Genomic DNA, 55,296 nt, shown 5'->3' on the forward strand with positions numbered 1-55,296 from the left:
CAGGTAGTCGTCCCCGCCCGCCTGGAGACCGGCGATCCGGTCGGCCGTCTCGTCCAGTGCGGAGAGCATCAGGACCGGCAGGTCGGCGCCCTCGGCACGGAGCGCGGCGCAGACCTCCGTACCGGAGAGCCCGGGCATGGAGACGTCGAGTACGAGGACATCGGGCGGGGCAGCGCGTACCGCGGCGAGTGCCGCCTCTCCGTCTGCCGCGGTCCGGGTACGAAAACCGTTCAGGCGCAGCCCTCGGTCGAGGGATCTGCGGGTGGCCGCGTCGTCGTCCACGACCAGCACGTTCCCGGAACTGCCGTACGGGTCCATGTGCTCTCCTTCCTCTTCTTCGTCTACCCGGCCGCTGAACCTGGGCTTACCGGCTGCCCTCGTCTGTGCCACGGCACCTCCACTGCCGGAGCGGCCGCCGACGACTCCGGCGATGATCAGCCAGACGGAACCTCCTGGTCGGCCAGGGTGACCTGGTTTTCGGGGGAGACCAGGAAGCCGGCCCAGCCCACCCTGACCACGCCGTACTGCGCGCCGATGACAGCCATCCTGCTCCCGGCGAGGTCCTCCGCACTCGTGTAGAGGGAAGCGGGCAGCTCGGCCCGGTGCAGCTCACGGCCGGTCCGCGCGTCCCGTACGAGCAACTGTGCCGAACCCGGAGCCTTCTGCTGCTTCGCCTCCAGCGGGGGCCGGTACTGGGGTATGTACGTCCGGCCGTCGCTGGTCCGGGGAAACCCCAGTGCATACCCCTTCTTCGCCTTCACGGTCCACAGCACCTTGCTGCTGCTGTCGTCGCTCACCCGCCGTGCGGTGAAAGTGGTGTCGTCGTCGGAGCCGAGGATGACCATCCCGTCACTGACGCTGCGCAGATACAGGTGGTGCGAGAGGAAGGCCGAATGCACCCGGGGCTGTGACCCCGACACGTCCACCGTGACCAGGGAGCCGACTGGCGTGAGGGTGACCAGGGTGTGGTCCCCGAGCCGTCCGTAGTCGAGATACGGGTCCCGGAGGTGCCAGCGCGACCGGCCGTTGGCCGGATCGAGTCCGTACAGCCCGTCCTCCGACCCGGAGCAGTGTCTGGCGTCGAACGCCTCGGTATCCGCCAGGTCCACCGGGGGCCGGTAGTCCCACCGTTCGCATCCCCTGGGCGGGGCGAGGGACCAGAGCTTCTTCCCGTTCCGTGCCGACAGGCCGGTCAGCCGGTCCTGCTGGTTGATGACCACGGTGCCCCCGGCCCGCCAGACGCGGTCCTGGGAGTCCTCCCTGACCTTCCCAGCCACCTTCGTGTGCCAACCGGGCTTCCCGCTGCGCAGATCCACTGAGACCGCGAGTCCGTCGTCGTACCAGAGGACCACCGCGCCGCCCCCGACGACCGACTCCGATATCAGCGCGGCCTTCTCGCGCCCGTACTGCCAGTAGGTCCGGCCCGTACGGACGTTGTCCGCCGTGATGCCGTCGTTCCGCTCGTGCAGAGCCAGCCCGTCGACGACCACCGGCGAAGCGTCTCCACCACTCGGCAGCACCCGGCCGGGCCGCTCGGGTGCGGCGGTGCCCAGTGCGGTGGGGAAGGCGCCATGTGTGCCACTGATCTGCTCGTGGTAACGGGTGAGATACGTGTACGTCTGCCATCCGCCGATCGCGAGGGCCAGTACGGTCACCACGGTCGTCAGCCTGATCCATCTGCCACGAATCCAGCCGCCCGCGGCGCGTGCCGACTGGGCCGGTGTGCGCCGTATCCGCGGAACGGCGTACCGGTCGTGCGCCGGTGGCCCCGAAGCGGCCTCCTTATTATCGTCGCCGGAATTCCACGTCCAGCCGTCCAGCCGTTCCTTCATCGGTCTCCCCCTTGACGCCCGTCCGCTGATGCCTGTCTGCCGAACCCGCCCGCGACGGTACTCACCGATACATACACCGCCCGGCCCGGCCCGGTTCCGCCCGGGACCTCTCGTACGCTTCGGGGGTGAGTGAGAAGAGCGAGTTCAGCTGGGGTCCTGCCACCGCGATCGGGTCCATGCCCGGCGGGGACGCGCGGGAGAGCGTGAAAACCGTCGTCGGGACCTTCGAGGACTTCCCCTGTCTGCCGGAGCTGCCGGCGCGCGGGCCCGGCGCGGACATGACCGGGCGCACCCTCGGGATGCTCGTCGACATGTACGCGCACGTGGAGCCCAGCGGCTGGCGGGTGAGCGACCGGCCGGGCCGCGACACCAGGCGGGCACGCTCCTGGCTCGGCGAGGACCTCGACGCGCTGGAGGAGTTCACCCAGGGGTACGAGGGGCTGCTCAAGGTCCAGGCGGTCGGTCCCTGGACGCTGGCCGCGGGGCTCGAACTGCGGGGCGGAGAGGCCGCACTCGGGGACCCGGGGGCCTGCCGGGACATCGCCGCGTCGCTCGCCGAGGGGCTGCGCGCCCACCTGGCCGAGGTGCGGCGCCGGGTGCCAGGTGCCCGGGTGGTGCTCCAGCTCGACGAACCGTCACTGGTCCCCGTACTGCGTGGCCGGATCAGGACGGCCAGCGGATACCGGACACACCGGGCCGTCGACAGGCAGCTGGCCGAGAGCGCGCTGCGGGACGTGATGGCGGTCGCCGACGGAGCCGCGATCGTGCACACCTGCGCGCCGGAGGTGCCGTTCGCCCTGCTGCGGCGGGCCGGCGCCTCCGGTATCTCGTTCGATTTCAGCCTCCTCACCGAGCGTGATGAGGAGGCGGTCGGGGAGGCTGTGGAGGGCGGCACACAGCTCTTCGCCGGTGTGGTGCCGGGCACTGACACCGCATTGTCGGACCCTGCCGGTAGCGTCATGGGTGTCAGGAAGCTGTGGCGCAGGCTGGGGCTGAATCCGGGGACTCTCGCCGAGTCGCTGGTGCTCACTCCGGCGTGCGGGCTCGCGGGCGCTTCACCCGGGTACGCCCGCACGGCACTCGCCCACTGCGCCCGCGCGGCGAGATCACTCGCCGACAACCCTGAGTAGCGGGATCGGTTTCATCAACGGGAGGACGAGACGGTGGCTGTCGAACAGCAAGGTGCGGTGCCGGCGGAGGCACGGGAGCACCACGCCCAGCTGGCCGAGCAGATCGAGGAGCACCGCTTCCGGTACTACGTGAGGGACCAGCCCGTCGTCAGCGACGCCGAGTTCGACACGCAGCTGCGTGCGCTGGAGGCCCTGGAGGAGCAGTACCCGGAGCTGCGCACCCCGGACTCACCGACGCAGAAGGTCGCCGGGGCGTACGAGACGGAGTTCACCTCCGTGCAGCACCGCGACCGGATGCAGTCCCTGGACAACGCCTTCGACGAGGAGGAACTCGCCGCCTGGGCGGAGCGGGTGGCGCGCGAAGTCGGCTCGCCCGGCTACCACTTCCTGTGCGAGCTCAAGGTGGACGGCCTCGCGGTCAACCTCACGTACGAGCACGGCAGGCTGGTCCGGGCCGCCACCCGCGGTGACGGGCGCACCGGCGAGGACATCACGCCCAACGTCCTGACGATCGAGGACATCCCGCACCGGCTGCGCGGCGAGCGGGTCCCGGAGTTGGTGGAGATCCGGGGCGAGGTGTACTTCCCGATGGAAGCCTTCGAGGGGCTCAACGCCCGGCTGGTGGAGGCCGGTGACAAGCCCTTCGCCAACCCGCGCAACGCGGCGGCCGGTTCGCTGCGCCAGAAGGACCCGAAGGTCACCGCGACCCGCCCGCTGCACATGGTCGTCCACGGTATCGGCGCCAGGGAGGGCTTCGACATCGACTGCCTGTCCCATGCGTACGAGCTGCTGCACGAGTGGGGCCTGCCGACCGCCAAGCACAACAAGGTGGTGGACGACCTCGCGGGCGCCCGCGACTTCATCGCGTACTTCGGCGAGAACCGGCACTCCGTGGAGCACGAGATCGACGGCGTGGTCATCAAGCTGGACGAGATCCCGCTCCAGGGGCGGCTCGGCTCCACCTCACGGGCACCGCGCTGGGCCATCGCCTGGAAGTACGCGCCGGAGGAGGTCAACACCAAGCTGGTCAACATCCGTGTGGGCGTGGGGCGTACGGGCAGGGTCACGCCGTACGCACAGGTCGAGCCGGTCACTGTGGCGGGTTCCGAGGTCGAGTTCGCGACCCTCCACAACCAGGACGTGGTGAAGGCCAAGGGTGTGCTCATCGGCGACACCGTGGTGCTGCGCAAGGCCGGTGACGTCATCCCCGAGATCCTCGGCCCGGTCGTGGACCTGCGGGACGGCAGTGAGCGGGAGTTCGTGATGCCCGCCGAGTGCCCCGAGTGCGGTACGGCGCTGCGGGCGATGAAGGAGGCCGATATCGACCTCCGCTGCCCCAACGCCCGTTCCTGCCCCGCCCAGCTGCGTGAGCGGCTCTTCTACCTCGCGGGCCGCAAGTCCCTGGACATCGAGAACTTCGGCTATGTCGCCGCCGCCGCGCTCACCCAGCCGCTGGAACCGCCCGAGCCGCCGCTCAGGGACGAGGGCGACCTCTTCGACCTCACCATCGAGCAGTTGCTGCCCATCAAGGCGTACGTCCTCGACCAGGACAGCGGTCTCCCCAAGAGGGACCCGAAGACAGGTGAGGAGAAGATCGCCACGGTCTTCGCCAACCAGCAGGGCGAGCCCAGGAAGAACGCGCTCGCGATGCTGGAGAACATCGCGGCAGCCAAGGAGCGACCGCTCGCGCGGGTGATCACCGGCCTGTCGATCCGTCATGTGGGCCCGGTGGCGGCGGAGGCGCTGGCACGTGAGTTCCGTTCCGTCGAGCGGATCGAGCAGGCCACGGAGGAGGAGCTGGCCGCCGTGGAGGGCGTCGGGCCGACCATCGCCGCCTCGCTCAAGCAGTGGTTCGAGGAGGACTGGCACCGCGAGATCCTCCGCAAGTGGCGGGCCGCGGGCGTCCGTATGGAGGACGAGGCCGGTGCGGACGAGGGGCCCCGACCGCTGGACGGGCTGACGGTGGTCGTCACCGGGACCCTGAAGCACCACACACGGGATGGCGCGAAAGAGGCTCTCCAGAGCCTCGGGGCGAAGGTCACCGGTTCCGTTTCCAAGAAGACCGCGTTCGTGGTGGTCGGCGAGAGCCCCGGTTCGAAATACGACAAAGCGGTGCAGCTGAAGGTCCCCGTACTGGACGAGGAGGGCTTCGCTGTGCTGCTCGAACAAGGCCCTGACGCGGCCAGGGAGGCCGCGGTGGCGGCGGAGGAGTAACGGAGGAGGGGCGAGGGCGGTGGGGCCAACCTCACCCGTTCGGCCCATAGCAGATGGTTCGGGACGGTCAGGTCGCATTCGGGCAAGACCTGCAGAGCGCTGCCCGTCGGAGCCTTCCGCGGCCTACTGTTGACTGAGTGCGCCCGTCGCCCTCGGCTGCAATGGGTCTGCCCTGCTCTTCTGGAGATTCTTCCTCTGGAGTTTCTTCCCGAGTCCGGGACAAGATATGAGCCGTGACGGCATGACAGCGGGCCATCACGTGCAGGGGCACCGCCGGCTGTGAGAGGGACGGGCATGAAACCGACCGAGAGCGCCGATCCCGGGTCGCGGGTGCGCGGTTTCGCGCAGCTCGCCCACTCCGTGGCGAGGCTGCCCGCTTTCCCGTTCGTCGTGGGACTGGCCGCACTGGTCCTGGTGACGGGACTGTTACAGGCCGTCAGTGACGACCGCGCACTGTTTCCCGACGGCACGGCGGGCTGGGCGCTGGCCGTCCTGACCGGCATCATCGTGGGCCACCTGGTCGCGCTCGGCCGCGACCGGTGGTGGGGCGGCACCGGTTCCGGCGCCGCCCTCACCCTTGCCGTCCTGTTGCTGTACGGCTGGCTGCCCGCGGCACTGGTCAGTCTGGCCGTCGTCGTCCTCGTCGGGGCCGCCCGCAGCAACCGCTGGCGGCAGGGGCTGCTGCACGGAGCATCCGACATCCTGGGCATCGGCGCCGCTGCCCTCGTCCTCGCCGCGTTCGGCGAGACCCCCACGGTCGAACACCCCTGGCAGCCACTCGGCTGGGGGATCGGCTCCGCGGTGGAGATCGTACTGGCGGCCGTCGCCTATATGGCCGTGGTCCGAACGCTGCTCTGGTCCGCGGTGCCGCCGCCCAGCCGCAGCCTGCCCACGGTCACCCGTACGGCGCTCGTCAGGCAAGGCCTCGTCGGTGTCGCGCTGCTCGGAATCGCTCCGCTGATCTGTGTGGTCGCGGTCTCCCTGCCGCTGCTGCTGCCGCTCTTCGCGGTGCCGCTGATCGCCCTGGACTCCACGCTGTGGATCGCCAGGGCCCGCGCCGAGGAGCAGCTGCGCGACCCGCTGACCGGACTGCCCAACCGCCAGTGGCTGCTGGAGCGAACCTGGGCCGCGCTGGCGGAGGCGGAGAACGGCGGATACCGGTCGTCACTGGTGCTGATCGACCTCGACCGGTTCCGCTCGGTCAATGACACGCTCGGGCATCTCGCGGGCGACCGGCTGCTGTTGCAGATAGCGGAACGGCTGCGGTTCGCCCTGCCGCGCGGCGCGGAGGTCGCCCGTCTCGGCGGAGACGAGTTCGCCGTGCTGCTCCCGGCTGCCGACTCGGCGACGAGCGTGATGCGTATCGCACGGCATCTGGTGGCCGAGCTGAGCTCACCGCTCGACCTCGACGGACTGACGCTGGTACTGGAGGCGAGCGCCGGCGTCTCGGTCTTCCCCGACCACGCGCTCGACGCCGAGGGGCTGCTCCAACGTGCCGACGTGGCGATGTACCAGGCCAAGCGGGACCGCACGGGTGTCGAGGTGTACGAGTCGAAGCGGGACTCCAACACCCCCGACCGGCTCGGGCTGCTCGGCGATCTGCGGCGCGCCCTCGATGCGGGCGATGTGGAGCTGCACTACCAGCCGAAGGTCCGGTTCGACGGCCAGGTGGCCGGTCTTGAGGCACTGGTCCGCTGGGTCCACCCGGAGCGTGGCAGGGTCCCCCCGGACGAGTTCATCGCCATCGCCGAGTCGTCGGGGCTGATGCCGCATCTCACCGAGTACGTCCTGGAGACGGCACTGGCCCAGGTCGCCAAGTGGCGCCAGCAGGGGCTGAAGGTCCCGGTGGCGGTCAATGTCTCGCCGCGCGATGTGCACACCCCCGGTTTCGCCGGGGCGGTGGCCGCGCGGCTGGCCAGACACGGGGTGCCGCCGGGCGCTCTGCAACTGGAGATAACCGAGCATGTCCTGCTGGAGGATCCGCAGCGGGCCGCGGACACATTGGCCGGGCTGACCGCCCACGGCGTGAAGATGTCCCTGGACGACTTCGGCACCGGATACTCGTCCCTGGTCCATCTGCGGCGGCTCCCGGTGAGCGAGCTGAAGATCGACCGGTCGTTCGTGGCCCGGCTCCCGGTGGACAACGAGGACGCCGAAATCGTTCGCTGCACGGTCGACCTGGCCCACTCGCTCGGCCTGATCGTCGTGGCCGAGGGCGTCGAGGACGACGAGACCTGGGAGCGGCTCCGCGACCTGGGCTGTGATGCGGTACAGGGCTGGCTGGTGGCGGCCGCGATGCCTCCGCACGAGGCCACCGCGTGGCTGCTGGCCCGGGGTTCCCGGGGATGGCAGCGGCCTGCGGAGCTCGCCGCCGCTGCGGCCGCGGAGAAGGAGAAGCTGTTGTCGGGCCAGGTGGCACTGCACAGCCGGCCGGGACCGCGGCAGGACCCGCGCCCGTAGCCGCCCCGCAGCCGTACTCTCGGCGTCGGGCCGGCAACAGGGCGCCGCGGACCACGACCACGGACCACGGACCACGAGCAGGGCATCAGGCCGGCAACAGGGCCCCGCGGACCATGAGCAGACCGTGCAGAGGGCAGCTGCGCTTCTGGCCCGGCTCCGCCCCCGCGACAACCCTCGGTCTCCTGCCCTTACGGCCGCCATCGCAAGCCGCCGCACGCGGCCCAGGGCACGCCACCGGGCGGCCCTGTGGTGTCCGGCCGACGGTCTTTCAGGAGGGGCAGAACCGTCTCCGGGGCGTCCTCGGCGAAACCGTTTAGTGGCCACGGGCCCCGGCCCCATAGGATTGGGCCAAAATCCACACACTCACCCCTGAGGATCGCTGCATGCCTGGCATCACGCGCGAGGAGGTCGCCCACCTCGCACGGCTGGCACGTCTGGAGCTGAAGGACGAAGAGCTCGACCACTTCGCCGGACAGCTCGACGACATTCTCGGCGCGGTCGCCCGCGTCTCCGAGGTCGCCGACCAAGACGTACCGCCGACCTCCCACCCGCTGCCGCTGACGAATGTCATGCGCGCGGACGAGGTCCGTCCGTCGCTCACCCCGGAGCAGGCCCTCTCCGGTGCACCGGCCCAGGAGCAGCGGCGTTTCAAGGTGCCGCAGATCCTGGGGGAGGACTAACCCATGACGGACATCAACATCATCAAGCTCACCGCCGCCGAGATCGCCGAGAAGATCGCTTCCGGTGAGCTCACGGCCGTCGAGGTCACCGAGGCGCATCTCGCCCGCATCGCGGCCGTCGACGAGAAGGTCAACGCCTTCCTGCACATCGACCGCGAGGGGGCGCTCGCGCAGGCCCGCGCGGTCGACGCCAAGCGGGCGAACGGTGAGAAGCTCGGACCGCTGGCCGGCGTGCCCCTGGCGCTGAAGGACATCTTCACCACCGAGGGCGTCCCGACCACCGTCGGCTCCAAGATCCTCGAAGGCTGGCTCCCGCCGTACGACGCGACCGTCACGAAGCGTCTCAAGGCCGCCGACGTCGTCATCCTCGGCAAGACCAACATGGACGAGTTCGCCATGGGTTCCTCGACCGAGAACAGCGCCTACGGGCCCACCGGCAACCCCTGGGACCTCACCCGTATCCCCGGCGGCTCCGGCGGCGGCTCGTCCGCCGCGCTGGCCGCCTACGAGGCCCCGCTGGCCATCGGTACGGACACCGGCGGCTCCATCCGCCAGCCCGCGGCCGTCACCGGCACCGTGGGCGTCAAGCCGACCTACGGCGGGGTCTCCCGCTACGGCATGGTGGCGTTCTCGTCCTCCCTCGACCAGGGCGGTCCCTGCGCCCGTACGGTCCTGGACGCGGCCCTGCTGCACGAGGCCATCGCCGGACACGACCCGCTCGACTCGACCTCCATCGACGCCCCGGTCCCGCCGGTCGTCGACGCCGCACGCAACGGCTCGGTCGCCGGGCTGCGCGTCGGTGTCGTCAAGCAGTTCCGCGGAGAGGGCTACCAGGCCGGGGTCATCCAGCGTTTCGACGAGTCCGTCGAGCTCCTCAGGGGCCTCGGCGCCGACATCGTGGAACTGGACTGCCCCTCCTTCGACCTGGCGCTCTCCGCGTACTACCTGATCGCCCCCTCGGAGTGCAGCTCCAACCTGGCCCGCTTCGACGCCATGCGCTACGGCCTGCGGGTCGGCGACGACGGTACGAAGTCGGCCGAGGACGTCACCGCGCTCTCCCGTGAGGCCGGATTCGGCGACGAGGTCAAGCGCCGCATCATCCTCGGCACGTACGCCCTCAGCTCCGGCTACTACGACGCGTACTACGGCAGCGCCCAGAAGGTCCGCACCCTCATCACCCGGGACTTCGAGAAGGCATTCGGGGAGGGCGGCGTCGATGTGATCGTCTCACCGACCACGCCGACCACCGCCTTCCCGATCGGTGAGCGCGCCGACGACCCGATGGCGATGTACCTCGCCGACCTGTGCACCATTCCGACCAACCTGGCCGGCAACTCCGCCATGTCGCTGCCCTGCGGCCTGGCGCCCGAGGACGGGCTGCCGGTCGGCCTGCAGATCATCGCCCCCGCCATGAAGGACGACCGGCTGTACAAGGTCGGAGCTGCCGTCGAGGCCGCCTTCGTGGAAAGGTGGGGGCACCCGCTGCTTGAGGAGGCTCCGTCGCTGTGAGTGCTGTCAGCAAGGCCAAGGGATTCAAGAAGTCCAAGGCCGGTACGTACCTGTCCATCGGAACCACTGCCTTCGGTGCGCTGAACGTGATCAAGCAGGCCAAGAAGGCCCGCACCGAGAACGACACGCTCCGTCTGGTCGACGCCGTTGTCTCCGCCGCCGCCATCGCCACCGGCATCGCCCTGCTCGTGCGTGAGCTGAAGCGGCTCGGCGACGACGACGTCCTGCTGGGCTGAGAGGGAAAGTCTCATCGTGACCGTCACTGAACTCGCGTCGTACGAGGAAGCTCTCGCGACGTACGACCCCGTCATGGGCCTGGAGGTCCATGTCGAGCTCGGCACCAGGACCAAGATGTTCTGCGGCTGCTCCACCGAGCTGGGGGCCGAGCCCAACTCCCAGACCTGTCCCACCTGTCTGGGCCTGCCCGGCTCACTGCCGGTCGTCAACGCGATCGGCGTCGAGTCGGCCATCAAGATCGGTCTCGCGCTGAACTGCGAGATCGCCGAGTGGTGCCGCTTCGCCCGGAAGAACTACTTCTATCCGGACATGCCGAAGAACTTCCAGACCTCGCAGTACGACGAGCCGATCGCCTTCGACGGCTATCTGGACGTGCAGCTGGAGGACGGCGAGACCTTCCGGGTGCAGATCGAGCGCGCCCACATGGAGGAGGACACCGGCAAGTCGCTGCATGTCGGCGGCGCCACCGGCCGTATCCACGGCGCTTCCCACTCGCTGCTCGACTACAACCGCGCGGGCATCCCGCTCATCGAGATCGTCACCAAGCCGATCGAAGGAGCGGGCGAGCGCGCCCCCGAGGTCGCCAAGGCGTACGTCGCCGAGCTGCGCGAGCTGATCAAGGCGCTGGGCGTCTCCGAGGCCCGGATGGAGATGGGCCAGATGCGCTGCGACGTCAACCTGTCGCTGCGGCCGCACGGTGTGGAGAAGCTCGGGACGCGCTCGGAGACGAAGAACGTCAACTCGCTGCGCTCGGTCGAGCGTGCCGCGCGCTACGAGATCCAGCGCCACGCCGCGGTGCTCGGCTCCGGCGGGTCGGTCGTGCAGGAGACCCGGCACTTCCACGAGGAGGACGGCTCCACCACGGCCGGCCGCATCAAGGACAACGCCGAGGACTACCGGTACTTCCCGGAGCCCGACCTGGTCCCCGTCGCGCCCGCGCGCGACTGGGTCGACGAGCTGCGCGGCGCGCTTCCCGAGCTGCCGCGGGTACGCCGCAACAGGCTGCGTGAGGAGTGGGGCGTCTCCGAGTTCGACATGCAGTCGATCCTCAACGCCGGTGCGCTGGACCCGATTCTGGCCACCATCGACGAGGGCGCCCCGTCCGACCAGGCGCGCAAGTGGTGGATGGGCGAGCTGGCCCGGCACGCCAACGAGAGCGGCCGTGACCTGGCCGCGCTGCCCATCACGCCCGGCCAGGTCGCCCGGGTGGCCGAACTCGTCGCCGCCGGTGATCTCAACGACAAGCTGGCACGCCAGGTCATCGACGGTGTGCTCGCCGGTGAGGGCGGTCCGGACGAGGTCGTCGAGAAGCGCGGTCTCAAGGTCGTCTCCGACGACGGCGCCCTCGGCGCGGCCGTGGACGAGGCCATCGCGGGCAACGCCGCCATCGCCGACAAGATCCGCAGTGGCAAGGTGGCCGCCGCCGGTGCGCTCGTCGGCGCGGTCATGAAGGCCACGAGGGGACAGGCGGACGCGGCGCGCGTCCGTGAGCTGATTCTGGAGAAGCTCGGCGCCGAAGGCTGAACCGCCCACGCACGGTCGCACGGGGCCGCGCCCCGGACTCCGCCCGGGCGCCGGGTGAGGCGATCGCAGGCCCGGCCTGAGATCACCTCACCCGGCGCCGCGGGACACGGAGTTCCGGGGCGCGGCCCCGGCCCGCTCCCACCGCGGAGCCCGCTTCCACCACGGAGCACGTCCTGAACACCGTCCCCGCCGAGATCCTCTCCGTAGCGCTGCTCCTCGGCGTGCTCGCCTTCGCCGTCACCCGCCCCCAGGGCCGGCCGGAGGCGGCAGCCGCCGTGCCCGCGGCCGGACTCGTGGTCCTTTTGGGCGCTGTATCGCCCTCCGAGGCCTGGGAGCAGACGCGCACCCTGCTGCCCGTGGTGGCCTTCCTCGCCGCCGTGCTCGTGCTCTCCCAGCTCTGTGCCGACGACGGGCTGTTCGACGCCGCGGGCGACTGGGTGGCGCGGGTCTGCGGCGGCCGCCCGGTGGGGCTGCTCGGCGGTGTCTTCGTGGTCGCCGCCGTGGTGACCGCCGTCCTCAGCCTGGACGCCACCGTCGTCCTGCTCACGCCCGTGGTCTTCGCGACAGCCGCGCGGGTCGGGGCCCGGCCGCGCCCGCATGTCTACGCCTGCGCGCACCTCGCCAACTCCGGCTCCCTGCTGCTGCCCGTCTCCAATCTGACCAATCTGCTGGCGTTCTCCGCGAGCGGTCTGACCTTCACCCGCTTCGCCGCTCTGATGGCCTTGCCGTGGGGGGCGGCCGTGGCGGTCGAGTACGCCGTCTTCCGCCGCTTCTTCGCCACCGACCTGGCCGCCCCCGCGCACCCGCCCGAGGAGGCGGAGCGGGCCGAGATGCCGGTGTTCACCCTCGTCGTCGTCGCTCTGACGCTCGTCGGCTTCGTGGTCACCTCCTTCGCGGGCGCCGAACCTGTCTGGGCCGCGCTCGCCGGGGTGCTGGTGCTCGGTGTCCGCGCGCTGCGCCGTCGACGGACCACCGTCACGGGCCTGGTGCGCGACGCCAACCCGTTCTTCTGCCTGTTCGTGCTCGCGCTCGGGGTCGTCGTGAAGGCGGTCGTCGACAACGGACTGGGCGACGGGATCGGGCAGTTGCTGCCCGGCGGTGCCGCACTGCCCGCCCTCCTCGCGGTGGCCGGGACCGCTGCGGTCCTCTCCAACGCCATCAACAACCTGCCCGCGATCCTGGCGCTGCTGCCGGTCGTCGGCCCCGCCGGGCCCGGACCGGTCCTCGCCGCGCTGATCGGCGTGAACCTCGGGCCCAATCTGACGTACGTGGGCTCGCTCGCCACCCTGCTGTGGCGCCGCATCATGACCGAGCACGGGCAGGAACCCCGGCTCGGCACCTTCTCCCGGCTCGGCCTGCTGACCGTACCGGCGACGCTGGCCGTGTCAACGGTGGCGCTGTGGGGAGCGCTGCGGGTCATCGGCGTCTGACCGGCGGGCTCCCCGATCCGGCGGGCTCCCCGATCCGGCGGGCGCCCCGGGCCGGCGTACTCTCCCGGCCGGAGGACTCTCCCGGACCGGCGGCCCCCGAGACCGGTCAGCGCAGGCCGATGTCCCCGCGCAACTGCTCCAGTTCCCGCCGGTCCCGCTTGGTCGGCCGGCCCGTGCCCCGGTCGCGCACCGGGATGTCCAGCACCGCTTCCCGGGGCGGGGGCGGCGGGCTGTTGTCCACGTAGCACTCGGCCGCGACCGGCGGACCCACCCGCTTGCGGACCAGGCGGGACACCTCGACGATCCGCTGGCGTCCCGCGTGGAACAGCCGCACCTCGTCGCCCGCCTGCACGGCGTGGGCCGGCTTGACGCGCTCGCCGTTGAGGCGGGCGTGACCGGCCCGGCAGGCGGCAGCCGCCTGCGCGCGTGTCTTGGTGAGGCGCACCGACCAGATCCAGGTGTCGAGCCGTACGGTCCCCTCTTCAGCAGCCATACCCCGACCTTACGGCGGCGCGGACCCCTGTGACTAACCCCACGAAACAGTCAATTGATCACTTTTCGATGCCAGAGTGATGCGCCGAAGGTCTGCACTCTTTACGGTTTATTCCCGTTAAAGGCTGATGAACCACCCAGGTCTGATGAACCACCCAGGTCGACCCCGAGGGAGCAGTCCGTTGGCAGCCGTCGCGCGATGGTGCATCAGGCACCGCCTGCTGGCCGTTCTCCTCTGGCTCCTCGCCCTCGGCGGTACCGCGGCGGCCGCGGGACTCGCGGGCTCCGCGTACTCCAACGACTACGAAGTGCCGGGTACGGAGTCCGGGCGGGCCACCGCCCTGCTCGACCAGGGCTTCCACGGCCTGGGCGGCGACAGCGACACCATCGTCTGGCACACCGCGCAGGGCAGTGTCCGCGCCTCGGGCGTCGAACAGCGGATGACGCAGACTCTCAACAAGATCGGCGACCTCCCGGGGATCTCCTCCGTCGGGGCGCCGCGCACCAGCGCCGACGGGCACACCGCCTATGCCGTGTTCACCTTCGGCGCGCAGTCCGACGAGATCCCCGAGCCGCAGGTCAGGGCCGTGGTCGACACGGCGAAGGCGGCCGAGGCCCACGGGCTCCAGGTCGAGCTGGGCGGCAGCGCCATAGCGCTCACCCAGACCACCGGCGTGCACCTGAGCGAGGCCATCGGGGTCGGTGTCGCCGCGCTGGTGCTCTTCCTCGCCTTCGGCGCCTTTGCCGCGAGCCTGCTGCCCATCGCCACCGCCCTGGTCGGCGTCGGTACCGCGTACGCGGGCATCGAACTGCTCGGGCACGTCATGACCGTCGCCGACTTCGCGCCGATGCTCGGGATGCTGATAGGGCTCGGCGTCGGCATCGACTACGCGCTGTTCATCGTGACCAGACACCGCAAGGCACTGCGCCGGGGGCTGCCGGTGGCCGACGCGGTGACGCACGCGGTGAGCACGACGGGCCGCGCCGTCGTCTTCGCCGGGGCGACGGTCTGTATCGCCCTGCTCGGCATGCTCGTGCTGCGGCTGGACTTCCTCAACGGTGTCGCCGTCGCGGCCTCCTTCACGGTCGTCCTGACCGTGCTCGCGTCGGTGACCCTGCTGCCCGCGCTCCTCTCGTTCATCGGAATGCGGGCGCTGAGCCGCCGTGAGCGCGCCCGGCTCGCTGAGCGCGGCCCGCAGCCCGACGTGCCGGGCGGCTTCGCCGCGCGCTGGGCGGCTTTCGTGGAGCGGCACCCCCGGGCACTCGGCGCACTCGCCGCCGCGGTGATGCTGGTCCTCGCGCTGCCCACCCTCGGGCTCCATCTGGGCACGTCCGACCAGGGCAACAGCCCGGCGGGCTCGACCACCCGGCAGGCGTACGACCTGATCGGCAAGGGGTTCGGGCCCGGAGCCAACGGCCCGCTCACCCTGGTCGCGAAGCTGGACGGCGCGGGGGACCGGGTGGCGATGGACGCGATCCCCGCCCGCCTGCGTACGACCACCGGTGTCTCATCCGTGAGCCCGGTCACCTACAACGGCAGCGGTGACACGGCCCTCGTCACGGTCGTCCCCGAATCGGCCCCGCAGTCGCAGCGGACCAGCGACCTCGTCGACCGGCTGCGCACCGACATCCTTCCCCGGGCCGAGAGCGGGACCTCGCTCGCCGTCGATGTCGGTGGTGTCACCGCGAGCTACGACGACTTCGCGAAGGTGATCGTCGGCAAACTTCCGCTCTTCGTCGGTGTGGTGATCGCGCTCGGCTGTCTGCTCCTGCTGCTGGCGTTCCGCTCCCTCGGTATTCCGGTCAAGGCCGCGGTGATGAACGTGGCAGCGGTGGCCTCCGCGTTCGGGGTCGTCATCGCCGTCTTCCAGTGGGGATGGGGGAGCGAACTGCTGGGGCTCGGCAGGGCGGGACCCATCGAGCCCTTCCTGCCGGTGATCATGGTCTCGGTGCTCTTCGGGCTCTCCATGGACTACCAGGTCTTCCTGGTCAGCCGGATGTACGAGGAGTGGCGTGAGACCGGCGACAACCGGCGTGCCGTCCGGATCGGCCTCGCCGAGACCAGCCGTGTGATCAACTCCGCGGCCGTCATCATGATCTCGGTCTTCCTCGCCTTCGTGCTCAGCGGCGACCGGGTCATCGCGATGTTCGGGATCGCCCTCGCCGCAGCTGTCGCGCTCGACGCCTTCGTCCTGCGCACACTCCTGGTCCCGGCCCTGATGCACCTGCTCGGCCGGGCCAACTGGTGGCTGCCCGGCTGGCTGGACCGGCGGCTGCCCCGGATCAGTATCGAGGCGCCCGCCCCCGGTGCCCGTGCGAGGATTCCGGCGGAGCGCACGCCCGTGGTGGAGGAGAGTCATGTTCGCGATATCGCTCGGTGACGGCGCCGAGCTGGGGCCCCTGGAGCCCTGGCAGGCAGAGGAGTACCTCGCCCATATCGACCGGGGGCGCGACTTCATCGGTCAGTACATCAAGCTGACCGACGTGGCCGTGGACCTCCCGTCGGCGCGGGCGTTCCTCCAGTCGTACGCGGACAGGCAGGCGGCGGACGGCGGCCGGATCTTCGGCATCAGGCTGGACGGCACGCTGGTGGGAGGGGTCCTTTTCCCGCACTTCGACGCCGCGACGGGCTGCTGCGAGGTCGGCTGCTGGCTGGAGCCCGCCGCGGTGGGACGCGGACTGATCACCCGCGCCGCAGGACTCCTCATCGACTGGGCGGTGGACGTGCGCGGGATGCACCGCGTCGAATGGCAGGCCGCCCGCGGGAACACCGGCTCCGTCAACGTCGCGAAGCGGCTCGGAATGGTGCACGAGGGCGTCCTGCGGCAGAACCACCTCCATCGGGGGACCCGGTACGACACCGAGGTCTGGGCCCTCCTGGCGTCCGAGTGGAAGGCGCACAGAGAGCATTAAGCCCGCTCTCAGAAAGTGCCCCTAGCGTGCGCCGTATGAACGCCACCACCAAGACCGACACGACCGACGACTCCGCCGCCAAGGTGCAGGACGCCGAGGCCGAAGAGGCCGCGGCGGAGGCGACCGCCGAGGACAACGACATCGACGCGGACGAAGCCGCGGCGGAGGCCGCAGCCGAGGAAGCGGCCCAGGAGGCCGAACTGGCGGGGAACAGCCCCGCTGCCGCCCGCCCCGGGATCGGCGCGGGCGCGGCGGCCGTCGTCGCCGCAGCGCTCGGCTTCGTCGGGCTCTCCGGCAGCTGGATGGGCAAGGTGCTCTCCGAGCGCGAGACCCTGACCGGCCAGCTGAAGCTCTCCCAGGGCGCCAGCGCCTCGCAGCAGATCCACGAGGTGTACGCCGACTCCTGGCACACCACCGCTCTCGTCAACGGCGTCTTCGCACTGCTGGCACTGATCGTCGGGGCCCTCGTACTGGCCCGTCCGTTCTTCAGCTTGCCCGTCCGCCGGCAGGCCGTCTGGGTCCGGGCCGTCTCCTGGGGCGCTGTCGGCGTCGCCGTCATCGGCCTGATCGTCGCCGTCGGCATGTACTTCGACCTGTTCGCCGCGCTCCCGTCCGCCCCCGCCACCGCGCCCGCACCAACCCAGTAAAACCGCAGGACCGGAACCTGTAAGGCATCCCCGAGGGGGCCTGGGCCGTACGTAAGCACTCACGTACCGCGCCTAAGGCCCCCTCCGCCATGAGGATCGGGCACTCGCCCGATGCGGCGAACCCCCCTGGGAGACGAGAGTCGAGGCATCGAAGGAAGCCGCGACCGGCCTCCGCCCACAGGGGAGAACATCATGATCCAGCAGGACCTCCAGAAGGCCCACGCCGCCGACCTCACCCGACGCGCCGAGGCCGGACGGCTCGCAGCCCAGGCACTCAAGGCCCGCAGGGCCGCCCGCCGTTCCGGCCGGGACGACACGGAGGGGAAGGTGAGGGCACTGCGCGACCTGTTCGCCCACGCGGCCTGATGCACGGCGCACCGCCCGGCCCGGACCGCACGTCGGCAGACGGCACCCCTCGTACGGGTGCCGCACTGTCCGACCCCTGTGCCATGCTCGGCCCTGTGGAGATCACCTCGGTCAGCCCGGTATTCGTCGGTCGCGCCGATGAGTTGGCCGCCCTCGGCGAAGCGCTCTCGCGCGCCACGGCAGGGGAGCCGCAGGCGCTGCTCATCGGAGGAGAGGCCGGGGTCGGCAAGACCAGACTCATCGAGGAGTTCACCGAGGGGGCGGGCCGCACCGGGGCCGTCGTCGCGGTCGGCGGCTGTGTCGAGATCGGCGCCGACGGCCTTCCGTACGCCCCGTTCTCCACCGCCCTGCGCGCACTGCGCCGCCGTCTCCCCGACGAGATGGCCGCGGCGATCGAGGGCCAGGAGGGCGAACTGGCCAGAATCCTGCCCGAATTGGGGGAGACCGGCAGACGGACGGACCACGAGGACGGCACGGCACGGCTCTTCGAGCTGACCTCACGGCTGCTGGAGCGGATAGCCGCCGACCGTACGGTGGTACTGGTCCTGGAGGACCTGCACTGGGCCGACGCATCGACGCGCCATCTGCTCGCCTATCTCTTCCGGACCCTCAGCAGCGGGCGCCTCGTGGTCGTCGCCACCTACCGGGCCGACGACATCCACCGCCGCCATCCACTGCGCCCGCTCCTGGCGGAACTGGACCGGCTGCGTACGGTCCGCCGGATCGACCTGGCCCGTTTCACCCGGTCCGAGGTACGCCTCCAGCTGACCGGCATCCTCGCCGCCGAGCCGGAACCGGCGCTGGCCGACGAGATCTTCGCCCGCTCCGACGGCAATGCCTTCTTCGTCGAGGAACTGGCCGTCTGCACCGGCACCGGTGCGGTGTCCGGGATCAGCGACTCACTGCGCGACCTGCTGCTGGTCCGGGTCGAAGCCCTGTCCGACCACGCCCAGCGGGTTGTCCGGTTCGCGGCCGAGGGCGGCTCGACCGTCGAGTATCCGCTGCTCGCCGCCGTGACCCGGCTGTGCGAGGACGAGCTGATCGAGGCGTTGCGGGCCGCTGTCGGGGCCGGCATCCTGATCGCCGCGCCGGACGGCGCCGGTTACCGCTTCCGCCACTCCCTGGTCCGTGAGGCCGTCAGTGACGATCTGCTGCCGGGCGAGCGTTCCCGTATCAACCGCCAGTGCGCGGAGGCGCTGGAGGCCGACCCCTCGCTCGTACGGGCCGACGCGCGCACCACCCGGCTCGCCGGCTACTGGTACTACGCACACGACGCGGCGAAGGCCCTGCCCGCCGTACTGCTGGCCTCCGCGGAGGCCCGTCAGCGCCACGCCTACGCCGAGCAACTGCGGCTCCTGGAGCGGGCGATGGAGCTGTGGGACAGTGTGCCCGCCGGTGTACGGGAGGGGCTGCGGCCGATGGACTCGGCCGACGCCTACCCGGTCTGCGGATGCGATCCCGGGACATCCGCACCCTCCGCGGTGCGCTATCTCGACCTGCTCGCCGAAGCGGTGGTCGCCGCGCGCTGCTGCGGTGAGCGCGAACGGGCCCTGAAGATCGCCAAGAAGGCCCTGCGGATCATCGACGGCGGCGCCGACGACGCTCTGCGCGCCGCCTGGTTCTGGACCGAGCGGGCCAAGCTGGAACAGAGCCTGGCCCGGGGCAACGGCTGGCGGGAGATCGCCGCCGCCCAGGAGCTGGTGCGGGGGCTGCCGCCGTCGGCCGTCCACGCCCAGGTCCTCGCCACCGCGGCGGGCTGGGCGATGCTCCATGAACCGGGACCCGACAGCTTGTCCGCGGCCGAATGCGCCGTGGACTACGCCCGGCTGGTCGGCGCCGAGGAGACCGAACTGAACGCCCGCCTCACCCTCGGCGGCCTCCTGATCGACTCCGGCGATGTCGAGACCGGGCTTGCCACCATGCGGGCGGCCCTCCGGCGGACGGCCGAACTCGGCCTGGTGTCCGAAGCCTGCCGCGCCCACACCAACCTGATGTCGCACCTGGAGGCCATCGGCCGATCCGACGAGGCCGTCGATGTGGGGACCGCCGGGGTCGCCCTCGCGGGCAAGTACGGCCTGCGGGACCAGGAGGCATGGGTCCGGAGCAACCTGACCGACTCACTCTTCGCCCTGGGCCGCTGGGGCGAGGCGTCGGCCTGCGCCCAGTGGGTGCTGAGGGGCGCGCAGAGCGCCAAGCCCCGGGGGAACGTCTGTCTGCGACTGACGGATCTGGCGCTGCTCCGCGGCGAGCGGACCGAGGCGGCCGGGCACCTCGCGTCCGCCCGGGCCCACTTCGGCACCCATGACCCGATGCCCCAGCACGCCATCCCCCTGGCCAGACTCACCCTGGGGATCCTGGCCGCCCAGGGCCGGCCGGCGGAGGCCCGCGAGGTCCTGGCCGACACCGTGGCGGCCGGATTCCCTCCCGGCACCCAGCGGTACGGCTGGCCACTGCTTCTTGCGGCCGCCACCGCCGAGGCGAACACCCGCGGCCTGCCGGCGGCCGAGCCGGGCCGCGCGCAGGCCCTGGCCCTCATCCGCGCGACAGCGATGCGGCTCGCCACCCCCGTACCGCTCTGGGCGGCCTACGCCCTCCATGTGAGCGCCGAGTTGGCCCGAGCCGACGGTCGCGACCGGCCGGAGCACTGGAGCGCCGCCGCCGAGGCCCTGGAGCCGCTGGAACGGCCTTACGAGCTGGCGCAGGTGCAGGTCCACTGGGCCGCCGCCCTGCTCGCGCATGGCTCCGCCCGGGAGCCCGACCGTGAACGCGCGGCGCGGCTGCTCCGCGGCAGTCTGGCCACGGCCGATCGGCTGGGCACCCGCCCGCTGGCCGAGGAGATCGGATTGCTCGCACAGCGGGCCAGACTCCCGCTCACCGAAGCCGCGGACGACCACCCCCGGCCCGCTGCCGCACGGAAGGGCGTGCGCAGCCCGGTCGACGACTTCGGCCTCACCAGCCGTGAGCAGGACGTCCTGCGGCTGGTCGCGGCGGGCCGCACCAACCGGCAGATAGCCGAGACGCTGTTCATCGCACCCAAGACGGCGAGCGTGCATGTCTCCCACATCCTGGCCAAGCTCGGTGTCACCGGCCGTGGGGAGGCCGCCGCACTGGTCCACCGGCTGCACCTCTTCACCGACTCCGGCGTCGATACGGCAGGCTCCACGGACGCGGCAGGTGCAGCGGGCACATCAGATGCAGTGGGCACAGCAGATACAGCGGTCCGTGTGCCGGAGAACGCCGTTCAGGACACCGCGGGGGTTGGCTGAGGGTGCGGGCCGGCTGGGTGGCCCGAGCCGCCTCAGCTGTCCGCTCCTCTCGGCCGGCTGCTGTTCTCAGCCGTCCTCCGCCCTCAGCGGGCGGGGTCGTCCGCTGACCGGCTTCGGCCACGAGAAGGGACAGCCAGCCCCTCAAGAGCGGTCCGCATGGCGCTCGGCCGACAGATCAGGAAGGCGCACCGGACAGGACGTTCACCTGGCCGCTGTCGAGTGAGTAGTAGGCGCCGACCACGGCCAGGGAGCCCTTGGCCACAAGGGGGGCCAGATCCTTGTTGGAGCGCAGACCGGCCGCGGTCAACCTGACCTGGGCGCGGGCCATGGTCTCGGTCGGGTCGGCGCCCCCTTCCCGGACTGCCTGTTCGTACGCGGGCTGCATGGCCTTGACGATCGCCTGCAGGTTGCCGGGCAGCGGTTTGCCGTCACACAGGGACGTGTACGCCGCCTTGATGGCTCCGCAGCGCTGATGCCCGAGGACCACGATGAGGGGGGTGCCACTCGTCATGGGCCCGTACTCGACGGAGCCGGTGACGACCGGGCCGACCGCTTCTCCGCCCGTGCGCATCACGTAGAGGTCGCCCAGGCCGGTGTCGAAAAGGAGCTCAGGAAGTACCCGGAGTCGATGCACGAGAGGACCGAGCCGAAAGGCTCCTGCTTCTGGGCCAGGAGCCGGCACCGGCAGGGCACTCGTGCTGGTGCAGGTCGCCGGGCCTCAGATGGGATCGGGCCCCACTCCCGGCGCTGGTGGCCAGGCCTCCAACGGGAGCTGGCCCTACGCCTGCCCCCGCCCATGCCCCTGGTGCTGGTCCTCGTGCCGGCCCTCGTCCTGGCTCTGGTCCTCGTCCTGGCTCTTGTCATTGGGCCGGATGGTCACTGTGCCCGAGTCCAGGTCTATCGGGCCGCGTCCCGGATCGCCGTCGTTGAGATCGACGCGGGACAGCTCAAGCCGCTTGTTCTCGTCCTCGGTGTGCTTACGCCCAGGTGCGAAGAGCTGCTCTATCAGGTTGAACATCCAGACCCCCTGGGGGTGAGCCCCGGCCGGGCTCCCGTGCGGTGAGCCCTCCTCAGCGTAACCCCGGCTACTTCACCTCCAGCTGAAGGATCCGGTCGTCCCCGGCCTTGGGCCTGCCCCGTGAGTCGGTGTTGCTCGTGACCAGCCACAGCCTGTCCCCGCCTGCGGAGACCACGGTGCGCAGCCGCCCGTACCTGCCCTGGAGGAAGGCCTGCGGCCGGGCCGACGGCTTGTCGCCGTCGAGCGGGATCCGCCACAGCCGCTCGCCGCGCAGGGACGCCATCCAGAGGGATCCCTCGGCGTAGGCGATACCACTCGGGGAGGCGTCCGCCGGCTTCCACTGCTCCACGGAGCCAGTGAAGGCCCCCTTTCCTGCCTTGCCCTCCACTTCCGGCCAGCCGTAGTTCTTCCCGGGACGGATCAGGTTCAGCTCGTCCCAGGTGTCCTGGCCGAACTCGTCGGCCCACAGCTGCCCGTCCGTGTCCCAGGCGAGGCCCTGCACATTGCGGTGCCCGTAGGAGTAGACGACGGAGTCGGCCCAGGGATCGCCGTGCACCGGCTGTCCGTCCGGTGTCATCCGGAGGATCTTGCCGCCCAGCGACTTCCTGTCCTGGGCCAGGCCCCGGTCGCCGGTCTCGCCGGTGCCCGCGTAGAGCATCTTGTCCGGTCCGAAGGCGATGCGTCCGCCGTTGTGAAGGGCTCCCTTCGGGATGCCCTTGAAGACCGTGTCGGGTGCTCCCAGCTGCTGCCCAGTCGGCTGCTTCGCGTCGTAGAACATACGCGCGATGCGGTTGTCGGAGGTGGTGGTGAAGTACGCGTACACCAGGTGGTCCGAGGCGTACGTGGGGGAGACCGCTATGCCCAGCAGCCCGCCCTCACCGGCAGGGGCCACCCCCGGGACCTTTCCGACGGCCGTCTTCCGGCCGGTTCCGGCATCGACCTTGATGATCGTCCCCCGGTCGCGTGAGGAGACCAGCAGGTCCCCCTCGGGGAGGACCGCGACCCCCCACGGCGAATCGAGACCCGTGGTGAGGGTCGAGACGATCTTCACCGCCCCCTTCGCCGGTGGGACGGCCCGGGACGGAGAGGGCGACGCGGAGGTGCCCGTGTGCGGCCCTGGGGCGCGGGCCGTGCCCGGTGGGCCATCGCCGCCCGCGGTCGAGCACCCGACGGCCGACAACAGCAGGACCGAGGCCAACACGGCTGTCACAGCTGGACGTTGCACGGTTCTGATCCCTTCGACGACGGCACAGCTACTGTTCATACACCGCAGGCCCGTCGCCGGTTCCCACTCCGGTCCGTACAGCTCCGAAGGCGCGACCCGTCCAGCCCCCGGGAGCGCCGTCCGTCCAGCGCCCCCGGGAGTGCCGCCCGCGCAGTCTCGACCGGTGCCCGCGCAGTCTCGACGTTGCCCGCGCAGCCGCGACGGTGCCCGTACACATACCCGTCCGGTTGCACCTGGCCGGGGCCCCGTCCGGGTGCACCGGCCACGGGCCGTCTCAGTCCCAGGAGCCGCGTGCGGGCGGCAGCTCCGCGATCTCCGCGAGATCCTCCGCCGTCGGCGCCAGTTCCGCGGCGCGGGCGTTCTCCGTGGCCCACTGCTCCTGCTTGGTCCCCGGCACCGGCACCACCTGCGGCCCCTGCCTCAGCACCCAGGCCAGCGCCACCTGGGCCGGGGTCGCCCCGAGCCGGTCCGCGATCCGCCGCAGCCCCGCCACCACGGGCTGGTTCGCCGCCATCATCTCGGCCGTGAACCGCGGATGCCTGGCCCGCACATCATCGGGCTCGAAGCCCTGCCCCGGGGTGAGGGTGCCCGTGAGGAAACCGTTCCCCAGCGGCATCGCGGCCAGGAACCCCACCCCACGCGCCTCGCACCACGGCAGCAGGGTGTCGAGAGCGTCCCGGGACCACACCGAGAGTTCGGCCTGCACGGCGCTCACCGGGAAAACCTGCTGCACCCGGTCCAGCTGCCGGACCGTCCCGTCGTGCAGGCGGGCGCCGGAGCGCCGGGAGGCGCGCGCTCCCACCGCGCAGAAACCGAGGGCCCGCACCTTTCCCGCCGCTACCAGTTCGGCCATGGCCCCCCAGGTCTCCTCGACCGGCACCTCGGGATCGGCCCTGTGCAGCTGGTAGAGGTCGATCACATCGGTCTGCAGCCGCCGCAGCGAGGCATCGCAGGCCCGGCGTATATAACCGGGTCTGCCGTTGGCCACGATGTGCTGTTCGCCCGCCAGGAGGCCACACTTGGTGGAGAGGAAGACATCGGCCCGGCGCTCCCTCAGGACCCGGCCCAGCAGCAGTTCATTGGTGAACGGGCCGTACATGTCGGCTGTGTCGAGCAGGGTCGAGCCGGCGTCGAGTGCGGCGTGCACGGCGCGCAGCGAACGGTCCCCGCGTTGCTGAGAGCTGGTGTACGCCCAGCTCATCGGCATACAGCCGAGCCCGATAGCGCCCACTTCGAGCGCTGCCGCCCCGATTGTCCTGCGCTCCACCTGGCCGCATCCTCCCTCTTCCCGTCCCCCAAACTAACCTCCGGATCATGACTGCTGATGTGTGGCTCCCCTTCCCGCCCGACGAGATCGACGGCCTGCCCGACAAGCTCCGTTACCGGTTCTGGGACGGCGGTCCGCAGTACCCCGCCGACCCCGCCGACTGCGCCTATTACGTGGTCCCCTACATGAAGGGCACGGAGGTCGCGCTGCGCCCGCTCGGCGAGATGACGCGTGTGCGCGTCGTACAGACCCTCACGGCCGGTGTCGACGACGTACGGCAGGGCCTGGGCGGCCTCCACGCCGGCGTCCGGCTCTGCAACGCGCGTGGTGTGCACGAGGCGTCCACCGCCGAACTCGCCCTCACCCTGATGCTGGCCTCGCTGCGCGGGATACCCGATTTCGTTCGCGGTCAGCAGAGTGAGGACTGGCGGTCCGGTTTCCGGCCCGCGCTCGCCGACGGGACGGTACTGATCGTGGGGTACGGGTCGATCGGCGCCGCGATCGAGGACCGGCTCGTTCCCTTCGAGTGTGCGCGGGTGGTGCGCGTCGCGCGCTCCTCTCGCACTACGGAGCGCGGTCAAGTGCACGCATTCAACGAACTGTCGGAGCTGCTGCCGGGCGCGGACGTCGTCGTCCTCTCCACGCCGCTCACCGAACAGACCAGGGGGCTGGTGGACGCGGACTTCCTGGCGGGCATGAAGGACGGCGCGCTGCTGGTGAACGTCGCGCGCGGCCCCGTCGTCGACACCGAGGCGCTCCTCGCCGAGCTGGAGACGGAACGGCTGCGCGCGGCCCTCGACGTCACGGACCCCGAACCGCTGCCCGCCGGACACCCGTTGTGGCACGCGCCCGGCTGCCTCATCAGCCCCCACGCGGGCGGTGCCACCTCGGCGTTCACCCCCCGCGCCAAGCGGCTGCTGGCCTCGCAGCTGACCCGGTTCGCGGCGGGTCAGCAGCCGGAGAATGTCGTAATGACGACCGAATAGGCGCGTTCTGCAGGCGTTCGGATGCGCAGTGTGTCCACAACTCTCCTACTCGTAACGGAGCGTAGAGACGCTATGTCCCTGAGTGACGGTACTGGTGTATCGTCCGGTTGGGGGCTCCGCCGGGCAAGGTCACGGTGCGGGGGAGCGTACAGATTCCGAGGGGGCGACGGGCGATGCACGGCCAATGGACGAACCAGCTGACGCGGTGGGGCCATCGACGGCGTCCCCGGCGGACCACCCTGTGCAGAACGGGCCCATGCGGTGCGATGCCGCCGTTGGTGCCTCCGGGGGAGGAGCGGTGAGTGCGCCGGGGGCGCTGCTTGCCCGGCGGCCGGCCTCCGGCGGTCCGGCGGGCCTGCTCTCCCAGTTGCTCCTCGCCCTGGTGTGCGGAGGATATGCCGTCGGCTCCGCGTTCGACTGGGGCTCCACACAACTGGCCCTCGTGATGGGTGACTTCGGCCTCAGCTTCGCCGCAGCCCTGGCAGCGGTCTCCTGCTTCCTCTACGCGCGTACCCGGGAGATCAGGTTCCGGCCCGCCTGGCTGCTCTTCTCGGTCTCCTCCGCGATGGCCGCGCTGGGGAACGGGGTCTGGGGCTGGTACGAGGTCATCCTGCAGGTGCCGGTGCCCAGTCCGTCCCTCGCCGACCTCTTCTTCCTCTGCTTCGCGCCGCCTGCCATCGTGGGGCTGCTGGTGCTCGCCAAGCGCCCCGTCACCCGGGCCGGTTGGGTCTGCCTGGTGCTGGACGCCTGGCTCATCGGCGGCTCACTGCTGACGCTCTCCTGGAGCCTCGCGCTCGCGCACACCACGCGGCTGGAGGGCAAGCACGAGAGCGTGGCCCACGCGGCCCTCTCGCTCGCCTACCCGCTCCTGGACATCGTCCTGGTGTCCATGGTGCTCGCCCTGCACTTCCGCAGGTCCAACGCCAACCGATCCGCGATCAACACCGCCATCGCCGGGCTCGCGCTGACCGTCCTCTCCGATGCCCTGTTCACCTCGCCCCTGTTGCGCGCGAGTTACCACTCGGGCCAGTTGCTCGACGCCGGCTGGTTCGCGGGGTCGCTGCTCCTCGCGTACGCCCCGTGGGCGGCGCGGCGGGGAGCCAGCGGCTTCACCGGGACGGACCCGGTGCCCGTGGAGCGGGGAATCCGCCACGCGGGCCATCTGAGCCGCCCGATCGCCGGATCGCTCGCCGCCCTCACGCCGTATCTCGCCGCGGCGGTCTGCACCCTCGGCATCCTCGACAACGTGATCGACGGCCGCAGAGTGGACCGGGTGGTCGTCTTCACCGGCTGTACGGTCGTGCTCGCCCTGGTCGTACGACAGGGCATCATGCTCGTCGACAACATCGCGCTCACCCATGAGCTGGCCCAGAAGGAGAACCACTTCCGCTCCCTGGTGCAGGGGTCGAGCGATGTCATCATGATCGCCGCGCCCACCGGCATCCTGCGGTACGTCAGCCCCGCCGCCTCAGGCGTCTACGGGCGGGACGCCGAGGAGCTCATCGGCTCGGAGCTCGCCTCGCTCATCCACTCCGAGGATCTGGGGCGCGTCGTCCACGAGGTGCGGCGGTTTCTGGCCGCATCGCCCGCCACCGAGCCCACCACCCGGATCGAATGCCGCTTCCGGTCGGGCACCGGCGACTGGCTCAATGTCGAGTCCACGGTCAACCGCCACCAGGGCGGCCTGATCTTCAACAGCAGGGACGTGACCGAACGAGTCAGGCTCCAGGCGCAGTTGCAGCACAACGCCGAGCACGATCCGCTCACCGATCTGCCCAACCGTGCGCTCTTCACCGACCGGGTCCGCAAGGCGCTCGTCGGGCGCAGGGCGACGGACCACGGCACGGCGGTGCTCTTCATCGACCTGGACGGATTCAAGGCGGTGAACGACACCATCGGTCACCAGGCCGGGGACGAGCTGCTGATCCAGGCGGCCCGCCGCCTCCAGGAATCGGTCCGGGCCGCGGACACGGCGGCCCGGCTCGGCGGCGACGAGTTCGCGGCGCTGATCATCGGCAACGGCGGCCGGGACCAGCCCGCCCGCGAGTGCCAGGTCCACGAGATCGCCGACCGGCTGCGGCTGCGGCTCTCCGAGCCGTACCGGATCGAGGGCAGCGAGGTGCGGGTCGCGGCCTCCATCGGTGTCGCCTTCGCGGAGCCGGGCATCACCCCGACCGACCTGATGCGCAACGCCGACCTCGCCATGTACCGGGCGAAGGCCGGCGGCAAGAACCGCGTCGAGCTCTACGCACCGCAGATGCAGGCCGAGGTCGTCCGCAGGACCGAACTGACCGCCCGCCTCCGCTCCGCGCTGCACGACGGCGAATTCGCCCTGCTGCACCAGCCGGTGGTGAATCTCACCACCGGCCGGATCGCCGCCGTCGCCGCCCAGGCGCGCTGGCGGTCGACCCAGGGCATCCTCTTCACCCCGGCGGAGTTCCTCCAGGTCCAGGAGACCGGGGACATGGCCGAGGGCGCCCGCACCGGTGAGCTGGGCCGCTGGCTGCTGGAGGAGGCCGTCGAACAGGCCGCCGACCGTGGGGTCGCCGGGCACCAGGTGCCGGTGGCCGTGCGCCTCTCCGCCCGCAGGCTGCTGGACAGGTCCATGCCCCTCGGGTCCATCGAGGCGCTCCTCACCCGGCACGCGCTGCCCTCCGGCGCCCTGGTCATCGAGATCGCCGACAGCGATCCGCGGATCCCCTTCGAGGAGCTGGAGCGCCGTCTGATGGTCCTGCGCAGACATGGTGTGCGCATCGCCCTGGACGGGTTCGGCCGGGGCTACGCCGCGATAAACGCCCTTCGGCGGCTCCCCGTCGACGTACTCAAACTGGACCGCGGGCTGGTCGATGGGGTCGTGGAGTCGGCGCGGCTGCACAAGATCACCAGTGGGCTGCTGCGCATCGCCTGCGACCTGGGCATGCAGTCCGTCGCGGACGGGGTCGACTTACCCGAACAGGTGAGCGCGCTGCGCTCGATGGGGTGTACGCACGGGCAGGGCATGGCGTTCTCCGGGCCGCTCGACGAGTACCGGCTGCGCCGCTCCCTGAGCCGTTCGCGCTTCCCCCTGCCGGGCGGCACGGCCAGGCCGGTCCTGCTCGGAACACGGGGGACGCGGTCCTTCGCTGGTTCAAATAATGAGACGCCCGTCCCACCCACTTGACAGTAAGCAGGGGCCGGGAGGAAGGTCAGTGCCATGACCACCCGAATTCTCGTACTTGGAAAGCGCGTCGGCTGAAGCAGAGCTCCTCACCAGCTCCGCTCAACGCACCCGACGCGCTCCCCTCGCTTGCCTCACGGCACGGGGGGTTTTTTGTTGCACCAGCACCATCCGAACACCGTGAAAATCCCCGCAAAAACCCTCAGCTTCGAGAAGAGAATGCCGATGACCGAGCAGGCCACCGGGGCCCACCACCCGCAGCCGCGGGCCCGTAACGGCGGACCGTCGTCCGCCACCGTCGAGCACGTCACGGGCGCGCAGTCCCTCATCCGTTCTCTTGAGGAAGTCGGCGCCGATACGGTATTCGGCATCCCCGGTGGTGCGATCCTCCCGGCGTACGACCCGATGATGGACTCCACCCGGGTGCGCCACATCCTGGTCAGGCACGAGCAGGGCGCGGGCCACGCGGCCACCGGTTACGCACAGGCCACCGGCAAGGTCGGGGTGTGCATGGCCACGTCGGGTCCGGGCGCCACCAACCTGGTCACGCCGATCGCCGACGCGCACATGGACTCGGTCCCGCTGGTCGCGATCACCGGGCAGGTGGCTGCCGCCTCGATCGGTACGGACGCCTTCCAGGAGGCGGACATCTGCGGCATCACAATGCCGATCACCAAGCACAACTGGCTGGTCACCGACGCGGCCGACATCCCGCGAGTGATCGCCGAGGCGTTCCACGTCGCCGCGACCGGACGCCCGGGCCCGGTGCTGGTGGACATCGCCAAGGACGCCCTGCAGGCGCAGACGACGTTCTCCTGGCCGCCGCAGCAGGAGCTGCCCGGCTACCGGCCGGTCACCAAGCCGCACGCCAAGCAGATCCGTGAGGCCGCCCGGCTGATCGCGCAGTCGAAGCGCCCGGTGCTGTACGTCGGCGGCGGTGTCATCAAGGCGCACGCCACCGCGGAGCTCAAGGTGCTCGCCGAGCTGACCGGGGCACCGGTCTCCACCACGCTGATGGCGCTCGGCGCGTTCCCCGACAGCCACCCGCAGCATGTGGGCATGCCCGGGATGCACGGTGCGGTGACCGCGGTGACCGCACTGCAGAAGTCAGACCTGCTGATCGCGCTCGGCACCCGCTTCGACGACCGGGTCACCGGCAAGCTCGACAGCTTCGCGCCGGACGCCAAGGTCATCCACGCGGACGTCGACCCCGCCGAGATCGGCAAGAACCGCCTGGTGGACGTCCCGATCGTCGGGGATGCCCGGGAGGTCATCGCCGACCTGGTGCAGGCCGTCCAGGCCGAGCACACCGAGGGCACCATGGGCGCCGCCGCCCAGAAGCGGTACGCGGACTGGTGGACGGACCTGAACCGCTGGCGCGACACCTACCCGCTCGGCTACGACCTGCCCGAGGACGGCAGCCTCTCGCCGCAGCAGGTCATCGAGCGTATCGGCCGTGCCGCCGACGCGGACACGATCTTCGCGGCGGGCGTCGGCCAGCACCAGATGTGGGCCTCGCACTTCATCCAGTACGAGCAGCCCGCCACCTGGCTGAACTCCGGCGGCGCCGGAACGATGGGCTACGCGGTCCCGGCCGCGATGGGCGCCAAGGCCGGCATGCCGGACCGGATGGTCTGGGCGATCGACGGTGACGGCTGCTTCCAGATGACCAATCAGGAACTGACCACCTGCGCGCTCAACAACATCCCGATCAAGGTCGCCATCATCAACAACGGCGCCCTCGGCATGGTCCGCCAGTGGCAGACCCTCTTCTACAACCAGCGCTACTCCAACACGGTGCTGCACTCCGGCCCCGGCGCCGACGGCGTCGCGGCGGACGGCAAGGGGAGCGGCGGCACCCGCATCCCGGACTTCGTGAAGCTCTCCGAGGCCATGGGCTGTGTGGCGCTGCGCTGCGAGCGCCCCGAGGACCTGGACAAGGTCATCGCCGAGGCGAACGCCATCAACGACCGCCCGGTCGTGGTCGACTTCATCGTCCACGAGGACGCGATGGTCTGGCCCATGGTGGCCGCCGGTACCTCCAACGACGAGGTCATGGCCGCCCGCGGTGTCCGCCCCGACTTCGGCGACAGCGAAGAGAACTGAGACAGAGAGAGACCGACGACATGTCCACCAAGCACACGCTCTCCGTCCTGGTCGAGAACACACCGGGCATCCTCGCCCGGATCGCCGCCCTGTTCTCCCGCCGCGGCTTCAACATCGACTCGCTCGCCGTGGGCGTCACCGAACACCCCGACATCTCCCGCATCACCATTGTGGTGAGTGTCGAAGACCTGCCGCTGGAGCAGGTGACGAAGCAGCTCAACAAGCTGGTCAACGTCCTGAAGATCGTCGAACTCGAGCCCGGCGCTGCGATCCAGCGCGAGCTCGTCCTGGTGAAGGTCCGCGCCGACAACGAGACCCGCTCCCAGATCACCGAGATCGTCCAGCTGTTCCGCGCCAAGACCGTGGACGTCTCACCGGAGGCCGTGACCATCGAGGCCACCGGAGGGACCGACAAGCTGGACGCGATGCTGAAGATGCTGGAGCAGTACGGCATCAAGGAGCTCGTCCAGTCCGGGTCGATCGCCATAGGCCGCGGCGCGCGCTCCATCACCGACCGCAGCCTGCGGGCGCTCGAACGCAGCGCCTGAGCGGCCCCCGGGTGCCCGCCGAGCCGTTGGGCACCCGGCGGCCCCAGCCGTGCGCGCGGCGCCCGGCCGCTCGCATGGCGAGACCCGAAAACCTTCCCTCACCCGCCCGCCGTACGGTGGGCCGTAACACCTGCACACCAAGGAGATATCCCAGTGGCCGAGCTTTTCTACGACGACGATGCCGACCTGTCGATCATCCAGGGCCGCAAGGTCGCAGTCATCGGATACGGCAGCCAGGGCCACGCCCACGCGCTGTCGCTGCGTGACTCGGGTGTCGACGTCCGTGTCGGTCTGCACGAGGGCTCCAAGTCCAAGGCCAAGGCCGAGGAGCAGGGCCTGCGCGTGGTGACCCCCGCCGAGGCGTCCGCCGAGGCCGACGTCATCATGATCCTCGTCCCGGACCCGATCCAGGCCCAGGTCTACGAGGAGTCCATCAAGGACAACCTGAAGGACGGCGACGCGCTGTTCTTCGGCCACGGTCTGAACATCCGCTTCGACTTCATCAAGCCGCCGGCCAACGTCGACGTCTGCATGGTCGCCCCGAAGGGCCCGGGTCACCTGGTCCGCCGTCAGTACGAGGAGGGCCGCGGCGTTCCGTGCATCGTGGCCGTCGAGCAGGACGCGTCGGGCAAGGGCCTGGAACTGGCGCTCTCCTACGCGAAGGGCATCGGCGGCACCCGCGCCGGCGTCATCAAGACGACCTTCACCGAGGAGACCGAGACCGACCTCTTCGGCGAGCAGGCCGTGCTCTGCGGCGGCACCGCCGCTCTGGTCAAGGCGGGCTTCGAGACCCTCACCGAGGCCGGCTACCAGCCGGAGATCGCGTACTTCGAGTGCCTCCACGAGCTCAAGCTGATCGTGGACCTCATGTACGAGGGCGGCCTGGAGAAGATGCGCTGGTCGATCTCCGAGACCGCCGAGTGGGGCGACTACGTCAGCGGCCCGCGCATCATCACGGACCAGACCAAGGCCGAGATGAAGAAGATCCTCGGTGAGATCCAGGACGGTACGTTCGCCAAGAACTGGATGGACGAGTACCACGGCGGTCTGAAGAAGTACAACGAGTACAAGAAGGCCGACGCGGACCACCTGCTGGAGACCACGGGCAAGGAGCTCCGCAAGCTCATGAGCTGGGTCGACAACGACGACGCATAAGCCATGAGGACAGGGGGCCTTCCGGTGCGGAACGGCCCCCTGTCCACCGCGGCCAACCACGTACGGGTGATCCTTCCGTACTGGCGGAATAAGTGGGCCGCAACGCCACTACACTGCTCAGAACATACGCGTCAGGCCCACAGCGTCGTGCGTCTTCCACGCGCCCAGCCCCTCCGCCTGCGGCCGTCGGGACGGCCCTCCGCAACGGACTTGTGAGGACTACGTGAGCTCGAAACCTGTCGTACTCATCGCTGAAGAGCTGTCGCCCGCCACGGTGGACGCGCTGGGACCCGACTTCGAGGTCCGGCACTGCAACGGCGCCGACCGCGCGGAGCTGCTGCCCGCCATCGCCGATGTGGACGCGATCCTGGTGCGCTCGGCGACCAAGGTCGACGCCGAGGCCGTCGCCGCGGCCAAGAAGCTGAAGATCGTCGCCCGTGCCGGTGTCGGCCTGGACAACGTCGACGTCTCGGCCGCCACCAAGGCCGGCGTCATGGTCGTGAACGCACCGACCTCCAACATCGTCACCGCCGCCGAGCTCGCCTGCGGTCTGCTGGTCGCCACCGCGCGCAACATCCCGCAGGCCAACAGCGCGCTCAAGAACGGCGAGTGGAAGCGTTCGAAGTACACCGGTGTCGAGCTGAGCGAGAAGACCCTCGGCGTCGTCGGCCTCGGCCGGATCGGTGTCCTGGTCGCGCAGCGCATGTCGGCCTTCGGCATGAAGATCGTCGCCTACGACCCCTATGTACAGCCCGCGCGCGCAGCCCAGATGGGCGTCAAGCTCCTCTCGCTCGACGAACTCCTCGAAGTCGCGGACTTCATCACCGTTCACCTCCCCAAGACCCCCGAGACGATCGGCCTGATCGGCGACGAGGCGCTGCACAAGGTGCAGCCGCACGTCCGGATCGTCAACGCCGCGCGGGGCGGGATCGTCGACGAGGAGGCGCTCGCCTCCGCGCTCAAGGAGGGCCGCGTCGCCGGTGCCGGTCTGGATGTGTACGCGAAGGAGCCCTGCACGGACTCCCCGCTCTTCCAGTTCGACCAGGTGGTCTGCACCCCGCACCTCGGTGCCTCCACGGACGAGGCGCAGGAGAAGGCGGGTGTCGCGGTCGCCAAGTCCGTACGGCTCGCGCTCGCCGGGGAGTTGGTCCCGGACGCGGTCAACGTCCAGGGCGGCGTGATCGCCGAGGACGTCCGCCCGGGGCTGCCGCTCGCCGAGAAGCTCGGCCGGATCTTCACCGCGCTGGCGGGCGAGGTCGCGGCCCGGCTCGATGTCGAGGTGTACGGCGAGATCACCCAGCACGACGTCAAGGTGCTCGAACTCTCCGCGCTCAAGGGCGTGTTCGAGGATGTCGTGGACGAGACCGTGAGCTATGTCAACGCTCCGCTCTTCGCGCAGGAGCGCGGTGTCGAGGTCCGCCTGACGACCAGCTCCGAGTCGCCCGACCACCGCAATGTCGTCACCGTCCGCGGAACCCTCGCGGACGGCGAGGAGGTCTCGGTCTCCGGCACGCTGGCCGGTCCGAAGAACCTCCAGAAGATCGTCTCCGTCGGTGCGTACGACGTGGATGTCGCGCTCTCCGACCACATGGTCGTGCTGCGCTACGCGGACCGTCCCGGAGTGGTGGGCGCCGTCGGCAAGATCCTCGGTGAGGCCGGGCTGAACATCGCCGGTATGCAGGTCTCGCGGGCCGCGGTGGGCGGCGAGGCGCTGGTCGTCCTGACCGTCGACGACACCGTACCGCCGGCCGTGCTCGCCGAGATCTCCGACGAGATCGGCGCCGCCTCGGCCCGTTCGGTCGACCTGACCGACTGATCTCCGCTCGTCACCGCCGTACCCGGCTCATAGACGCATGTCTTACACAGGCGTCTATGAGCCGGGTACGCTGCTGTCATGGGACATCGTGAGGATCTGCTCGAAGGCGCCAAGCGCTGCCTCCTCGAAAAGGGGTACGCGCGGACGACGGCCCGCGACATCGTCGCCGCCTCCGGTACGAATCTGGCCTCCATCGGCTACCACTACGGTTCCAAGGAGGCCCTGCTCAACCTGGCCTTCCTCAAGGTGACCGAGGAGTGGGGCGACGCGGTCGGCGAGGACTCCGGGGTCGACCCCTCGGCCATCACCGATCCGTACGAGCGCTTCGAGGCGGTGTGGGGCAAGGTCATCGGTTCCTACGAGGACAGCCGGGCACTCTGGCAGCTCCAGCTCGAAGTGATCTCGCGGGTCGAGGACGATCCCGAGCTGCGCAAGGCCATCGCCGGGCCGCAGCAGGAGGGCCGCACCGGACTCGCGCAGAACTTCCAGGGCATCGACGAGGAGGCCGAGCCGGAGAAGGCCCGGACGGCCGGTCTCGTCTACCAGGCGCTGCTCGCCGGGGTGATGATGCAGTGGCTGGTGGATCCGGCGACGGCCCCCTCCGCGCGGGACCTCGTGGACGGACTGCGGGCGATCACCGGAGACGACCGGACCGGCTGACTCGACTGCCCGGACCGGATACCGCGACTCGGCCGTCCGGGGCCGACCCCGCGACTCGGTCATCCGGGCCGGACGGCGTGCAGCGGACGGAACGGGCGGCGGGGACCGGCCCGTGGATGGACCGGTCCCCGCCGCCCGTTCGGCCGGTGTGGGGGCGTCAGCCGGCGGTGGGGGCTCCGGCCACCCGGCGTTCGCCGCCGTTCAGCTCCTGCCAGTACCGGTAGACATCGACCGCGCCGTCGTGCGACTCGTGGCGCATGGGCAGCCGGCGCTCGGTGTAGTCCTTGGCGAACTCGCCGTAGAAGGTGTCGAGTTCGAAGTACTTGCGGTCGTCGACATAGTGCGGCTCGTAGGCATCGCGGGTGGTGAGGAAGACCACCTCGTCGGGGGAGCAGTAGTACAGCGCCCCGAGGCACATCGGGCAGGGGTGGGCGAGGACGTAGATGGTGGCGCCCGCCAGGTGCTCCGTGCCCAGTTTCACGCATGCCTCACGGATGGCGAGGACCTCGGCGTGGGCCGTCGGGTCGTTGGTCTGGGCGACCTTGTTGGGGCTCTCGGCGAGGACGGCGCCGTCCTTGACGATGACGGTCGCGAACGGCCGGCCGCCGTCGGCGACGTTCTGCCGGGCGAGGTCGATGGTGCGCTGGGCGAAGTCCATGAGGATTCCTCCGGGATGTGAACGCGGGTGTGTGCGGGGGTGGCGGACGGGGACCGGATCCCGCTGCTCAGAAGGGCTTGGTGGGCAGGTACTTGCCGTCCAGGGTGATGATGGCGCGCTCGCCGCCCTCCGGGTCGGCGACCTTCCGCACGTCGAGCTTGAAGTTGATCGCGCTGATGATGCCGTCGCCGAACTGTTCGTGGACCAGCGCCTTGAGCGTGGTGCCGTAGACCTGCAGCATTTCGTAGAAGCGGTAGATCGTCGGGTCGGTCGGGATGCCGCCGGGGATCGAGCCCCGGGCCGGAATGGTCTGGAGCAGCGTCACCGCGTCGTCGTCCAGACCGAGCAGCCCGGCGACGGACTGCGCCGCCTCGGCGGGCAGGGCGTGCTGGCCGAGTACGGCGGCGGTGGTGAAGGCCGGGGACAGCCCTGCCGCGTCGGCGATCTGCTGCCAGGTCAGGTCCTTGCGGATCTTGGCCTCGACGGCGGCGACGGCCAGGTCCTGACGGGCGGTGGGGTCCAGCTGGGCATGGGTCATGAGCTTGGTACCTCTCGGTGTTCTGTGTGCCGCTTCCCGGGAGCCCGGCTGCGGCGGGTCATGAGCGGGTGGACGGCGAATCCGGGCGCGTGCCACGGCGGCCGGGTGCCAGGGGTGTACGGGGTCAGGCGGCCAGGGCGGTGCCGCGGCCGGTCACGGGGTCGAGCTCTTCGACGGTGCCGGTGGCGATGGAGTAGACCCAGCCGTGCAGGGCGACCGTGCCGGTGGCGAGGGCGCGGGCCACCGGGGGGTGGGCGGCCAGGTTCGCCAGTTGCGCGAGCACGTTCCGCCGGATCAGCGTGTCCACGGCTTCCGCTCCCGCTCCCGGGCGGGGCGTGGCCGTGGTGGGGCCGGCCGCGGGGGAGAGGTCCGCCTGCCGCAGCCAGTCGGCGACCGCCGGAGCGCCGGTCAGGTCGTGGCCCTCGGCCAGGGCGGTCATCGCGCCGCAGGCGGAGTGCCCGCAGACCACGATGTCGGAGACGCCCAGCACCGCGACGGCGTACTCGATGCTCGCCGCGATCCCGTCGGCGGCGCCGGACCCGTGGGCGGGAACGAGGTTGCCCGCCGTGCGGATCACGAACAGCTCGCCCGGTTCGCTGGCGCAGATCAGCTCCGGCACGACGCGGGCGTCGGAGCAGCCGATGAACAGTGCCGTCGGGCGGTGATGGCCCGCCAAGTGGGCGAAGAGCTCCGCCCTGGGGGGAAAGATGTCCCGCTTGAAGCGCCGTACTCCTTCGGCGAGGCCGCCCATGGCCACTCCTTTCGATGGACGCCGGGCCCCGTGGGCCGGTCGGAATCCAGCGTGCACGACCTGTGGCTATAGCGTCCAAGACGTACTGGCCATCATTTCTATCGATGACATCTATAACGGCGTCTACAGTGGGAGACATGGCCCTGGAACTGCGTCATCTCCGCTATCTGCTCGCCGTGGCCGAGCACGGCAGCTTCACCCGCGCCGCCGAGGACCTGCGGATCTCACAGCCGACCCTCTCCCAGCAGATCAAGCAGCTGGAGCGCGGTGTGGGGGTGCAGCTGCTGGACCGTACCGGCCGCGCCGTCTGTCTCACCGACGCGGGCGAGGCGTACGCGCACTACGCACGCCGGGCGCTGCGAGACCTGGCGGCCGGTGAACGGGCCGTCGCCGATGTCCAGGACCTCTCCCGGGGCAGCCTTCGGCTCGCGGTGACCCCGACCTTCACCGCGTATCTGGTCGGGCCCCTGGTCGCCGAAGTGCACACCCGCCATCCCGGTATCGCCCTGGACGTAAAGGAGATGACGCAGGATCACATCGAGTCCGCCCTGCTCGCCGACGCACTCGACCTGGGAATCGCCTTCGACGGCCCGCATCTGCCCGGTATCGCCGCGACTCCCCTCTTCACCGAGACCCTCAGCCTGGTCACCGGCAGTCCCGGTACGGAAGGTGGCGGGCCGCTGCCCGTCGGGGCCCTCGCCGAGCGCCATCTGGCCCTGCTCAGCGACGACTTCGCCACCCGCGGCCACATCGACGCCTACTTCGCCGGGCAGCGGGTCAGCCCCCGCATCATGGTGGAGGCCAACTCCATCCAGGCGCTCACCGAGATCGTCCGGCGCACCGCGCTGGCCACCGTCCTGCCCGACGCCATCACCCATGACCACCCGCACCTCCACCCCGTCCCGCTGGAACCGCCCCTTCCGCGGCGCACCGTGGCGCTCCTCCGGCGCGAGAGCGGATACCGGAGCGCCGCCTCCCGCGCCTTCACGGACGTCGTCCGGCACCTCCTGAGGGCCCGCGGCTACATGCCCGCCTGACTGAGCCCGTACGGCGGGAGAGGCGGGAGCCGTTTCTGCCGGAGCCGCGGCAGGGAGCGCGGCTTCGCGAGCCGCCTGCCCCGGGCAGACGGCGGGCTCCGCGCGAGATGAGCGCTGCCGGCTACAGCTGGTAGTCGATGGCCTCGGTGCCCAGCACGTTCAGCAGGGCCAGTGCTTCGGCGTCAGGTGATCCCAGCGGTGCGCTGTAGAGCACCAGGCGCTGGTCGCGGTCGGAGAGAGCGAGGTTGTCGCAGTCCACGGTGATCTCGCCGACGACGGGATGGCGGAATGTCTTGGTGAGTGTCGGGGCGGCCTTCACCTCGTGCCGCTCCCACAGCCGGGCGAAGTCCGGGCTGCCCGCGCGGAGTTCGCCGACCAGGCCGGTCACATCGGGGTCGGCCGGGTAGCGGGCCGCGGTGGCGCGCAGCTCCAGCACGACGTTGTGCCGGAACTCGGAGACGTCGGACACCCCGTACAGAGTGCGGCCGGTCCGCCGCGTCCCGAGGAACGCAAGGCGGGCAAGGTTGCGCTCCTCGGGGGGAACGGCCGCGAAATCCTCCATGAGAGCGGCGGCGAGGCGGTTCCAGGCGAGCACCTCGAACGTCGCGGACACGACCAGGCCCGCCGTCTGCGGCAGTCGCTCCAGGAGTGCGAGGATGCTCGGCCGGACATCACGCTGGTGCCTCCGGTTACGAATCCGCGCGGTACCCGCGAGGACGTGGAGGTGGTCGGTCTCGGGGTCCGTGAGCCGCAGCGCACTCGCGATCCCGGCGAGAACCTCGCCGGACGGCCGGGGTGCGCGGCCCTGCTCCAGACGGATGTAGTACTCCGTGGAGATGTGCGCGAGGACCGCGGTCTCCTCCCGCCGGAGCCCGGGGGTTCGCCTGCGCGGTCCTGAGGGGAGACCGACGTCCTGCGGCGTGAGCCGCTCGCGGCGGCTGCGGAGGAACGCGCCCAGTTCCTGCTTGTCCATGCCCCCAGTGTGCACGGGGTACGGCGGCCCTTCCTGGTACAGCCTGTGCCTGTATCCGGTCCGGCCGCCGCTCCAAGACTGTTGGCATGACGAACACCGACATGACGAACACCAAGGACTTCACATCTGCCGGCCTGCTCACCGGCAAGGTCGTCTTCATCACCGGGGCCAGCCGCGGCATCGGCGCCGCGGCGGCCAGGCTCTTCGCCCGCGAAGGGGCGGCCGTGGTTCTCGCGGCCCGTGGGACGAGCGCCCTCGACGGGATCGTCACCGGCATTCGCGCTGACGGCGGCGTCGCCCATGCCGTCCCCATGGACCTCGCCGACCGCGTGAGTATCCGCGCGGCCGTCGACCGGGTCGGGGAACTGCACGGGAAGCTGGACGGGGCCTTCAACAACGGTGCGGCGATCCAGCAGCCCGGCCCGCTCGACACCACCAGCGACGAGGACATCGACGAGCAGTTCGCCGTGAACTTCCGCGCGCACTGGACGGCCATGAACGCGCAGGCGGCCCTCATGCGGAGTGGGGGCGGTGGCGCCATCGTCAACACATCGAGCATCGGCAGCCGTCGCGCGAACCCGGCCCTGCCGGCGTACGGCGCGATGAAGCGGGCGCTCAACAGCCTCACCGAGACCGCCGCGGTGAGCTGGGCCCGCGACGGTATCCGCGTCAACGGCATCACCCCGGGCGGCACCGACACCGAGATGATCGACGCGTGGGAGGCGGCAACCCCCGGCATCAGGGCCCAGGTGACCAAGTCGGTCCCGCTGGGGCGGATGGCGGAGCCGCGCGAGGTCGCGGAGGCCGCCGCGTGGCTGCTCAGCGACCGCGCCGCCATGGTGACCGGGGCGGTGCTTCCGGTGGACGGCGGGGCCGGTGCCTGACAGCACGGCGCTCATGATCACCTGGAAGCGCTCGCGAATCCCGGAACTTGCGTCCGTTACAGCCGGCTGCCGGAACCCGCGGCAGCTACAGCCGGCTCCCCTTCAGCGCCATGTGCAGCAGCAGCCGGTCCTCGCCCTCGTCCAGGTCGAGGCCGGTCAGCTGCTCGATGCGGGTGAGGCGGTAGTAGAGGGTCTGACGGTGGATGCCGAGCGCCGACGCGGTACGTCCGGCCTGGCCCGCGCAGTCCAGGAACACCTCGGCGGTGTGCGCCAGTTCGGTATGGGACGGCGCGGTGAGGTCCCGTACCACCGGGTCCTGTGCCAGCCCCCGGGGGAGCGCCGTCAGCAGGCGGTACGGGCCGATCGACGCCCACTCGGCGACCGGGCCGAACCGTGGCTCGGCCGCCGCGGCGCGGGCGGCCGCCGCCGACTCCCGCCAGGAAACCGACAGCTCGCCCAGACCGTGCCGGGCCGGTGCCACCCCGGCGGTCGCCCCGGCGCCCGCCAGCTCCGCGAGCCGGGACGCCGCGCTCAGGGCCGGCGCGAGGGTGCCCGCGCTGCGCACCCTGATCAGCGCGGCTAGAGCGTACGGACCGCCCTCGGCGGGCAGGGCGTCGGCCGCGCCGCCGCCCGTACCGGATTCCGCGACGCCGGGAGTCCCACCGGGGCCCGTCCCCGGCAGGGTGCAGAGCGCGGCGGCGGCCGGTACGGGGCGCACCGGGCGGTCCTCGTCGGGCCAGGGCACCACACACACCATGGCGTGCAGCCCGTCCGCACCCGGTCCGAGCGCCGTACGCAGCGCGGCCACCGCCATGTCGCGCGGCCAGCCGCTCTCGGCGGTGAGCACCGCGCGGAACTCCCGGGAGAGCCCGGCACCCGCCTGCGCCTCGTCGAAGAGCAGGTCGCCGATGCGGGCGGTCACCTCCATCGCGGCTGCCAGCCGGGCGGCCGTGGGGCCCGGGTCGGAGTCCAGCAGCCACACATATCCGTACACGGTGCCCCGATGGCGTACCGGCAGACAGATCCGGCCACGGTAGACACCGGCCTCCGGGGCGGCGGGGATGCGGACCGGGCCGGTGGCGCGGGTGATGCCGAAGTCCTCGAACCAGGAGCGGACGGCCGGGGTGGACCGCCGGGTGAGGATCGAGCGGGTACGGACCGGGTCCATCTCGCTGTCGTCCTCGCTGTTGTGCGCCCCGAAGGCGATCAGCCCGAAGTCCCGGTTCTCCAGCGTCGCGGGGGCGCCGAGCAGTGCCGAGATCTCGTCGGCCAGTTCCTGGTAGTCACCTTTCACCCCCACATTCTCCCACCCCTTCAGACATATGTCTGAGATCCAGTCCACGGATGCGTGACAGCTGTCGATGGCAGAACACCGGGGCGGTACCTAGATTTCGAAGTGGTTCTCCGTGCTGTACCGGTCCGATTCGGTCGTGCCGCTACGGTCCTCGTTCGTACTTTCGGTTGGAGGTGCCCCGTGCTGGCTCCCGTGATCCTCGCTGCGGCGCGCAGTGACAAGATGCGCCGGTTCATTTCGGCCGCCCCGGGCACCAAGCAGGTCGTCGACCGCTTCATCGCCGGTGAGACGGTCGACCAGGTCGTTCCGGTCATCGAGGACGCCGCCGACAAGGGCCTTGAGGTCACCCTCGACGTGGTGGGCGAGGACATCACCACCCCCGGGCAGGCCACCGCCGCCCGTGACGCCTATCTGGAGCTGGTCGGCCGGCTCAAGGACCTCGGCCTGGGTGAGAAGGCCGAGATGTCGGTCAAGCTGTCGATGTTCGGGCAGAGCCTGGAGGGCGGCCACGAGCTGGCGCTCGCCAACGTCCGCCAGGTCGTCGAGGCCGCCGCCGCCATCGGCACCACGGTTACGCTTGATGCCGAGGACCACACCACGCTCGACTCGATGTTCGCCATCCACGAGGAGCTGCGGAAGGACTTCCCGCAGACCGGCTGTGTCATCCAGGCCTACCTCTTCCGCACCGAGGGCGACGCCCGGCGCCTCGCCGCCGCGGGCAGCCGGGTCCGTATCGTGAAGGGCGCCTACAAGGAGCCCGCCTCGGTCGCGTACCAGGTCAAGGCTGAGATCGACAAGGCGTACGTCCGGATCCTGAAGATCCTCATGGACGGCGACGGCTACCCGATGATCGGGTCCCACGACCCGCGTCTGATCGCCATCGGCCAGGAGCTGGCCCGCAGGGCCGGGCGGAAACTGGATGAGTACGAGTTCCAGATGCTGTACGGCATCCGCAGCGACGAGCACATCCGGCTCGCGGCCGAGGGCCACCGGATGCGCGTCTACACGGCGTACGGCACGGACTGGTACGGCTATTTCATGCGGCGCCTCGCGGAGAAGCCGGCCAACCTGCTGTTCTTCGGCCGCTCCGTGCTCACCAAGGGCTGACCTGCCCGCTGACCACCGCACCTCAGACATGAAGGAGACAAGGCACTCATGGACGCTGTGACCCAGGTCCCCGCTCCGGTCAACGAGCCGGTCCACTCCTACGCGCCGGGCTCCCCGGAGCGCGCCCGGCTCGAAGCCAAGCTCAAGGAGCTGGCCGACAACCCCATCGACCTCACCATGACCATCGCGGGTGAGAAGCGGATGGGTGGCGGCGAGACGTTCACCGTCGTCCAGCCGCACAACCACCAGTCCGTCATCGGCACCGGTGCGCACGCCACGCAGGCCGACGCCCAGGACGCGATCGACGCCGCGCTGGCCGCTGCCCCCGCCTGGCGCGCGATGTCCTTCGACGACCGTGCCGCGATCATCCTGCGCGCCGCCGAACTGCTCTCCGGCCCGTGGCGCGAGACGATGGCCGCCTCGACCATGCTCGGCCAGGGCAAGACGGCCCAGCAGGCCGAGATCGACACCCCCTGCGAGCTGGTCGACTTCTGGCGCTTCAACGTCAAGTACGCCCGTGACCTGCTGGCCGAGCAGCCCCCGGCCAACTCCGCGGGTGTCTGGAACCGGCTCGACCACCGGCCGCTCGAAGGCTTCGTCTACGCGATCACGCCGTTCAACTTCACGGCCATCGCGGGCAACCTGCCGACCGCCCCGGCGCTGATGGGCAACGTCGTCGTCTGGAAGCCGTCCCCGACGCAGACCCACGCGGCCGTCCTGCTGATGGAGCTGCTGGCCGAGGCCGGTCTCCCCAAGGGCGTCATCAACCTGGTGACGGGTGACGGTGTCGCGGTCTCCGAGGTCGCGCTGAACCACCGCGACCTCGCCGGTATCCACTTCACCGGCTCCACGCCCACCTTCCAGTACCTGTGGAAGACGGTCGGCGAGAACATCGGCAAGTACCGCACCTACCCGCGTCTGGTCGGTGAGACCGGCGGCAAGGACTTCGTGGTGGCGCACCCCAGCGCCGACCGCGCCGTGCTGAAGACCGCGCTGACCCGCGGCTCGTTCGAGTACCAGGGCCAGAAGTGCTCGGCCTCCTCGCGCGCCTACGTTCCCGCCTCGATCTGGAACAGCGGCTTCCGCGAGGAGTTCGCCGCCGAGGTCGACGGAATCACCATGGGTGACGTCACCGACCTGTCGCACTTCATGGGCGCCGTCATCGACGACCGCGCGTTCGCCAAGAACAAGGCCGCGATCGACCGGGCCAAGTCCGACCCGACCTGCACGGTCGTCGCGGGCGGTAGCTACGACGACTCCGTCGGCTACTTCGTGCGGCCCACGGTCATCGAGTGCACCGACCCGGCCAACGAGGTCTTCACCACCGAGTACTTCGGCCCGATCCTCGCCGTCCACGTCTACGACGACAGCAAGGCCGGCTCGTACGACGCGATGCTCGACCAGATGGAGTCGGCGTCCGACTACGCCCTGACCGGCTCGGTCATCGCGGCGGACCGCGCGGCGGCCGCACACACGATGGAGAAGCTGCGCTACGCGGCGGGGAACTTCTACATCAACGACAAGTCGACCGGCGCCGTCGTCGGCCAGCAGCCCTTCGGCGGTGGCCGCGCGTCGGGCACCAACGACAAGGCCGGCGCCCCCCAGAACCTCCAGCGGTGGACCCTGACCCGGGCCATCAAGGAGACCCTGGTCCCGCCGACCGAGTACACCTACCCCCACCAGGGCTGATCCCACCGGGGCCGATCCCCGGCCCGCCCACTGAGACACCGCCCCCTCCCGGTCCCCCGCCGCGAGGGGGCGGTTCCATGTCCGGCCCAGCCCGGCCTCCTCCGCCCGGAGGTGTGCCGCCGCCGAGTGCGGGCCGTAATTCCGGTGGCCCGCACCGGCGGTGACGGCGCACCCTTGCCGCATGACAGAGCAGATCACCCGGCACCACTCCGACGCGCAGCGCGCCACCGGCGCAGAGCCGGCGACCGAACCGGATCACCGCGTCCGCGCGCTGCACACCGAGTCGACGGTCACCGTCTACCAGGCGTACACCCCGTCCATCGGGCGGCCGGCGGCTCGGGACGGACGGTTCCCCGCGGCTTGGAAGCGCGACCGGATGACCTGGATCAAGCCCTCCTTCCTGTGGATGATGTACCGCTGCGGCTGGGCGGCGAAGGAGGGCCAGGAGACCGTACTGGCCGTCGAGATCAGCAGGTCCGGGTTCGACTGGGCGCTGCGGCACGCCTGTCTCTCCTCGTACGAGCGGACCGTCCACGCCGATCAGGCCGCCTGGAAGCGGGAGTTGCAGCGGTCCCCGGCTCGGGTGCAGTGGGACCCGGAACGCGACCTGTGGCTCAGGCCGCTGCCGTACCGCTCGCTGCAGCTGGGACTCTCCGGTGACGCCGCCCGCCGGTACGCCGACGAGTGGACCGTTTCGATCACCGATGTGACCCCGCTGGTCCACCGGATCCATGCGCTGGTCCTGGCCGGTGACGCGCCGGGCGCCGCCGCGCTGCTGCCCGGGGAGCGGCCGTATCCGGTGTGAGCGGGGCGGAGATATGCCTGTGCGATGGTGTGCCGCAATGGTGATGGTCCGGTGTGCGTGCGCAACTTCTTCCGTCGTTCGAGCATCTAAGTGCTGATACGCATTCATGAATCCACACAGGAGAATCACTTTGCGCCAGCGCATCAGCTCCGTGTCCGCCGTCGCGGCCGCACTGCTTGCCGTAGCCCTCGCACCGGCCGTCCAGGCGCACGCCGATGATGCGGCGGCCCCGGCTCTCGTGGTGTCCGAGCTTTCCAGCGATCCGTGGAAGCCGGGCGAGGTCCGGACGGATTCCCTGACGTTCACCAACCAGGGCGACGCGCCTGCCGACGGTGTCACGCTGCGGCTGCGGATCACGCGCGGTCTGTCCTTCCCCGGCCATGCGGCGGGCTGTACGTACTCCACCGACAGCGACCAGGTCTCCGTTGCCCTCTGCCACTTCGACAAGGTCCTCGCGCCCGGCCAGCACTTCACCACGCCCATCGGACTCAAGGTGCTGCCGAAGGCGCTGATGGAGAACGTGGAGTACGGCACGGGCACCACCGGCGGTGACCCGGAGTCGGGATCGACCGCCCTCAGCTACCGCTCGCTGGCCGTCACCGCCGACAACACGGCCGATCTGGCGGCGGTCGGCGGCACGGCGAAGGGCAAGCCGGGCGACAAGGTCAGGGTCACCGCGGGGCTGCGCAACGAAGGCCCCGGCTGGATCGACGACAACACCAGCGACGACCAGCCCGCGGTGATGGTCGACATCCCCGCGGGCACGACGGCCGTCGAGGTCCCCAAGGACTGCCAGCCCTTCGGGATCGACGGGCCCAGCGGACCGTCGGCGCCGGGCAAGCGGAAGTACGTCTGCCTGCCCCCGGACCACATCTTCGAGGTGGGGTCGCTCCACTCGTACCCGTTCGTGCTGAAGATAGAGAAGGGCGCGAAGGACACGTCGAGCGAGGTCAAGGCCACCTCGGTGTACGACATCCACCCGGTCTTCGACAAGAACGCCGCCAACGACAAGGCGAAGCTCACCGTCGACGTCACGGGCCCCGGTACGGGTCCGGGGACCGGCTCCAGCTCGGGCTCCGGTTCATCGGGCGGCTCCGACAGCGGTTCATCGGCGGGCGGTTCGGCCACCGGAACGAGCGGCGGTTCGGGCACCGGCGGTACGGACACGTCGGGCGGCCTGCACGCCCAGTCCGCCGGAGGCACGGGTACATCGGACTCCGGGGCCACGTCGGGCAGCTCCGCATCGGGTGGCGACGGGACCGGCACGATGGCGTCGACCGGCTCCTCCAGCACCACTCCGCTGATCGCCGGCGCGGGCGTCGCCGCGGTGGCGGCCGGTAGCTGCTTGGTGTTCGCCCTGCGCCGAAGGAACGCCGCCGGGGTGCGGTAGCCCGCGCAACCACCCGAGCGGGTCCCGATGATGACGAGGGGAGCCCCGGATTGCTCCGGCAGCTGTGCAAAGCCGGGGCTTTCCGGTGGCGGGCCCGGCGGCAGGAACGGCTGCGGGAACGACGTTGGCACTGGCGAAACCATGGACACGACAGATAGCGTCATGGGCTCCGGGGGGAATGTCAGCCATGCACACAGCCGTCGCTCTCCCGCCTCATCATCAGTTCACATGCGTGAACAGCGCCACAGGGGGATGCAGATGGATCCGGATGCCGGCAAGGATTTCCAGGGCATCAACCCGGACAGACTCGGCGACCTCATCAAGTCGATCAACACCAACTCGGGCGACGGGGCCGCGGCGGGCCAGCCGCACATCAACAGCTGGATGAGCCATGCGCGCCGCCTCCAGATGGACACCACCCGACTCACGAAGATGACCGGTCATCTCACCTGGGCACACGGCGAACTGCCCATGCTCCGGCGGCGCCACAGTCTGGCGATGGACGAGGAGAAGCTCGACAAGAACGCGGGCCTCGGCGGGGGGATGGTCGCGGCCGGGGCGGGCGACTTGGGCAAGTACAAGACCCAGGCCGCCGCCCAGAAGGCCGCGAAGAAGGATGCCAAGGCGTACAAGGACGGCGACATCGGCCTCGACGAGTACATGAAGATGCTCGCGGCCAACCAGACGGACCCGGACTACTGCAAGGCCGCGATGGACGAACTGGGCGACACGGCGCTCTACCGGCTCCAGGACGGCCCGATGATGTACGACCCCGGCAACCCGGACGCCGGTATCTCCGTCCTGGCCACCACCGTGGCCACGGCCATGCGGAACGGCACCACGTTCAAGGACGAGAACGGCGACGAGGACCTCCAGCACCTGTCGGGTCTCGTCGGCCACGCCAGCTTCCCGCCGGACGTGGTGGCGAACCTCGGCAAGCAGTGCCTGGCGCCGGGCAACTACATGTACGGGGAGAAGGTCTGGGACGCGATGGGGAACGACCCGGCGGCCTCCACCAAGTTCCTGCACGACAACATGGACGTGATTCCGGCCTGGATGAAGGACGACTCGGACCACCACGGGGGATTGCCGGACTATCAGGCGAAGGCGTTCGCGGGGGTCATCAGAGCGGGGACGCTGGACGGGCCGGGTGCGGACAAGAATGTCGCGGCGGACAACTCGGAGAAGCTGATCAAGTATTACGCCGGCCATTCGGACGAGCACACTCACTCGGAGATCCAGAAAGCGTTCGGCGACATCGTCACCTATCACTGGGACGACGTTCAGAGCATCCTGACCGACCCCGCCCCGGCGGACCCGGGGCCCGGACATGTCTCAGTGGGCGAGGACGATCTCCGGGCGTTCATCGACGAGGCGATGCGAAATCCGGACGCCACCACCACGATGATGGCCATGAGCAGCCAGCAGGGTCAGTACATATTGGACAACAACCCGGACAACGCACAGGCGACCCGGGCCAAGGGAATGCTCGACGGGATCTTCGGCGCCGAGGCGAAGAAGGTGTTCGGTCAGATGCAGGCCGAGGATTCGGCCAAGGCCGATAAATGGAACTCTACGATCCAGGGGCAGTTGACGGCTGTGACCGGTGCGGGAATCGAAGTCGCATTTGCGCCGAACGAGGCTGCTGCCAATATTTCCAAAGCTGCCGTCAACTATGCCTTGTCGGTGTTCATCGGGAATGTGAACCCGGATGAGGCGGACGAGAAGAAGGACAAGGCTCCGTACAAGGGGTGGCGTGACGAGTATTCTGCAGCCGTCCAGGAGAGTTTCAAGAAGAATCATGATCTGGGGCATCCCGGACAGTACGCGGATCAGTACTGTGACGGTAAGAAATTCCTTGATGATTCCGGACAGTTGGTGGACGGCGCATCCGCGGGGCAGAAATTGGCCTACAACGCGTGGCTGAACGACAAGAGTGTCGCCAACGCATCCGAGAAGACCTACAGCCAACTTGAACTGGCCCGCCTCAGTGGAGCGTCATCATAATGAAACGAAATGGCAGTCTCTGGGTTTCGGTTGTGGCGCTCGCGTCGCTCCTCAGTGCATGTGGAGGGGGTTCGACGAGTGCTGCGGACGGTAAGAAAGAGGCGGGGCGGACCCGTCGTCCGGTAGCTGAATCGTATTGGAAAATCTACCGTGCCGTAGGGGAGGAGGGTATGACGGCATCCGGTCGATTCACTGAGTGTACGGGTGGCAGCGTTGATAAATCGGTCATGTATGAAATTTATTCCCCTCTTGTGGAGGGGTCGCAGAAAGCAAGTGATGCAAGCTTCCTGGCTTCACTGCAGAAGAAAGTGAGCGATGCGGGCTGGAATCTTCGCCCATCGGGCAAGAAGGCCTATTCGGCCAAGGCGCATGGCGTGACACTCGTGGTCGTATTCCTTCAACGAGAAGCCGGCCAAGGGCCGCGGTTCTCGCTGTGGACGCGAAGTGCGTGTACGTCGGTGGGGAATGCGAAGAAGGAGCTTCTCCGCGACTACGGCAGCCAGTCGAGCGACAAGTACGACCCGAAGGACGCTGCTGCCTCCCCGGTTCCTTCTGGCTTTCCGGATCCGGATTCCTCGTCGTGAATCGGTCGACATCGCGAAACGCCTGCGGAGGGCTTTATGGCTGACAAGTCGGAAAAGAAGGTCCCCAGCCCTGTCTGGCAGGAGCTGGACGCTCTCTGCAAGGAGGTGTCCAAGGGCATCGCCTCCGTCGCGGACGCGCTCAAGGCGGCCGACAAGCAGATGGCCGGCGGCAAGGGCGAAGTCTGGGTCGGGAAGAACGCGCGGGCCTGGGGGAGCGACCTGCACGGAGCCAACACCGATCTGTCCAGGCAGGCGCATGGCTTCCTCGCGGATGTGCAGCGGCAGCGCGCCGCTCACCCCAAGGAGGTCACGGAGGCCGAGGCCGACACCGAGCGGCGGTTTCTCGCCGGGCGGATGGGCTGAGCCCCTGCGGAGTGCCGGTCCTAGTACGATCCCCAGACCCGAAGAACCCTTGCCTCACCGGGAGTTATCAGTGAACCGCAGTCGTGTCCTGCCCGCCGCCGTGTCCCTCGCCGCGGCAGCTGCCCTGTTGCTTAGCGGGTGCGGGGGTGGGGACAAGGGGTCGGACAACGACAAGATTGCCGGTGCGGATGACGGGGGAGCGAAGAAGACCGCGGCGCCGAGTTCACCTCCGCCGAGTAAGGCGTCCGGCATCGACCGCCCGGTGATGAAATTGCCCTCGGACGTCAGCCTTGTCTTCGACAGGACGAGCCTGTCCGATGCGGATCAGGAGGCAGCGCTGGCGGATGCCGAGAACTTCGTTCGTTCCATTGTGTACGGGGTGACGAAACAGGACGCGAATAACTCCGCCTACAAATTCTATTCAGAGTACCAAAGCCCCGCGCAGCAATATGCGAAGCAGCAGATCGCAAAGAACATCGAACTTGGCCTGACCGTGACTGGGGTGGGGCGCTACACCGGTGCCAAGGTTCAGTTGGTGAAGGGGGGAAAGAGTGCCGTGGCTACATTCTGCGACAACGACAGCAAGTTCTATAGCAAGGAAGTGAAGAGCGGTAAAACTCACCGGACCACGGAGAGTGTCAGTGACTACACCTTCTGGCAGGTCGGGATGACGCCGTCGGCGACAAACAAGGGACTCTGGCGCGCCAAGGAAATCAAGGTACAGGGCGACGCGACTCAGTGCAGGGGGTGAAGGTGCGCAGGCTGCTCGTAGTGTCGACGGTGTGTGTCTCAGCATTGCTGCTGGCCAGTGATCCTGCCATGGCGGGAGTGGACCCTGCGGCCGGGAAGGCCACTACAGGTTCCCAAGGCACCAAGGGCCCCAAGCAGACCATCGCCGCCCAGGTATCCATCAAGTACAGCTCATCCGGCAGCAGCGGAGGCAACGCAGGCCCCCTGGCGTCCACCGACTCCAACTGGACGCCGCCCGCCTGCTGGTACGCGCCCGAGTGGTCAGCCACCGAATTCCAGCAGTTCCGGCAGGGCGTCTACTTCTCGGCCGTTCACGACCCGGATCTCCCCAGTGATGTCCGCGGGGACATCTCACACGAGAACCAGCAGTACGCCGGTGACAACTACCACATCGACAAGGAGAAAGAGGGGATGTGGTGGGGGCCCCAGTACAACGACGACGCCTCACTCGCCGATCAGATGAAGTGCGACAGGGACCCGTTCTGGGTCAAGAACGGGGAGACCCCCGACGTTCCCGAGGCCATCAAGCCCGAGACGCTCGCCGGGCTGGCCTATCAGCAGATGCAGGTTCCCGGGACAAAGGTCAGTCTTGCCCCGGCCGGTGCCAGCAAGGTCAACCTGCCGACCTGGGCATGGCTGAACAAGGCTGATTTCAAACCGATTTCGGTGACCGCCTCCCTCGATGTCGGCGGCTTCCACGCCGAGGCGACGACCACGGCCAGGGCGGACTCGCTGAGCCTCGACCCCGGCACCGATGACGCACAGGTACTCCCGGCGTCCGGCCGGTGTGCCGTCGTCCACGGTTCCATCGGTGAGGCCTATGCGCCGGGCAAGGCCGACCGGACCCCGCCCTGTGGGGTGGTCTATCAGCGCTCGTCCGGCGGCGGCACCTTCAACCTGCGGTCCACCGCCACCTGGAAGATCAGCTGGACGGGGAGCGGAGGCGCGGGAGGCACCCTTCCCGACGGTGCGTACGGCGACGATCAGCCCATCAAGGTGCAGGAAATCCAGGCCGTCAACCGCTGACCGAGACCGGTCGTGAGGCCGGTCGTGAGGCCGGTCGTGCGGGCGTCGCGCTCTGCGCCGTTCCTTGATCGCGTCTCAGATAGTAGGAAGTCCGAGTAATTGTGCAGACAGGCAGGACCGGCTCCCCTAACGTGAAAGAAGCCGAACGTCTCGCTCGACCCAGCGACTGGCGGTCGTGAGCAGCGCCCGAAGCAGGCAACCCCTGCGGCGCCCGCTCCCCGCCCCCTCCGGCGCATCGATATCCCTCTTGCTTCAAGGAGTCGATCACCATGGCCGAGACGACAGTCCGCCGCGTCCGTCACACCGCCCGCGCCGCTCGTTCGGGCGAGTCCGACCGCCAGAACGCGGCAGCCGCCCTCCAGCGCGCACTCGACCGCCGTGACAACGGGGGCTCCACCGGGCACTGATCCCACCGGTCCCCGGCCGGCCCCTCACGTGTCTCCGGGCACGGCTGAGCGCGACGCACGGTGCCGGTGCCCACACAACCGCCCTGTGCCCCAGGGAACAGGGCGGTCATGTGTGGCGCAGGCGAGGCGGCGGTGAAGGTCTCGCGGGGCTGCCGGCCTTGTGGTCAGTGGCCCCGGCGGATCTCGAAGTGGTCGATGCGCTCGCCCGACTCGGCGAGCGCGCTGACCTTCAGCGCCGCCTGCCGGCCGGTCGTCACCTCCACCGCGAGGAACGAGTAGCCGGTGTAGCGCACCCGCGACCACTCCACGGTCTCGGTCGCCTTGGCGCCGCCCTTGACCCAGTGGTAAGTAGGCACGCTCTCCTGCTCGTTGAGGTGCCCCTCGTAGCTGTCGGGGGCCGGGAAGTCGTACAGCGACTTGCCCGCGCCGCCCGCGGTCACGTACACGATGCCGTCCCGCGTCGGGTCGGTCCGCTCGCCGATGGGCACCTTGCGCGCGACCTTGTTCCGCAGGATCGCGTCCGTACGCTCGTACACATGGTTGTGGCCGTTGATGACCAGGTCCACCTGGTGCTTCTCGAAGAGCGGTACCCACTCCTCGCGCACCCCGCCCTCCGACGCGTGCGAGTTCGTCGTCGAGAAGGCGCAGTGGTGGAAGAAGACCACCACGAAGTCGATGGAGCGGTCGGCGCGCAGTTCGCGCAGACGGCGGTCGAGCCAGCGGGTCTGCTTGCCGCCGCTGATGCCGTAGTTGGCGGGGATCTCGTACGAGACGTCATTGGCGTCCAGCGCTACGACCCCCACATTGCCGTGCACGAACGAGTAGACACCGGGCTGGTTGACCGGGTCGGGGCCGTTGTCCGGCAGGGTCCAGCGGGCGTTCTGGCCGCCGTAGCCGTCGGGGGAGTACCAGGCTTCCATGTCGTGGTTGCCGGTGGTCACCATCCACGGCACCGTCTTCGCGACGGTCTCCGTCTGGGCCAGGAACTGGTCCCAGGTGCGCGCGTCGTAGGTGTCCGTCTCCTGGCCGGAGCCCGATGGGTCCGCGTAGCAGATGTCGCCCGCGTGCAGATGGAACGCCGGGTTCTGTCCCAGGAGCAGCTGGTCGTTGCCGAGTGCGTGGTAGCTGACGCCCTGGTCGCCGAAGGCTGTGAAGGTGAACGGCTCGGCGCGGGACGGCGCGGTGCGGAAGGTGCCGAGCGTGCCCAGGTTGCGGCGGTCGGCCGGGTCGAACCCGTCGTGCCCGACCCCGTAGTAGTACGTCGTCCCCGCCCGCAGCCGGTCGAGTCCGGCATGCACGTAGAACTGCTCGGCGGCGGCGATCTTGCCGCTGTTCAGGCTGGGCGTCGTCAGATGCCGCACCTCGGCGCCGATCTTCCGGCTCAGGTCCCAGGGCGAGGTGCCGATCCGGATGTAAGGCCGCTTCACCGCGAACGGGACCTGCCAGGAGACCCGCATCTGTGTCCGGGGGTCGGCGCCGTACGCGAGATGCCGGCCGAACGGCGCGACCAGCGCCCCGTCGACGGCCGGTGCCGAATGGGCGGGGCTGTGCGCGGGCGCGGCCTGCGCGGACCGGGCGGGCGCGGCGTACGCGGAGGGCGCACCCAGCGCGGTGCCGGCTCCGGCCACGGTGACCGCGGCGCCCGCGGCGGTCGTACGGAGCACTCCGCGCCGGCTGAGCCGGGTGCGGAGATACTCGTGCTGCTCGGCCATGCTCATCCGGCCTGCGAGCTTCTCGGGGATACCGAAGCGAGGTGTGTCCATGGCCGACAAGGTGCCCGGCCGGGCTGACGCCCTCCTGCCCTACGGATGCCGTACGGGTGAACGGCGCCCGTACAGCAGATCACCTGTCCGGATACTGGACACGGCATGTCATCCCCTGGGACGAGCAGTAGGGTGCCGTCATGTCTCGCAGCCTCAATCTCGCAGTGATCCCCGGTGACGGCATCGGCCAGGAAGTCGTGGCCCAGGGCCTCAAGGTCCTGAACGCGGTCCTTCCTCAGGATGTGAAGCTGGAGACCGAGGAGTACGACCTCGGCGCCCAGCGCTGGCACCGCACGGGTGAGACCCTCCCGGACGCCGAACTGGAGTCCCTCAAGCGGCACGATGCCATCCTGCTCGGCGCGATCGGTGACCCCTCCGTGCCGTCGGGCGTCCTGGAGCGCGGCCTGCTGCTCAAGCTCCGCTTCGCCTTCGACCACTTCGTCAACCTCCGCCCCTCGAAGCTGTTCCCGAACACGGCCACCCCGCTGGCGGGCCGCCCGGACATCGACTTCATCGTCGTCCGTGAGGGCACCGAGGGCCCGTACACCGGCAACGGCGGCAGCCTCCGCACGGGTACGCCCGCCGAGATCGCGACCGAGGTCAGCGTGAACACGGCGTACGGCGTCGAGCGGGTCGTCAGGGACGCGTTCGCGCGGGCCCAGGCGCGCCCGCGCAAGAAGCTGACGCTGGTCCACAAGAACAACGTCCTCGTCTACGCCGGCCACATGTGGAAGAACATCTTCGACAAGGTGGCCCAGGAGTTCCCGGACGTCACCACCGACTATCTGCATGTCGACGCCGCGACGATCTTCTTCGTCACCCAGCCCGAGCGTTTCGACGTCATCGTCACCGACAACCTCTTCGGCGACATCCTGACCGACCTCGCCGCTGCCGTGACCGGCGGCATCGGCCTGGCGGCCTCCGGCAACGTCAACCCGACGGGCACCTTCCCGTCGATGTTCGAGCCGGTGCACGGTTCGGCGCCCGACATCGCGGGCACCGGCAAGGCCGACCCGACGGCCACGATCCTCTCCGTCGCCCTCCTGCTGCGCCACCTCGGCCACGAGTCCGAGGCGGCCCGTATCGAGGACGCGGTCTCCGCCGACCTGGCGGAGCGCGGTACCCAGCCGCGTACGACCGATGAGATCGGCGACGCGCTCGCGGTACGAGTAGCGGGCTGACCCGTCGACTGACACACCACAGCCGCCGGGTCTCCCAGACACCCGGCGGCTGTGTTTTGCGGTCCCGGGTGCGACCATCGAAGCCTGGACCGCATTCACGCCTTTCATCCGCGGCCACCCACGAGCGATAATCGGACGTGGGGCCGCGGTATGTGGGGAAGCTCGGACGTCCTAGTAGTGGCGTGAGCGCGGTCCGTCACACACAACCGGTGAAGGACATACCACTCATGACGACGCTCCCGATCGAGCTCAAGCCCTCATCCAACCCGTTGTCCGACGCGGAGCGGGAGGCGCTGCTGGCCCGCCCCGGATTCGGCCGCCACTTCACCGACCACATGGTGACCATCAAGTGGACGGAGGGACGCGGCTGGCACGACGCCCAGCTCGTCCCGTACGCGCCGCTCTCCCTCGACCCGGCGAACATGACCCTGCACTACGGGCAGGAGATCTTCGAGGGCCTCAAGGCCTACCGCCAGCCCGACGGGTCGGTCGCGACCTTCCGCCCCGAGGCCAACGCCAGGCGTTTCCAGCTCTCCGCGCGCCGCCTCGCCATGGCGGAGCTGCCGGTCGAGACCTTCCTCGCCGCCTGCGACGCGCTGGTCCAGCAGGACAAGGCGTGGGTTCCGGCGCACGGCGGCGAGGAGTCCCTGTATCTGCGTCCGTTCATGATCGCCACCGAGGTCGGTCTGGGTGTGAAGCCCGCCAACGAGTACCTCTTCATCGTGATCGCCTCGCCGGCCGGCGCCTACTTCGAGGGCGGCGTCAAGCCGGTCTCGATCTGGCTGTCCGAGGACCGGGTGCGGGCCGTGCCCGGCGGCATGGGCGAGGCCAAGACCGGCGGGAACTACGCCGCGTCCCTGCTGGCCCAGGCCGAGGCCGCCCGCCAGGGCTGCGACCAGGTCGCCTATCTCGACGCGGTCGAGCACAAGTGGGTCGAGGAACTCGGCGGCATGAACCTGTGCTTCGTGTACGGGGGCGGCGAGGGCCGCAAGCCGAAGATCGTCACGCCGCGGCTCACCGGCTCGCTGCTGGCGGGCGTCACCCGTGACTCGCTGCTCTCCGTCGCCCGTGACCTCGGCTTCGACGCGGAGGAGGGGCGGGTCTCCATCGACCAGTGGCGCAGTGACACGGAGAACGGCTCGCTCACCGAGGTCTTCGCCTGCGGTACGGCGGCGGTGATCACGCCCGTCGGTACGGTGAAGTCGGCCGGGGGCGAGTGGACGCAGGGTGACGGGACGCCCGGGGAGGTCACGCTGGCCCTGCGGGCCGCGCTGCTGGACATTCAGCGGGGGATCGGCGAGGACGTGCACGGGTGGATGCATCCGCTGGGGTGAGCTTTCTTCTTCCCGGGGGGCCGCCCCCGCCCCCCCGCCCCCCGCACCCGGGCGCCCCCCACGAAAACGGCAACGGCGGCGACGGCCGGTACGAGGAGCGGCGGGCAGGGGCAGACG

47 protein-coding genes (1 of these 47 running past the window's edge) are annotated in these 55,296 nt (G+C 70.0%); 34 read left to right on the plus strand and 13 right to left on the minus strand.

All coding sequences use genetic code 11. From position 1 onward, the window contains the following. Window positions 1–318, minus strand: partial view of a response regulator transcription factor gene (locus ACFXBC_RS02375; RefSeq protein WP_385017687.1) — the 5' end (the start) only. Its footprint begins 387 nt before the window's first position; the window shows 318 of its 705 coding nt (coding positions 1–318); its start codon is at window positions 316–318; its stop codon lies off the left edge, out of view. A gap of 116 nt (window positions 319–434) precedes the next feature. Next, the gene (locus ACFXBC_RS02380; protein ID WP_385017689.1) at window positions 435–1,832 is read right to left on the minus strand and encodes a PQQ-binding-like beta-propeller repeat protein; all 1,398 of its coding nucleotides are present in this window, start codon (window positions 1,830–1,832) and stop codon (window positions 435–437) included. A gap of 125 nt (window positions 1,833–1,957) precedes the next feature. Here ACFXBC_RS02380 and ACFXBC_RS02385 point away from each other — a divergent pair, with 125 nt between their 5' ends. From ACFXBC_RS02385 to ACFXBC_RS02420, 8 genes are all read left to right on the plus strand, one after another. Then, entirely contained in the window at window positions 1,958–2,962 is a 1,005-nt protein-coding gene (locus ACFXBC_RS02385; RefSeq protein WP_385017692.1) for a methionine synthase, read from the plus strand. Window positions 2,963–2,995: 33 nt separating this feature from the next. Next, on the plus strand, window positions 2,996–5,176 hold the full coding sequence (ligA, locus tag ACFXBC_RS02390) for an NAD-dependent DNA ligase LigA (protein WP_385017695.1): 2,181 nt from the start codon (window positions 2,996–2,998) through the stop codon (window positions 5,174–5,176). A 294-nt stretch (window positions 5,177–5,470) separates the two neighbouring features. Further along, complete coding sequence (locus ACFXBC_RS02395; RefSeq protein ID WP_385017698.1) at window positions 5,471–7,636, plus strand: putative bifunctional diguanylate cyclase/phosphodiesterase; 2,166 nt, start codon at window positions 5,471–5,473, stop codon at window positions 7,634–7,636. 383 nt (window positions 7,637–8,019) lie between these two features. Further along, window positions 8,020–8,316: an Asp-tRNA(Asn)/Glu-tRNA(Gln) amidotransferase subunit GatC gene (gene gatC / locus ACFXBC_RS02400; protein ID WP_266852761.1), complete on the plus strand. Its 297-nt coding sequence runs from the start codon at window positions 8,020–8,022 to the stop codon at window positions 8,314–8,316. Between the two features lie 3 nt (window positions 8,317–8,319). Continuing rightward, entirely contained in the window at window positions 8,320–9,825 is a 1,506-nt protein-coding gene (gene gatA / locus ACFXBC_RS02405) for an Asp-tRNA(Asn)/Glu-tRNA(Gln) amidotransferase subunit GatA (protein WP_385017702.1), read from the plus strand. Continuing rightward, the gene (locus tag ACFXBC_RS02410; RefSeq protein ID WP_385017705.1) at window positions 9,822–10,061 is read left to right on the plus strand and encodes a hypothetical protein; all 240 of its coding nucleotides are present in this window, start codon (window positions 9,822–9,824) and stop codon (window positions 10,059–10,061) included. The genes gatA and ACFXBC_RS02410 overlap by 4 nt, the downstream gene beginning before the upstream one ends. A 16-nt stretch (window positions 10,062–10,077) precedes the next feature. After that, a complete protein-coding gene (gatB, locus tag ACFXBC_RS02415) occupies window positions 10,078–11,586 on the plus strand; it encodes an Asp-tRNA(Asn)/Glu-tRNA(Gln) amidotransferase subunit GatB (RefSeq protein WP_385017708.1) in 1,509 nt (502 codons plus the stop codon). Window positions 11,587–11,759: 173 nt separating this feature from the next. Further along, the gene (locus tag ACFXBC_RS02420) at window positions 11,760–13,016 is read left to right on the plus strand and encodes an SLC13 family permease (protein WP_385017839.1); all 1,257 of its coding nucleotides are present in this window, start codon (window positions 11,760–11,762) and stop codon (window positions 13,014–13,016) included. Window positions 13,017–13,122: 106 nt separating this feature from the next. On the opposite strand, the gene ACFXBC_RS02425 is transcribed toward ACFXBC_RS02420, so the two are convergent. Next, a complete protein-coding gene (locus tag ACFXBC_RS02425; RefSeq protein WP_385017711.1) occupies window positions 13,123–13,509 on the minus strand; it encodes an RNA-binding S4 domain-containing protein in 387 nt (128 codons plus the stop codon). Between the two features lie 181 nt (window positions 13,510–13,690). On the opposite strand from ACFXBC_RS02425, the gene ACFXBC_RS02430 reads away from it, so the two are divergent. The 5 genes from ACFXBC_RS02430 to ACFXBC_RS02450 all read left to right on the plus strand — a co-directional run bounded on the left by ACFXBC_RS02430 (window position 13,691) and on the right by ACFXBC_RS02450 (window position 20,700). Further along, complete coding sequence (locus ACFXBC_RS02430) at window positions 13,691–15,889, plus strand: MMPL family transporter (RefSeq protein ID WP_385017714.1); 2,199 nt, start codon at window positions 13,691–13,693, stop codon at window positions 15,887–15,889. Continuing rightward, window positions 15,867–16,421 (plus strand): GNAT family N-acetyltransferase, encoded by a 555-nt coding sequence (locus ACFXBC_RS02435; protein WP_385017717.1) that lies wholly within the window; start codon window positions 15,867–15,869, stop codon window positions 16,419–16,421. Before ACFXBC_RS02430 ends, ACFXBC_RS02435 begins: the two co-directional genes overlap by 23 nt. Window positions 16,422–16,456: 35 nt before the next feature. After that, window positions 16,457–17,068: a hypothetical protein gene (locus ACFXBC_RS02440; RefSeq protein ID WP_385017720.1), complete on the plus strand. Its 612-nt coding sequence runs from the start codon at window positions 16,457–16,459 to the stop codon at window positions 17,066–17,068. A gap of 192 nt (window positions 17,069–17,260) precedes the next feature. Further along, window positions 17,261–17,434 carry a hypothetical protein gene (locus ACFXBC_RS02445; RefSeq protein WP_385017722.1) on the plus strand — a complete coding sequence of 58 codons (174 nt, stop codon included), beginning with the start codon at window positions 17,261–17,263 and terminating at the stop codon, window positions 17,432–17,434. An 83-nt stretch (window positions 17,435–17,517) separates the two neighbouring features. Continuing rightward, complete coding sequence (locus tag ACFXBC_RS02450; protein ID WP_385017725.1) at window positions 17,518–20,700, plus strand: helix-turn-helix transcriptional regulator; 3,183 nt, start codon at window positions 17,518–17,520, stop codon at window positions 20,698–20,700. A 175-nt stretch (window positions 20,701–20,875) separates the two neighbouring features. On the opposite strand, the gene ACFXBC_RS02455 is transcribed toward ACFXBC_RS02450, so the two are convergent. The 4 genes from ACFXBC_RS02455 to ACFXBC_RS02470 form a co-directional block, all read right to left on the minus strand. Then, entirely contained in the window at window positions 20,876–21,334 is a 459-nt protein-coding gene (locus ACFXBC_RS02455; RefSeq protein WP_385017727.1) for a carbonic anhydrase, read from the minus strand. Between the two features lie 144 nt (window positions 21,335–21,478). Then, a complete protein-coding gene (locus ACFXBC_RS02460) occupies window positions 21,479–21,718 on the minus strand; it encodes a DUF6191 domain-containing protein (protein WP_385017730.1) in 240 nt (79 codons plus the stop codon). A 67-nt stretch (window positions 21,719–21,785) separates the two neighbouring features. Next, window positions 21,786–22,982 (minus strand): PQQ-dependent sugar dehydrogenase, encoded by a 1,197-nt coding sequence (locus ACFXBC_RS02465; RefSeq protein ID WP_385017733.1) that lies wholly within the window; start codon window positions 22,980–22,982, stop codon window positions 21,786–21,788. Window positions 22,983–23,217: 235 nt separating this feature from the next. Continuing rightward, window positions 23,218–24,210, minus strand: a complete 993-nt coding sequence (locus ACFXBC_RS02470) for an aldo/keto reductase (protein WP_385017736.1) — start codon at window positions 24,208–24,210, stop codon at window positions 23,218–23,220. A 47-nt stretch (window positions 24,211–24,257) separates the two neighbouring features. Between ACFXBC_RS02470 and ACFXBC_RS02475 the strand changes: the two genes are divergently transcribed. The 7 genes from ACFXBC_RS02475 to ACFXBC_RS02505 all read left to right on the plus strand — a co-directional run bounded on the left by ACFXBC_RS02475 (window position 24,258) and on the right by ACFXBC_RS02505 (window position 34,638). After that, window positions 24,258–25,196, plus strand: coding sequence for a 2-hydroxyacid dehydrogenase (locus ACFXBC_RS02475; RefSeq protein WP_385017739.1), 939 nt, complete (start codon window positions 24,258–24,260; stop codon window positions 25,194–25,196). A 298-nt stretch (window positions 25,197–25,494) separates the two neighbouring features. Continuing rightward, the gene (locus tag ACFXBC_RS02480) at window positions 25,495–28,356 is read left to right on the plus strand and encodes a putative bifunctional diguanylate cyclase/phosphodiesterase (protein ID WP_385017742.1); all 2,862 of its coding nucleotides are present in this window, start codon (window positions 25,495–25,497) and stop codon (window positions 28,354–28,356) included. Between the two features lie 216 nt (window positions 28,357–28,572). Then, window positions 28,573–30,459, plus strand: coding sequence for an acetolactate synthase large subunit (locus ACFXBC_RS02485; protein WP_385017842.1), 1,887 nt, complete (start codon window positions 28,573–28,575; stop codon window positions 30,457–30,459). Window positions 30,460–30,479: 20 nt separating this feature from the next. Further along, on the plus strand, window positions 30,480–31,007 hold the full coding sequence (ilvN, locus tag ACFXBC_RS02490; protein ID WP_385017744.1) for an acetolactate synthase small subunit: 528 nt from the start codon (window positions 30,480–30,482) through the stop codon (window positions 31,005–31,007). Window positions 31,008–31,160: 153 nt separating this feature from the next. Further along, complete coding sequence (gene ilvC, locus ACFXBC_RS02495) at window positions 31,161–32,162, plus strand: ketol-acid reductoisomerase (RefSeq protein WP_385017747.1); 1,002 nt, start codon at window positions 31,161–31,163, stop codon at window positions 32,160–32,162. Between the two features lie 223 nt (window positions 32,163–32,385). Beyond that, window positions 32,386–33,978 (plus strand): phosphoglycerate dehydrogenase, encoded by a 1,593-nt coding sequence (serA, locus tag ACFXBC_RS02500; protein ID WP_385017750.1) that lies wholly within the window; start codon window positions 32,386–32,388, stop codon window positions 33,976–33,978. 78 nt (window positions 33,979–34,056) lie between these two features. Continuing rightward, entirely contained in the window at window positions 34,057–34,638 is a 582-nt protein-coding gene (locus tag ACFXBC_RS02505) for a TetR/AcrR family transcriptional regulator (protein WP_385017753.1), read from the plus strand. A gap of 157 nt (window positions 34,639–34,795) precedes the next feature. Here the strand turns inward: ACFXBC_RS02505 and ACFXBC_RS02510 are convergent, their stop codons facing one another. The 3 genes from ACFXBC_RS02510 to ACFXBC_RS02520 form a co-directional block, all read right to left on the minus strand. Next, complete coding sequence (locus ACFXBC_RS02510; protein ID WP_385017756.1) at window positions 34,796–35,296, minus strand: nucleoside deaminase; 501 nt, start codon at window positions 35,294–35,296, stop codon at window positions 34,796–34,798. A 67-nt stretch (window positions 35,297–35,363) separates the two neighbouring features. Then, entirely contained in the window at window positions 35,364–35,834 is a 471-nt protein-coding gene (gene cynS / locus ACFXBC_RS02515; protein ID WP_385017759.1) for a cyanase, read from the minus strand. Window positions 35,835–35,958: 124 nt separating this feature from the next. Then, entirely contained in the window at window positions 35,959–36,585 is a 627-nt protein-coding gene (locus ACFXBC_RS02520) for a carbonic anhydrase (protein WP_385017762.1), read from the minus strand. A gap of 137 nt (window positions 36,586–36,722) precedes the next feature. Between ACFXBC_RS02520 and cynR the strand changes: the two genes are divergently transcribed. Further along, window positions 36,723–37,622, plus strand: a complete 900-nt coding sequence (cynR, locus tag ACFXBC_RS02525; protein ID WP_385017765.1) for a transcriptional regulator CynR — start codon at window positions 36,723–36,725, stop codon at window positions 37,620–37,622. A 121-nt stretch (window positions 37,623–37,743) separates the two neighbouring features. Here cynR and ACFXBC_RS02530 read toward each other — a convergent pair whose 3' ends face one another. Next, the gene (locus ACFXBC_RS02530) at window positions 37,744–38,595 is read right to left on the minus strand and encodes a helix-turn-helix transcriptional regulator (protein WP_385017768.1); all 852 of its coding nucleotides are present in this window, start codon (window positions 38,593–38,595) and stop codon (window positions 37,744–37,746) included. An 86-nt stretch (window positions 38,596–38,681) separates the two neighbouring features. On the opposite strand from ACFXBC_RS02530, the gene ACFXBC_RS02535 reads away from it, so the two are divergent. Further along, window positions 38,682–39,479: an SDR family NAD(P)-dependent oxidoreductase gene (locus ACFXBC_RS02535; RefSeq protein WP_385017771.1), complete on the plus strand. Its 798-nt coding sequence runs from the start codon at window positions 38,682–38,684 to the stop codon at window positions 39,477–39,479. 85 nt (window positions 39,480–39,564) lie between these two features. Here the strand turns inward: ACFXBC_RS02535 and ACFXBC_RS02540 are convergent, their stop codons facing one another. Beyond that, window positions 39,565–40,773, minus strand: a complete 1,209-nt coding sequence (locus ACFXBC_RS02540; protein ID WP_385017774.1) for a PucR family transcriptional regulator — start codon at window positions 40,771–40,773, stop codon at window positions 39,565–39,567. A gap of 180 nt (window positions 40,774–40,953) precedes the next feature. Here ACFXBC_RS02540 and ACFXBC_RS02545 point away from each other — a divergent pair, with 180 nt between their 5' ends. The 10 genes from ACFXBC_RS02545 to ACFXBC_RS02590 all read left to right on the plus strand — a co-directional run bounded on the left by ACFXBC_RS02545 (window position 40,954) and on the right by ACFXBC_RS02590 (window position 50,901). Beyond that, window positions 40,954–41,880: a proline dehydrogenase family protein gene (locus ACFXBC_RS02545; protein ID WP_385017777.1), complete on the plus strand. Its 927-nt coding sequence runs from the start codon at window positions 40,954–40,956 to the stop codon at window positions 41,878–41,880. 48 nt (window positions 41,881–41,928) lie between these two features. Next, window positions 41,929–43,569 carry an L-glutamate gamma-semialdehyde dehydrogenase gene (gene pruA / locus ACFXBC_RS02550; protein WP_385017780.1) on the plus strand — a complete coding sequence of 547 codons (1,641 nt, stop codon included), beginning with the start codon at window positions 41,929–41,931 and terminating at the stop codon, window positions 43,567–43,569. 181 nt (window positions 43,570–43,750) lie between these two features. Further along, complete coding sequence (locus tag ACFXBC_RS02555) at window positions 43,751–44,374, plus strand: DUF4291 domain-containing protein (protein ID WP_385017783.1); 624 nt, start codon at window positions 43,751–43,753, stop codon at window positions 44,372–44,374. Between the two features lie 130 nt (window positions 44,375–44,504). Beyond that, complete coding sequence (locus tag ACFXBC_RS02560) at window positions 44,505–45,764, plus strand: LAETG motif-containing sortase-dependent surface protein (protein WP_385017786.1); 1,260 nt, start codon at window positions 44,505–44,507, stop codon at window positions 45,762–45,764. A 228-nt stretch (window positions 45,765–45,992) separates the two neighbouring features. Further along, entirely contained in the window at window positions 45,993–47,771 is a 1,779-nt protein-coding gene (locus tag ACFXBC_RS02565; RefSeq protein WP_385017789.1) for a hypothetical protein, read from the plus strand. A gap of 170 nt (window positions 47,772–47,941) precedes the next feature. Next, window positions 47,942–48,355, plus strand: coding sequence for a hypothetical protein (locus ACFXBC_RS02570; RefSeq protein WP_385017792.1), 414 nt, complete (start codon window positions 47,942–47,944; stop codon window positions 48,353–48,355). A gap of 36 nt (window positions 48,356–48,391) precedes the next feature. Further along, a complete protein-coding gene (locus tag ACFXBC_RS02575; RefSeq protein WP_385017795.1) occupies window positions 48,392–48,718 on the plus strand; it encodes a hypothetical protein in 327 nt (108 codons plus the stop codon). 70 nt (window positions 48,719–48,788) lie between these two features. Then, a complete protein-coding gene (locus ACFXBC_RS02580) occupies window positions 48,789–49,469 on the plus strand; it encodes a hypothetical protein (RefSeq protein ID WP_385017798.1) in 681 nt (226 codons plus the stop codon). A 68-nt stretch (window positions 49,470–49,537) separates the two neighbouring features. Beyond that, window positions 49,538–50,494, plus strand: a complete 957-nt coding sequence (locus tag ACFXBC_RS02585; RefSeq protein WP_385017801.1) for a hypothetical protein — start codon at window positions 49,538–49,540, stop codon at window positions 50,492–50,494. 269 nt (window positions 50,495–50,763) lie between these two features. Then, window positions 50,764–50,901, plus strand: coding sequence for a hypothetical protein (locus tag ACFXBC_RS02590; protein ID WP_385017804.1), 138 nt, complete (start codon window positions 50,764–50,766; stop codon window positions 50,899–50,901). Window positions 50,902–51,065: 164 nt separating this feature from the next. On the opposite strand, the gene ACFXBC_RS02595 is transcribed toward ACFXBC_RS02590, so the two are convergent. After that, entirely contained in the window at window positions 51,066–52,664 is a 1,599-nt protein-coding gene (locus ACFXBC_RS02595; RefSeq protein ID WP_385017807.1) for a purple acid phosphatase family protein, read from the minus strand. Between the two features lie 140 nt (window positions 52,665–52,804). On the opposite strand from ACFXBC_RS02595, the gene ACFXBC_RS02600 reads away from it, so the two are divergent. Continuing rightward, window positions 52,805–53,845, plus strand: coding sequence for a 3-isopropylmalate dehydrogenase (locus ACFXBC_RS02600; RefSeq protein WP_385017810.1), 1,041 nt, complete (start codon window positions 52,805–52,807; stop codon window positions 53,843–53,845). A gap of 227 nt (window positions 53,846–54,072) precedes the next feature. Further along, window positions 54,073–55,179, plus strand: coding sequence for a branched-chain amino acid aminotransferase (locus tag ACFXBC_RS02605; protein WP_385017813.1), 1,107 nt, complete (start codon window positions 54,073–54,075; stop codon window positions 55,177–55,179). Window positions 55,180–55,296: the final 117 nt, after the last annotated feature.

It is taken from the genome of Streptomyces sp. NPDC059398 (assembly GCF_042751845.1).
GTDB lineage: Bacteria > Actinomycetota > Actinomycetes > Streptomycetales > Streptomycetaceae > Streptomyces.

Coding starts and splice junctions, on each gene's coding strand:
- ACFXBC_RS02575 (WP_385017795.1), top strand. CDS start 48,392: ATGGCTGACAAGTCGGAAAAGAAGGTCCCCAGCCCTGTCTGGCAGGAG.
- ACFXBC_RS02585 (WP_385017801.1), top strand. CDS start 49,538: ATGGCGGGAGTGGACCCTGCGGCCGGGAAGGCCACTACAGGTTCCCAA.
- ACFXBC_RS02555 (WP_385017783.1), top strand. CDS start 43,751: ATGACAGAGCAGATCACCCGGCACCACTCCGACGCGCAGCGCGCCACC.
- ACFXBC_RS02440 (WP_385017720.1), top strand. CDS start 16,457: ATGAACGCCACCACCAAGACCGACACGACCGACGACTCCGCCGCCAAG.
- ACFXBC_RS02565 (WP_385017789.1), top strand. CDS start 45,993: ATGCGTGAACAGCGCCACAGGGGGATGCAGATGGATCCGGATGCCGGC.
- ACFXBC_RS02590 (WP_385017804.1), top strand. CDS start 50,764: ATGGCCGAGACGACAGTCCGCCGCGTCCGTCACACCGCCCGCGCCGCT.
- ACFXBC_RS02535 (WP_385017771.1), top strand. CDS start 38,682: ATGACGAACACCGACATGACGAACACCAAGGACTTCACATCTGCCGGC.
- ACFXBC_RS02450 (WP_385017725.1), top strand. CDS start 17,518: ATGCTCGGCCCTGTGGAGATCACCTCGGTCAGCCCGGTATTCGTCGGT.
- ACFXBC_RS02530 (WP_385017768.1), bottom strand. CDS start 38,595: ATGGACAAGCAGGAACTGGGCGCGTTCCTCCGCAGCCGCCGCGAGCGG.
- ACFXBC_RS02465 (WP_385017733.1), bottom strand. CDS start 22,982: ATGAACAGTAGCTGTGCCGTCGTCGAAGGGATCAGAACCGTGCAACGT.
- cynS (WP_385017759.1), bottom strand. CDS start 35,834: ATGACCCATGCCCAGCTGGACCCCACCGCCCGTCAGGACCTGGCCGTC.
- ACFXBC_RS02475 (WP_385017739.1), top strand. CDS start 24,258: ATGACTGCTGATGTGTGGCTCCCCTTCCCGCCCGACGAGATCGACGGC.
- ACFXBC_RS02505 (WP_385017753.1), top strand. CDS start 34,057: ATGGGACATCGTGAGGATCTGCTCGAAGGCGCCAAGCGCTGCCTCCTC.
- ACFXBC_RS02485 (WP_385017842.1), top strand. CDS start 28,573: ATGCCGATGACCGAGCAGGCCACCGGGGCCCACCACCCGCAGCCGCGG.
- ACFXBC_RS02595 (WP_385017807.1), bottom strand. CDS start 52,664: ATGGACACACCTCGCTTCGGTATCCCCGAGAAGCTCGCAGGCCGGATG.
- ACFXBC_RS02395 (WP_385017698.1), top strand. CDS start 5,471: ATGAAACCGACCGAGAGCGCCGATCCCGGGTCGCGGGTGCGCGGTTTC.
- gatA (WP_385017702.1), top strand. CDS start 8,320: ATGACGGACATCAACATCATCAAGCTCACCGCCGCCGAGATCGCCGAG.
- cynR (WP_385017765.1), top strand. CDS start 36,723: ATGGCCCTGGAACTGCGTCATCTCCGCTATCTGCTCGCCGTGGCCGAG.
- ACFXBC_RS02435 (WP_385017717.1), top strand. CDS start 15,867: ATGTTCGCGATATCGCTCGGTGACGGCGCCGAGCTGGGGCCCCTGGAG.
- ACFXBC_RS02460 (WP_385017730.1), bottom strand. CDS start 21,718: ATGTTCAACCTGATAGAGCAGCTCTTCGCACCTGGGCGTAAGCACACC.
- ACFXBC_RS02510 (WP_385017756.1), bottom strand. CDS start 35,296: ATGGACTTCGCCCAGCGCACCATCGACCTCGCCCGGCAGAACGTCGCC.
- pruA (WP_385017780.1), top strand. CDS start 41,929: ATGGACGCTGTGACCCAGGTCCCCGCTCCGGTCAACGAGCCGGTCCAC.
- ACFXBC_RS02445 (WP_385017722.1), top strand. CDS start 17,261: ATGATCCAGCAGGACCTCCAGAAGGCCCACGCCGCCGACCTCACCCGA.
- ilvN (WP_385017744.1), top strand. CDS start 30,480: ATGTCCACCAAGCACACGCTCTCCGTCCTGGTCGAGAACACACCGGGC.
- ACFXBC_RS02520 (WP_385017762.1), bottom strand. CDS start 36,585: ATGGGCGGCCTCGCCGAAGGAGTACGGCGCTTCAAGCGGGACATCTTT.
- ACFXBC_RS02605 (WP_385017813.1), top strand. CDS start 54,073: ATGACGACGCTCCCGATCGAGCTCAAGCCCTCATCCAACCCGTTGTCC.
- gatC (WP_266852761.1), top strand. CDS start 8,020: ATGCCTGGCATCACGCGCGAGGAGGTCGCCCACCTCGCACGGCTGGCA.
- ACFXBC_RS02600 (WP_385017810.1), top strand. CDS start 52,805: ATGTCTCGCAGCCTCAATCTCGCAGTGATCCCCGGTGACGGCATCGGC.
- ACFXBC_RS02570 (WP_385017792.1), top strand. CDS start 47,942: ATGACGGCATCCGGTCGATTCACTGAGTGTACGGGTGGCAGCGTTGAT.
- ACFXBC_RS02380 (WP_385017689.1), bottom strand. CDS start 1,832: ATGAAGGAACGGCTGGACGGCTGGACGTGGAATTCCGGCGACGATAAT.
- ACFXBC_RS02425 (WP_385017711.1), bottom strand. CDS start 13,509: ATGGCTGCTGAAGAGGGGACCGTACGGCTCGACACCTGGATCTGGTCG.